The 55963-nt window shown below is 63.3% G+C and carries 55 protein-coding genes and 2 pseudogenes (1 of these 57 cut by a window edge); 32 read left to right on the top strand and 25 right to left on the bottom strand.

What is annotated here, in order from left to right:
* The 3 genes from NKH01_RS07875 to NKH01_RS07865 all read left to right on the top strand — a co-directional run.
* Positions 1-933, top strand: the 3' end of a protein-coding gene (locus NKH01_RS07875) for a caspase family protein (protein ID WP_353019868.1). 1269 nt of this gene lie to the left of the window's left edge; the window shows 933 of its 2202 coding nt (coding positions 1270-2202); its start codon lies off the left edge, out of view; it ends in the stop codon at positions 931-933.
* 111 nt (positions 934-1044) lie between these two features.
* The gene (locus NKH01_RS07870) at positions 1045-1416 is read left to right on the top strand and encodes a hypothetical protein (RefSeq protein WP_353020011.1); all 372 of its coding nucleotides are present in this window, start codon (positions 1045-1047) and stop codon (positions 1414-1416) included.
* The gene (locus tag NKH01_RS07865; RefSeq protein ID WP_353019867.1) at positions 1413-2117 is read left to right on the top strand and encodes a DUF4760 domain-containing protein; all 705 of its coding nucleotides are present in this window, start codon (positions 1413-1415) and stop codon (positions 2115-2117) included. Before NKH01_RS07870 ends, NKH01_RS07865 begins: the two co-directional genes overlap by 4 nt.
* Positions 2118-2268: 151 nt before the next feature.
* On the opposite strand, the gene NKH01_RS07860 is transcribed toward NKH01_RS07865, so the two are convergent.
* Entirely contained in the window at positions 2269-3351 is a 1083-nt protein-coding gene (locus tag NKH01_RS07860) for a trypsin-like serine peptidase (RefSeq protein WP_031194911.1), read from the bottom strand.
* 350 nt (positions 3352-3701) lie between these two features.
* On the opposite strand from NKH01_RS07860, the gene NKH01_RS07855 reads away from it, so the two are divergent.
* Entirely contained in the window at positions 3702-4835 is a 1134-nt protein-coding gene (locus NKH01_RS07855) for a S1 family serine peptidase (protein ID WP_353019865.1), read from the top strand.
* A gap of 73 nt (positions 4836-4908) precedes the next feature.
* Here the strand turns inward: NKH01_RS07855 and NKH01_RS07850 are convergent, their stop codons facing one another.
* Entirely contained in the window at positions 4909-5259 is a 351-nt protein-coding gene (locus tag NKH01_RS07850; protein ID WP_353019864.1) for a hypothetical protein, read from the bottom strand.
* A 190-nt stretch (positions 5260-5449) separates the two neighbouring features.
* Between NKH01_RS07850 and NKH01_RS07845 the strand changes: the two genes are divergently transcribed.
* On the top strand, positions 5450-5749 hold the full coding sequence (locus NKH01_RS07845; RefSeq protein ID WP_023721944.1) for a DUF2934 domain-containing protein: 300 nt from the start codon (positions 5450-5452) through the stop codon (positions 5747-5749).
* 54 nt (positions 5750-5803) lie between these two features.
* Here NKH01_RS07845 and NKH01_RS07840 read toward each other — a convergent pair whose 3' ends face one another.
* The 8 genes from NKH01_RS07840 to NKH01_RS07805 form a co-directional block, all read right to left on the bottom strand.
* On the bottom strand, positions 5804-6496 hold the full coding sequence (locus NKH01_RS07840; RefSeq protein ID WP_353019862.1) for a molybdate ABC transporter substrate-binding protein: 693 nt from the start codon (positions 6494-6496) through the stop codon (positions 5804-5806).
* A gap of 122 nt (positions 6497-6618) precedes the next feature.
* The gene (mgrA, locus tag NKH01_RS07835) at positions 6619-7665 is read right to left on the bottom strand and encodes an L-glyceraldehyde 3-phosphate reductase (protein ID WP_353019861.1); all 1047 of its coding nucleotides are present in this window, start codon (positions 7663-7665) and stop codon (positions 6619-6621) included.
* A 129-nt stretch (positions 7666-7794) separates the two neighbouring features.
* Positions 7795-8943 carry a Gfo/Idh/MocA family protein gene (locus NKH01_RS07830; RefSeq protein ID WP_352816858.1) on the bottom strand — a complete coding sequence of 383 codons (1149 nt, stop codon included), beginning with the start codon at positions 8941-8943 and terminating at the stop codon, positions 7795-7797.
* Positions 8944-8955: 12 nt separating this feature from the next.
* Positions 8956-9702, bottom strand: coding sequence for a sugar phosphate isomerase/epimerase family protein (locus tag NKH01_RS07825; protein WP_352918505.1), 747 nt, complete (start codon positions 9700-9702; stop codon positions 8956-8958).
* Between the two features lie 87 nt (positions 9703-9789).
* Positions 9790-10920, bottom strand: a complete 1131-nt coding sequence (locus tag NKH01_RS07820; protein ID WP_051409752.1) for an ABC transporter ATP-binding protein — start codon at positions 10918-10920, stop codon at positions 9790-9792.
* Between the two features lie 5 nt (positions 10921-10925).
* A complete protein-coding gene (locus tag NKH01_RS07815; protein WP_352483609.1) occupies positions 10926-11861 on the bottom strand; it encodes a carbohydrate ABC transporter permease in 936 nt (311 codons plus the stop codon).
* Positions 11854-12747 carry a carbohydrate ABC transporter permease gene (locus NKH01_RS07810; protein ID WP_023721950.1) on the bottom strand — a complete coding sequence of 298 codons (894 nt, stop codon included), beginning with the start codon at positions 12745-12747 and terminating at the stop codon, positions 11854-11856. Before NKH01_RS07810 ends, NKH01_RS07815 begins: the two co-directional genes overlap by 8 nt.
* Positions 12748-12854: 107 nt before the next feature.
* Positions 12855-14093 carry an ABC transporter substrate-binding protein gene (locus NKH01_RS07805; RefSeq protein ID WP_031194918.1) on the bottom strand — a complete coding sequence of 413 codons (1239 nt, stop codon included), beginning with the start codon at positions 14091-14093 and terminating at the stop codon, positions 12855-12857.
* 396 nt (positions 14094-14489) lie between these two features.
* Between NKH01_RS07805 and NKH01_RS07800 the strand changes: the two genes are divergently transcribed.
* Positions 14490-15539 carry a LacI family transcriptional regulator gene (locus tag NKH01_RS07800; RefSeq protein ID WP_353019860.1) on the top strand — a complete coding sequence of 350 codons (1050 nt, stop codon included), beginning with the start codon at positions 14490-14492 and terminating at the stop codon, positions 15537-15539.
* A gap of 330 nt (positions 15540-15869) precedes the next feature.
* Here NKH01_RS07800 and NKH01_RS07795 read toward each other — a convergent pair.
* Positions 15870-16055 (bottom strand): annotated as a pseudogene (locus tag NKH01_RS07795) (tyrosine-type recombinase/integrase); the annotation flags it as partial.
* A 175-nt stretch (positions 16056-16230) separates the two neighbouring features.
* On the opposite strand from NKH01_RS07795, the gene NKH01_RS07790 reads away from it, so the two are divergent.
* The 3 genes from NKH01_RS07790 to NKH01_RS07780 all read left to right on the top strand — a co-directional run bounded on the left by NKH01_RS07790 (position 16231) and on the right by NKH01_RS07780 (position 19395).
* A complete protein-coding gene (locus NKH01_RS07790; protein WP_352847345.1) occupies positions 16231-17313 on the top strand; it encodes a type 1 glutamine amidotransferase family protein in 1083 nt (360 codons plus the stop codon).
* Between the two features lie 122 nt (positions 17314-17435).
* Positions 17436-18458 carry an AraC family transcriptional regulator gene (locus tag NKH01_RS07785; protein WP_353019858.1) on the top strand — a complete coding sequence of 341 codons (1023 nt, stop codon included), beginning with the start codon at positions 17436-17438 and terminating at the stop codon, positions 18456-18458.
* Between the two features lie 109 nt (positions 18459-18567).
* On the top strand, positions 18568-19395 hold the full coding sequence (locus NKH01_RS07780) for an SDR family NAD(P)-dependent oxidoreductase (RefSeq protein WP_352642661.1): 828 nt from the start codon (positions 18568-18570) through the stop codon (positions 19393-19395).
* Between the two features lie 313 nt (positions 19396-19708).
* Here the strand turns inward: NKH01_RS07780 and gnd are convergent, their stop codons facing one another.
* The 6 genes from gnd to NKH01_RS07750 form a co-directional block, all read right to left on the bottom strand.
* Positions 19709-21133, bottom strand: coding sequence for an NADP-dependent phosphogluconate dehydrogenase (gnd, locus tag NKH01_RS07775; protein ID WP_353019857.1), 1425 nt, complete (start codon positions 21131-21133; stop codon positions 19709-19711).
* 140 nt (positions 21134-21273) lie between these two features.
* Complete coding sequence (locus tag NKH01_RS07770) at positions 21274-22911, bottom strand: copper resistance CopC/CopD family protein (protein WP_353019856.1); 1638 nt, start codon at positions 22909-22911, stop codon at positions 21274-21276.
* Positions 22912-22966: 55 nt separating this feature from the next.
* Positions 22967-23482 (bottom strand): YcnI family copper-binding membrane protein, encoded by a 516-nt coding sequence (locus NKH01_RS07765; RefSeq protein WP_353019854.1) that lies wholly within the window; start codon positions 23480-23482, stop codon positions 22967-22969.
* A 25-nt stretch (positions 23483-23507) separates the two neighbouring features.
* Positions 23508-24044: a copper chaperone PCu(A)C gene (locus tag NKH01_RS07760; RefSeq protein WP_352483617.1), complete on the bottom strand. Its 537-nt coding sequence runs from the start codon at positions 24042-24044 to the stop codon at positions 23508-23510.
* 99 nt (positions 24045-24143) lie between these two features.
* Positions 24144-24500, bottom strand: a complete 357-nt coding sequence (locus NKH01_RS07755) for a DUF2946 family protein (RefSeq protein ID WP_353019853.1) — start codon at positions 24498-24500, stop codon at positions 24144-24146.
* Between the two features lie 119 nt (positions 24501-24619).
* Entirely contained in the window at positions 24620-25522 is a 903-nt protein-coding gene (locus tag NKH01_RS07750) for a GntR family transcriptional regulator (protein WP_353019852.1), read from the bottom strand.
* 256 nt (positions 25523-25778) lie between these two features.
* Here NKH01_RS07750 and NKH01_RS07745 point away from each other — a divergent pair, with 256 nt between their 5' ends.
* Positions 25779-27284, top strand: coding sequence for a UxaA family hydrolase (locus NKH01_RS07745; protein ID WP_353019851.1), 1506 nt, complete (start codon positions 25779-25781; stop codon positions 27282-27284).
* Positions 27285-27332: 48 nt separating this feature from the next.
* On the opposite strand, the gene NKH01_RS07740 is transcribed toward NKH01_RS07745, so the two are convergent.
* Entirely contained in the window at positions 27333-27566 is a 234-nt protein-coding gene (locus NKH01_RS07740) for a hypothetical protein (RefSeq protein ID WP_156948245.1), read from the bottom strand.
* Positions 27567-27616: 50 nt separating this feature from the next.
* On the opposite strand from NKH01_RS07740, the gene NKH01_RS07735 reads away from it, so the two are divergent.
* From NKH01_RS07735 to NKH01_RS07720, 4 genes are all read left to right on the top strand, one after another.
* The gene (locus tag NKH01_RS07735; RefSeq protein ID WP_023721963.1) at positions 27617-28612 is read left to right on the top strand and encodes an ABC transporter substrate-binding protein; all 996 of its coding nucleotides are present in this window, start codon (positions 27617-27619) and stop codon (positions 28610-28612) included.
* Positions 28613-28715: 103 nt separating this feature from the next.
* Positions 28716-30269: a sugar ABC transporter ATP-binding protein gene (locus NKH01_RS07730; protein WP_023721964.1), complete on the top strand. Its 1554-nt coding sequence runs from the start codon at positions 28716-28718 to the stop codon at positions 30267-30269.
* A complete protein-coding gene (locus tag NKH01_RS07725; protein WP_352483622.1) occupies positions 30266-31231 on the top strand; it encodes an ABC transporter permease in 966 nt (321 codons plus the stop codon). The genes NKH01_RS07730 and NKH01_RS07725 overlap by 4 nt, the downstream gene beginning before the upstream one ends.
* Positions 31232-31299: 68 nt before the next feature.
* On the top strand, positions 31300-32316 hold the full coding sequence (locus NKH01_RS07720; RefSeq protein ID WP_352642648.1) for a zinc-binding alcohol dehydrogenase family protein: 1017 nt from the start codon (positions 31300-31302) through the stop codon (positions 32314-32316).
* Positions 32317-32334: 18 nt separating this feature from the next.
* Here NKH01_RS07720 and phnF read toward each other — a convergent pair whose 3' ends face one another.
* Positions 32335-33078, bottom strand: a complete 744-nt coding sequence (gene phnF, locus NKH01_RS07715) for a phosphonate metabolism transcriptional regulator PhnF (RefSeq protein ID WP_352592785.1) — start codon at positions 33076-33078, stop codon at positions 32335-32337.
* 134 nt (positions 33079-33212) lie between these two features.
* On the opposite strand from phnF, the gene phnG reads away from it, so the two are divergent.
* From phnG to phnE (NKH01_RS07660), 11 genes and pseudogenes are all read left to right on the top strand, one after another.
* Positions 33213-33674 carry a phosphonate C-P lyase system protein PhnG gene (phnG, locus tag NKH01_RS07710; protein ID WP_353019850.1) on the top strand — a complete coding sequence of 154 codons (462 nt, stop codon included), beginning with the start codon at positions 33213-33215 and terminating at the stop codon, positions 33672-33674.
* A complete protein-coding gene (gene phnH / locus NKH01_RS07705) occupies positions 33674-34285 on the top strand; it encodes a phosphonate C-P lyase system protein PhnH (protein ID WP_352495514.1) in 612 nt (203 codons plus the stop codon). Before phnG ends, phnH begins: the two co-directional genes overlap by 1 nt.
* A 1-nt stretch (position 34286) precedes the next feature.
* On the top strand, positions 34287-35399 hold the full coding sequence (locus NKH01_RS07700; protein WP_352856930.1) for a carbon-phosphorus lyase complex subunit: 1113 nt from the start codon (positions 34287-34289) through the stop codon (positions 35397-35399).
* Positions 35396-36307, top strand: coding sequence for an alpha-D-ribose 1-methylphosphonate 5-phosphate C-P-lyase PhnJ (locus NKH01_RS07695; protein WP_353019849.1), 912 nt, complete (start codon positions 35396-35398; stop codon positions 36305-36307). Before NKH01_RS07700 ends, NKH01_RS07695 begins: the two co-directional genes overlap by 4 nt.
* Positions 36304-37080 (top strand): phosphonate C-P lyase system protein PhnK, encoded by a 777-nt coding sequence (gene phnK, locus NKH01_RS07690; protein ID WP_140536281.1) that lies wholly within the window; start codon positions 36304-36306, stop codon positions 37078-37080. Before NKH01_RS07695 ends, phnK begins: the two co-directional genes overlap by 4 nt.
* Before the next feature lie 211 nt (positions 37081-37291).
* Positions 37292-37999, top strand: coding sequence for a phosphonate C-P lyase system protein PhnL (gene phnL / locus NKH01_RS07685; protein ID WP_023721973.1), 708 nt, complete (start codon positions 37292-37294; stop codon positions 37997-37999).
* Positions 37996-38612 (top strand): annotated as a pseudogene (locus NKH01_RS07680) (DapH/DapD/GlmU-related protein). Before phnL ends, NKH01_RS07680 begins: the two are co-directional and overlap by 4 nt.
* Positions 38613-38833: 221 nt before the next feature.
* On the top strand, positions 38834-39682 hold the full coding sequence (gene phnC / locus NKH01_RS07675) for a phosphonate ABC transporter ATP-binding protein (RefSeq protein WP_023721975.1): 849 nt from the start codon (positions 38834-38836) through the stop codon (positions 39680-39682).
* Positions 39683-39769: 87 nt separating this feature from the next.
* A complete protein-coding gene (gene phnD, locus NKH01_RS07670) occupies positions 39770-40678 on the top strand; it encodes a phosphonate ABC transporter substrate-binding protein (RefSeq protein WP_023721976.1) in 909 nt (302 codons plus the stop codon).
* A 52-nt stretch (positions 40679-40730) separates the two neighbouring features.
* Positions 40731-41687, top strand: coding sequence for a phosphonate ABC transporter, permease protein PhnE (phnE, locus tag NKH01_RS07665; protein ID WP_353019848.1), 957 nt, complete (start codon positions 40731-40733; stop codon positions 41685-41687).
* Between the two features lie 2 nt (positions 41688-41689).
* Entirely contained in the window at positions 41690-43057 is a 1368-nt protein-coding gene (gene phnE / locus NKH01_RS07660; RefSeq protein WP_353019847.1) for a phosphonate ABC transporter, permease protein PhnE, read from the top strand.
* Between the two features lie 23 nt (positions 43058-43080).
* Here the strand turns inward: phnE (NKH01_RS07660) and NKH01_RS07655 are convergent, their stop codons facing one another.
* The 3 genes from NKH01_RS07655 to NKH01_RS07645 all read right to left on the bottom strand — a co-directional run bounded on the left by NKH01_RS07655 (position 43081) and on the right by NKH01_RS07645 (position 46507).
* Positions 43081-43932, bottom strand: coding sequence for a sugar phosphate isomerase/epimerase family protein (locus tag NKH01_RS07655; protein ID WP_352483631.1), 852 nt, complete (start codon positions 43930-43932; stop codon positions 43081-43083).
* A 177-nt stretch (positions 43933-44109) separates the two neighbouring features.
* Positions 44110-45297, bottom strand: a complete 1188-nt coding sequence (locus NKH01_RS07650) for a Gfo/Idh/MocA family protein (RefSeq protein ID WP_023721980.1) — start codon at positions 45295-45297, stop codon at positions 44110-44112.
* A gap of 154 nt (positions 45298-45451) precedes the next feature.
* On the bottom strand, positions 45452-46507 hold the full coding sequence (locus tag NKH01_RS07645; RefSeq protein ID WP_031194931.1) for a sugar phosphate isomerase/epimerase family protein: 1056 nt from the start codon (positions 46505-46507) through the stop codon (positions 45452-45454).
* A 394-nt stretch (positions 46508-46901) separates the two neighbouring features.
* Here NKH01_RS07645 and NKH01_RS07640 point away from each other — a divergent pair, with 394 nt between their 5' ends.
* Genes NKH01_RS07640 through NKH01_RS07620 form a run of 5 tightly spaced genes read left to right on the top strand, consistent with a single transcriptional unit; the run spans position 46902 to position 51148 of the window.
* A complete protein-coding gene (locus NKH01_RS07640; RefSeq protein WP_023721982.1) occupies positions 46902-47789 on the top strand; it encodes a sugar phosphate isomerase/epimerase family protein in 888 nt (295 codons plus the stop codon).
* Positions 47790-47844: 55 nt separating this feature from the next.
* Positions 47845-49014, top strand: coding sequence for a mandelate racemase/muconate lactonizing enzyme family protein (locus tag NKH01_RS07635; protein ID WP_031194933.1), 1170 nt, complete (start codon positions 47845-47847; stop codon positions 49012-49014).
* Position 49015: 1 nt separating this feature from the next.
* On the top strand, positions 49016-49732 hold the full coding sequence (locus tag NKH01_RS07630; RefSeq protein ID WP_352483633.1) for a FadR/GntR family transcriptional regulator: 717 nt from the start codon (positions 49016-49018) through the stop codon (positions 49730-49732).
* 1 nt (position 49733) lies between these two features.
* Positions 49734-50714 (top strand): hydroxyacid dehydrogenase, encoded by a 981-nt coding sequence (locus NKH01_RS07625; RefSeq protein ID WP_352717437.1) that lies wholly within the window; start codon positions 49734-49736, stop codon positions 50712-50714.
* 50 nt (positions 50715-50764) lie between these two features.
* The gene (locus tag NKH01_RS07620; RefSeq protein WP_023721986.1) at positions 50765-51148 is read left to right on the top strand and encodes a hypothetical protein; all 384 of its coding nucleotides are present in this window, start codon (positions 50765-50767) and stop codon (positions 51146-51148) included.
* 14 nt (positions 51149-51162) lie between these two features.
* Here NKH01_RS07620 and NKH01_RS07615 read toward each other — a convergent pair whose 3' ends face one another.
* Entirely contained in the window at positions 51163-52458 is a 1296-nt protein-coding gene (locus tag NKH01_RS07615) for an amidase (RefSeq protein WP_353019845.1), read from the bottom strand.
* Between the two features lie 119 nt (positions 52459-52577).
* Here NKH01_RS07615 and NKH01_RS07610 point away from each other — a divergent pair, with 119 nt between their 5' ends.
* Positions 52578-52925, top strand: coding sequence for a GFA family protein (locus NKH01_RS07610; RefSeq protein ID WP_353019844.1), 348 nt, complete (start codon positions 52578-52580; stop codon positions 52923-52925).
* A 100-nt stretch (positions 52926-53025) separates the two neighbouring features.
* Here NKH01_RS07610 and NKH01_RS07605 read toward each other — a convergent pair whose 3' ends face one another.
* Positions 53026-54249: an MFS transporter gene (locus tag NKH01_RS07605; protein WP_353019842.1), complete on the bottom strand. Its 1224-nt coding sequence runs from the start codon at positions 54247-54249 to the stop codon at positions 53026-53028.
* A gap of 91 nt (positions 54250-54340) precedes the next feature.
* Here NKH01_RS07605 and NKH01_RS07600 point away from each other — a divergent pair, with 91 nt between their 5' ends.
* Positions 54341-55321, top strand: coding sequence for an AraC family transcriptional regulator (locus NKH01_RS07600; RefSeq protein ID WP_352861019.1), 981 nt, complete (start codon positions 54341-54343; stop codon positions 55319-55321).
* A 12-nt stretch (positions 55322-55333) separates the two neighbouring features.
* Here NKH01_RS07600 and NKH01_RS07595 read toward each other — a convergent pair whose 3' ends face one another.
* Positions 55334-55615, bottom strand: coding sequence for a hypothetical protein (locus NKH01_RS07595; RefSeq protein WP_023721992.1), 282 nt, complete (start codon positions 55613-55615; stop codon positions 55334-55336).
* Between the last annotated feature and the right edge of the window lie 348 nt (positions 55616-55963).

Here is a 55963-nt window from a genome sequence, read left to right as displayed (position 1 = left end):
CCCGCCAATGCCTATGCCCGGCTCGCCGAGCTCGCCGTCGACTACAAGCTCGTGGTCGCGCGGCCGGCAGCGGCCAAAGGCCTGGAGAAGGAGGCAGCACTGGCCAATTCGGTTCTCGACGAACTGACGGCCCGGGAGAACTCTGGTTTCCATATCGCCCTGGTCGAGCCGGGCAAGGGCGCCGATCTGCGTCTCGCCGTGCTGCGCGAGAATGCCATTGCCGGCGCCGCAGAAGATGCCACCGACGCGCCGGCGCTGTGGTTCCTGCCGGCTTCGGGCGACATGACGCTCAAGGATGGCAGCAAGCCGCCGTTGATCGTCATTCATCCGGACGGCCGCGAAAAGCTGGTCGACGCCGCGGCCAGGAACCTGACAAAAATCTTCCGCGCCATCGGCCTGTCGAGGCTGGCCGCCGCTTCGGATTATCGGCCGGAAGAGATCGACGTCGAGTTCCGGATCAAGCGTCTGGACAGTGACGCGCTGCAGCCTATCGAGCCGTCGACGGTGCCGCGTGTTTCGCCCGACGATCAGGTGCATGTGCTGGTCAGGAACGGCTCGACCAACCTGGTTGACATCAACGTGCTCTATGTCGGCTCCGACTATTCCATCCAGCATTTTCTTGCCGAGCGCCTTACCGAAGGCGCGGTGCTCGAGGAAGGTCTGTTCAAATTCACCGACACCAGCTTCGGCATGGAGCAGATGATCGCCGTCTTGACCGAAGCGCCGCCGCAGAGCGAGAAGCAGGATCTGAGCTTCCTGGCGCAAGAGGGGGTTGTCTCGGTAACGCGCGGACTGGGACAGCCAAGCTTCTCCGACATGCTGGCCGATATCGGCATGGCGCCGGCGACGCGTTCGGCCATGCGGCTCACCGACGACAAGGCATCGAAGGGCGCCGTGATGATCTTCCCGATGGAGACGGTGCCGCGCGCCTGAGGCGGGATCAAGCGCCCGGCCAGGCCTCTTGCCTGATCGGCTGATAATGAACATTCTTCAACCGCCGCTGTCGGCGGCCGAACGAAACGGATGAGGGCGTTCGTGAACAGGATGGTATTTTCGTGGCGCGCAACAACCGCCGGCCTTGTCGCCGGGCTGTTGTTGGCCGCCAATGCCTCGGCGGACGAGGCTTGCGGCCTCTGCGCCAAGGAGGTCGTCATCAACTCCGAGCTGGCGAGTTGCTTTCTCGACCAGTACGACCAGATCGCCAAAACCGGCAACACTGCCGTCGTCGTCGATCTCAGCAGCTGCGCCACGCGCGGCGTGGTCGAGCCGCTGCCGTCGCCGGGCAAGGCGCAGGTGGAGCCTGACGTGCAGTTCCTTGTTTCGCGGGCGCAGCTGGATTGCCTGAAGAAGAAGCTGGAGACGCCGGGCATCGTGCTCGACCCGTCAGCCATCATCGAGCTGGACAGCTGCGGATGACGAAAGCGGGGGGCAACGCAACGCAGCAGGCAGGGGCGGCGCCGGTACCGCAAAAGAAGCCGGCGTCGCTGCCGGAAACCGTCGAAGGCCTGCCTTGGGTGAGCAATCACGAGGTCAAGAAGGAGGCGAACCCGTTCACCGATGGCGACTGGCGCATGCTCGTCTATGCCTGGTCCGGATTGCTGGTACGGCTGGCGATCATCTTCACCTTGATCTTTTCGGTCTACCAGTTCCTGGCAAACCAGGAGCAGAAGCGTGTCGAACAGACGATGTCGCTGGTCGAGCTCTGGGAAAGCAAGGATTACCAGCAGGCGCAACGGGCCCTCAAGCAACGCCTGGCGACGCTCAATGCCAAATACGGCAATCTGCTCAGCGCCAATCCCACGCCGACCGAGGAACAGGTCTATCGGCAACGCATCGGCATCGAGGCGATGAGCGCAACCGGCGGCGACATGCCGCTTGCCGAGTTCAGCGACAATTTCGACCGCATCGTCTATTTCCTCAACCGTCTTTCCTTCTGCGTCGAAGGCAGGCTTTGCTCGCGTCAGGTCGCCGACTCCTATTTCCGCGACTATGCCGCCTCGTTCTGGAGCTATTTTGCCGGCTATATCGACAAGGAGCGCAAGGCCGGTTCGCCGACCTTCGCCCTGCCAATCGAGAACTATGTCCGCCAGGCGCCACCCCCGGCCCAATCCAGATAATCCCCGAAAATGCGAAAGCCGGCGACGGAAATGCTCCGCCGCCGGCTTTGATTGGAGCATTTTGCAGCCAAGTGTGATCACATTTGGCTTCGCAGAAATGCCGCTAAAATAGATAACCCGCCCCGATGATCGCGGTGGGAGCTCTGCAGGCCTATTTGTACAGGCTGTTGATCCACTGGACGTTGATGGCGTTCAGACGCACGGCGGTATTGGCATCCGGGCTCTCGGCCACGTTCACGCCGGTGATAACGCGCTGCTTGGAGCCATTGTCATAGGCATAGACCGAGCTGCCGCTCGATCCCGGATAAGTGTCGCAGTCGTACTGGAAATACTCGGTGGCGATGTTTTCGGCGTGCACTTCGCAGGTCGCCTTCCACATCGTGCCCATCGGCTTGTCGCCGGGATAGCCGATGATGTTGGCGGTGAAATCGCCGAGATCCACATAGTTGGCATAGCCCAGCCAGCCGAGATTGGTGCCGACATCCTGTTTGAGGGTGACGATGCCGAGATCCCACGGCACGACCGAGCCGTAAAAGCCCTGGTAATTGTCGATGAAGCCCTGGACGATATAGGCGCTTTCATAGGTGAAGGCGCCGAACGGAGCGTCGTCGGCGGTCTTGCCATTGAGGGCCGGCACGAACAGGATATCGTCGAGCCAGGCCTTGTCCTCGTGGCTGTAGAGGCAGTGCGCCGCGGTGAGCACCGTGCGCGGGCCGATCAGTGTCGCCGAGCAGCTGCCATAGCTGCCGCTCTTCGATTTGCCTTCGAGATAGCCGATCGCGGTGAACGGGTAGGTTTTGGTATTCTTGATCTGCTCGCGGTCGTCCGTCCCGAACACCTGGCGGCCGGCCTCTTCGCCTCCGCTCAGTCCGGAATTGTCGGACTTCTGCCCGTCGGCGGGCGCGTTCATTTCCTTGATGACAAGGTCCTTCAGCGTCTCGTTCGGGTCGATCTTGATGTCCTTGCCATCGGCGGACCGGCCGACGATGCCATAGGATTTGACCGCCGTTGCTTCGTCGGCGAGCGGCGCGGCGCGGTTGGCCTCGTCGTCGGTCAGTTTCGGCGGGGCGATCGGTTTCGCCCGGCCGGGCTTGTAATCGCCCGATGTCACGTCCCGCATGCTTTCGCCGTTCCCGGCATTGGCGGAACCTGGATCGGCAGCCAAGGCAGGAACCGCCCACATTGCGGTGGAAAGCAACGCGGACGCAATAATGCTATGTGTCAGTTTTGTCATGGTGAGACTCTCCCAAAAGTCAGCAAGGACTGGATCAAGATACAGAAATATTGTCGAGATCGTGGTGGTGACGAAAAATGAAATTGGTTGCCGGCGCCTTTACCGGGCCATTATTCAGTGCAGCCAGTTTAGGCCCCCGCCAAAAATGCCCGCAACGGTATACTGCCTAAAATAATCCAACATTGGCAACGACAAATTGCTTCCACATAGCCCGTGGGGGGCTATAAGATTTGGGTGGGCTAGGCTCGACAGCACAATTAGCAAAAGTGGTGCTCGGTTTTGTGACGGATCGCGCTTCGCCTTGGAGCATGATCTCACCGGCCGGTTCCATTTCAGTGGATCATGCGTCCGTGGCTGACCTGTCGGAATATTGTCTCAGGGGGTTCGAGGTGAAGATCATCCATAGGTTCAGACCGATTGCCGCCGCCGCGCTGCTTGGCATCGCGGCGGCCTTGCCGGTCGTTGATTCCGTTCATGCCACGGACGCGGCCGCCCGGCCGGAGGCGGCGATCTCGCCGATGAAACGCGTGGCCGAGGCCAAGGCAAAGGCCAGGGCGGAGAACCCCGACGGCGCCGATCGCGTCTACGGCGGCAAGCAGGCCGAGACGGGCGCCTACCCGTTCCAGGTGGCATTGCTGACCACCGGCAAGCTGGACAAAAGCCCGGTCTCGCAGGCGAATGCGCAATTCTGCGGCGGCAGCCTGATCGCGCCGCAATGGGTGCTGACGGCGGCGCACTGCCTCAATGACGACGGCGAGCCGATTTCGCCTGATGTGGTCACCGTGCTCACCGGCGCCACCGATCTCAGCGAGGGCAAGCGCTACAAGGCGGTGGAGATCATCGTCAACGAGGGCTACAGCGAGCAGACGCTGGACAACGATCTCGGCCTGATCCGGCTGGCCGAGCCGGCCGATGCCCCGACCATCAAAATTGCCCGTGAGCCGACCCCCGACGCTGGCAAGACGACGGTCACCGGCTGGGGCAAGATGCAGGACGGAACATTTCCCACCGCGCTGATGGTCGCCGACCTGGACCTCCAGCCGAACGCAACCTGCAACAGCGGCATCAAGGCGATTTATGCGCATGATTTGAAGGCTGCGCTCGGCGAGCTCGCTCGCCGCATGCGTTACTCGGAAAGGGGCATCGAGGCAGCCGCCAATGCAATTGCTGCTGATATGGCCGATCCGCTTACCGGCAACATGATCTGCGCCGGCACCGCCAGCGGCGAGCGCGACGCCTGCAATGGCGACAGCGGCGGACCGCTGTTCATAATCGGTGCCGACGGTCCGGTGCAGGTCGGCGTCGTCAGCTGGGGCGAAGGTCCGGCCGACGGCGGCGCCGCCTGTGGCCACAAGAACGCCTACGGCATCTACACGCGGCTGGCCAATTACACCGGCTGGATCGAGGAGAAGATGAAGACGGCAGCGCCCATACCCGCAGCGCCCAAAGCCCTCGGCACGGCGCAGAAGCCGGCCACGCCCTGACCGGCGTCACCCGCTGAACGAACGAACGGCGCGAGCAATCCCGCCGCTTCTGCCCGGAAACTTTTGGTCGGAACTAGAACCAGCGATCGCGGCGCTGGTCTGTGGCGGCCAAGGCGAGGCCCAGTAGCGCCCCTACGGCCGCTCCGAGTATGAATGCGGACGATACTGTGCCGGGATTCTCCTGGACGACCCCGGAAACCGTCTGCGCCCTGTTGCGCAGGGCTTGCGCCGTCCGGGACGCGCGGTCAGCAGCGCTGTCATACCAGTCGCCGGCCTCTTCGATCGCCTCTTCCGCGCGTTCGGCCAAGGTCCGATTGATCTTGTTGATCTCACGCCTCAGCTGCGCGACCTGCTTCTCCAGGGCTTCCTGAGCTTCACGTTGAGTCATCTTGGGTGCTGCGGATTCGTTTGGTTCGTCGGCCATGGTAATCTCCTTTGCGGAAGGCTCGGCTCAACGGTCGGCCCACTGTGCAGGTTCCTCGGCAAAACGATTCTGTCCGGTGTTTGTTCGGTGAGAACCCGGGATTTGTTCGGCATGTGTGCGAATTCGGCATCAAAATCGGATCGTTCCGGCGCTCCCCGCGTTGGTGAAACGCCACAAGGGAGGAACCGCCATGGATGACGATCGGCATGAAAAAATTCGGCAGCGAGCCTATGAAATCTGGGTGCGCGAGGGCCGCCCGCACGGCGAACATGAGCGTCATTGGCAGCAGGCGAAGCGAGAGCTTGACCTCGACGACGCGGATCGCGGTCCGGCTGGAGTGATCGCCAGTTCCGACGTTCTGACGGTCGAGGCACTGGCGATGCGCACCGGGATAACCGGTGATCAGGCGCAAGAGCTGATCGACAGGCTCGGCAACGACAGAGCCGCACTCGAAGAAGCCGCGCGGAACCTCAAGGCAGCCGAAAGTTAAACCTGTTTGAGCAGGGAATCTCCAGCGTGCCTGTGGCGTGATTCATCGCACGCTCTAGCGGCGCTCGACACCCTTTGCCGCCAGGATGTCATCAACGGCTGCCGACATCAGAAATTCCGACAGCTGCTCGGCAGCTTCTGCGTTCGTTGAACCGGCACTGATGCCAATGGCGAAGTCGACGTAACTTTGGAGTTCTGCCGGAAACTGACCGACAAGCATGACCTCGGGAGCGGCCGCGAGAATCGAAGTCACGGGAACGACCCCCAACTCGGCTTCCCCACGGCCCACGGCCGGCGCTGTCTGCCCTCCTGGTATGGCCACCAGCTTGGGCTTCACCTCGTCCGCTATCCCCAAGCGTTCCAGCAAACCGGAGAAGTAGCCACCGCTGGTTCCTTCACTGGCGTAGGCGATCGATCTGGCGCTCTTCAACGCGTGTTCGAATGCTTGCACGGACCCAATGTCGAGCGGTCGACTGCCTGACTTGGCCGCCACTCCCATTGCTATCCGGCCGAACGCTACCTGGCTTCCCGCCTTGACCTTTCCCAAGGCGGTCAGATCCTGAACCAGGTTCGGATTGGTGATGACGATGTCAAAAACTTCCCCAGCTTCAATCTGCTTCTTTACTGCTGGATTGAGCTCCCACCTGACCGCAACTGTGAACCCCGTGGCCGTTTCGAACTGGGATATGAGAGCAAGGACGGCGGGGCGGACCGCGATAGCGCCAAAAAGCCGGATTTCCTGATTCACCGCCTAACCCCGAATCGGTCGAAACGACCTTCTTGCGATACGCATTCGGCCTTCATTCCCGGCCATTCCATGCTCAGCGTGCCGGAAGCAATCGCCATTCGGCGACCGGATGCCGGAGTCGCCTACTTCCGTGGCGGCCCCTTGCGCTCGGCCGACGCCGCCCAGAGATTGATGTCCGACTCGCGGGCAAAGGTGTCGATCTCGGCGAGCTCGGCATCGCTGAAGTCGAGCGTCTCAAGCGCGCCGACGCAATCCACGACCTGTTCCGGCCGGCTGGCGCCGATCAGCGCCGACGTCACCCTGCCCCGGCGCAACACCCAGGCCAGCGCCATCTGCGCCAGCGTCTGGCCGCGGCGACGGGCGATGACGTTCAGCGCCTCGATATTGGCGATCGATTTGTCGTTGATGAATGCCGGGCGCAGCGACTTGCCCTGGCTGGCGCGGCTGCCATCGGGGATGCCGCCGAGATATTTGTCGGTCAGCATGCCTTGTGCCAGCGGCGAGAACACGATGGAACCGACGCCAAGCCCCTCGAGCGTATCGAGCAGGCCGTCGTCCTCGACCCAGCGGTTAAGCATCGAATAGCTCGGCTGATGGATCACGCAAGGCGTGCCGAGCTGCTTCAAAATGTCGGCGGCTTCGCGGGTGCGCTGTGAATTATAGGAGGAAATGCCGGCATAGAGCGCCTTGCCCGAGCGCACCGCGTGATCGAGCGCGCCCATCGTCTCTTCCAGAGGGGTGTCGGGGTCGAAGCGATGGGAATAGAAGATATCGACATAGTCGAGCCCCATCCGCTTCAGGCTCTGGTCGAGGCTGGCCAGCACATATTTGCGGCCGCCCCATTCGCCGTAAGGTCCTGCCCACATTTCGTAGCCGGCTTTGGTCGAGATGATCAGCTCGTCGCGATAACCGGCAAAGTCCGTCCGCAGGATCTCGCCAAAGGCCCGCTCCGCCGAGCCGGGCGGCGGGCCGTAATTGTTGGCGAGGTCGAAATGCGTGATGCCGAGATCGAAGGCCTTGCGCGTGATCGCCTGCTTGGTTCTATGCGGCGTGTCGTCGCCGAAATTGTGCCACAGCCCGAGCGAGATCGCCGGCAGCTTCAGGCCGGACCGCCCGCAGCGATTGTAGACCATCTTTTCGTAGCGGTTCTCGGCGGGAACATAGGGCATGGGAAATCCTCATATCGAAACGAGCCCGACGGCTGTCGCCGCGACGCACGGCAGCCGAGCCTTCCGCACCTTTAGCCTCTCCCCGCGCAAACGGGGAGAGGCTTTTACGGTGCTTGGGAGATGCGCCGCCTACTTCGTTTTCTTCTTCGCCAGCAGCTCCTTCGCTGCCTTGACGCCGAGTGCCGCGGGCCGCTCGCAGCTGGTCTGCATGGCGACGAACTTTCCGGTCTCGCCAGAACGCAACAGGCCGGTCATGACATCGACGGCATGCAGCGCCAGTTCCATCGAGCAGCGGTGCGGCCGGCCTTCGGTAATCGCGATCGCCATGTCGGCAAGGCCGGCGGTGCGGTAGTTGGCCATCATGCCATGCGAATGCATCTCGTTGGGCACGCCGAACGGATGCCGCCATTTCGGCAGCTTCTTCACCGGCTTGGCGGCCTCGGTGTAGCGCACCTCGCCGCCGAAGAAATTCGGATCCGGCACGAACACCGTGCCTGCCTCGCCATAGAGCTCCATCGGCGCGTGGCCATGGCTCCAGACATCCCAGCTGGTGTTGAGCGTCACCACGGCGCCGTTCTCGAATTCCAGCACGCCATGGATCGTCGTCGGCGTGGAGACCGGGATCTTTTCGCCGGCGCGCGGCTTCGAGCTGATGATGCGTTCCGTCATCGGGATCGAAGCAAAAGCCGCGACCTGCTTCACCGGCCCGATCAGCTGGATCAGGTTGGTGATGTAATACGGTCCGATATCGAGCACCGGCCCGGCGCCCGGCTGGAAGAAGAAGTCCGGATTGGGGTGCCAATGTTCCATCCCATGGCTCATCACATGACAGGTGCCGCTGGTGATCCTGCCGAGCCTGCCGGTGTCGATCAGGTCGCGGACAAGCTGGTGCGCGCCGCCGAGGAAGGTGTCGGGCGCCGAACCGATGCGCAGCCCCTTGCTTTCGGCCCGTTTCTTCAGGTCGAGCCCTTCCTTGACCGAGAGCACGAAGGGCTTCTCCGAATAAACATGCTTGCCGGCGTCGAGAATCTGCTTCGACACCTCGTAATGCACCGCCGGAATGGTCAGGTTGACGATGATGTCGATATCGTCGGCCTTGAGTAGCCCCTCGACGGTCTCGGCGCGCAGCTTGAACTCTTTTGCCCGCGCTTTCGCCGCTTCCATGTTGATGTCGGCGCAGGCGCGCATCTCGATGCCGCGGAACAGCGGCGCCAGCGAGAAATACGCCTTCGAGATGTTGCCGCAGCCGATGACGCCGATGCCAAGTTTTGTTGCCATGCTGGTGTGCTCCTAATAGGTCTTGGCGGCTGCGATCGAGCGGCGGGCGAAGCGCTCGATGTCGTTGGGGTTGTCCTGTTCCATGACGTAGTATTTTGCAGCGCTTTTGGCGCGCAGCGCCTTGATCAGGCCGGGCCAGTCGATGGTGCCGTGGCCGACGTCGGACCAGCCGTCCTCGTCGAGGCCCTCGCCCGCCTTGGCCATGTCCTTGACGTGGACGGCGACGATGCGCTTGCCGTGCTTCTCGATCCAGGGCAGCGGATCGACGCCGCCGCGCACCACCCAGGCGACATCCATCTCCCAGCCGATGTCGGGCGCGGAGGAAAGGATGTGGTCTTGCGGCACCGAGCCGTCGGCGAGCGCCTTGAACTCGAAATCATGGTTGTGCCAGGCAAAGCCATAGCCGGCTTTCTTGGCCGTCTCGCCGACCTTGGCCAGGCGTTCGCCGAAGCCGCGCCAGCCGGCTGTGTCAGCCGGCCTGAACTCGGCGTTCAGGAACGGGCAGATGAGCAGCGTGATGCCGAGCGCGTCGGCCGTCCTGCGCACGCCGTCGAAATCCTTCTCAAGCGCGTCGATCGAGAAGTGCCCGGTCGGCATGGCAAGGCCGTTCTTGTCGAGTTCGGCACGGAATGCCTTGGGATCGTCATAGACACCACCGAACCCTTCGACTTGGCTGTAGCCAAGCTCGCCCAGCATCTTGAGCACGCCCTCCCAGGGCTGGAAATTGCGGGCACTGTAAAGTTGGAATGACCAGTTCATCGTGTCTGTCCGTTTTCTTGTGGATGGTTAGTCTTGGGGGGATGAGTCTTGGGGGGAATGGAAGAGTCTTGGGTGGCTAGATCTGCTCTAGAGGCGGTTACCTGTGGCGGCGTCGAACAGCGAGGCGCGCATCGGATCAAAACCGATGCCGACCGCCTCGGCGTTGTTTGGCGTGCGCTCGGCTGTCACCCGTACCGTGAAATTCTGGCCGCCGAGCTTCAGCCAGACCAGCGTGTCGGAACCCATGGGCTCGACGACCTCGACACTTGCCGTGGCTGCGAATGGCCATCCCGTGCCGCTGTTGAACGCGACGTGCTCGGGGCGGATGCCGAACACGGCCGGCCCCGGCACCGGGTCCTTCTCGAAAGCATAGGTGGCAAGCGGAATCCGTACATCCTCGGCGACGAAGTGCCAGTCGCCGTCCGCCTGCTCCAGCCTGCCGTCGAGGAAGTTCATCGCCGGCGAGCCGAGGAAGCCGGCGACAAACCGGTTGACCGGCCGGTTATAGATGGTCTGCGGTGCATCGAGCTGCTGGATGACGCCGCCCTTCATCACCGCGATGCGGTCGGCCAGCGTCATCGCCTCGATCTGGTCGTGGGTGACGTAGATCATGGTGTTCTCGAGCTTGCGATGCAGCAGCTTTATCTCGACGCGCAATTCCGCGCGCAGCTTGGCGTCGAGGTTGGAGAGCGGCTCGTCGAACAGAAAGACATCGACGTCACGCACAAGTGCGCGCCCGATCGCCACGCGCTGGCGCTGGCCACCGGACAGAGCCGCCGGCTTGCGATGCAAAAGCGGCTCGATCTGCAGGATCTCGGCGGCCCGGGCGATGCGCTTGGCGATCTCGTCCTTGGCGAGGCCGGCAACGCGCAGCCCAAACGACAGGTTCTTCTCCACCGTCATCTGCGGATAGAGCGCGTAGGACTGGAACACCATGCCGATGCCGCGATCCTTGGGCTCTTCCCAGGTGACGTTCTTGCCCTTGATGAAGATGCGGCCTTCGGAAACGTCCAGCAGCCCGGCAATGCAGTTGAGCAGGGTCGACTTGCCGCAGCCGGACGGGCCGAGCAGCACGATGAACTCGCCTTCTGCGACATCGAGGTTGAGCGTCTGCAGCACCGATATCGCGCCGAAATTCAGCGACAGGTTCTGGATCGAGACGCTGGTGCCGTTTGCCCCGCTGCTGCCGTTTACCTCAACACTGCCGTTTGCGTTCATCGCCATCATCCTTTCACCGCGCCGGCGGCGATGCCGCGCACAAACAATTTTCCGGACAGGAAATAGACGATCAGCGGCACCAGGCCGGTCAGGATGGTGGCTGCCATGTTGACGTTGTATTCCTTCACGCCTTGCACCGAGTTGACGATGTTGTTGAGCTGCACCGTCATCGGATAGGTGTCGGGGCGGGTGTAGACGACGCCGAACAGGAAGTCGTTCCAGATGCCGGTCACCTGCAGGATGATGGCGACGACGAAGATCGGCAGCGACATCGGCAGCATGATGCGGAAATAGATGCCCCAGAAGCCGGCGCCGTCGACACGCGCTGCCCGGAACAGCTCCTCCGGCATGGAGGTAAAATAGTTGCGGAACAAAAGTGTGAGGATCGGCATGCCGAAGATGGAATGGACGATCACCAGGCCGCTGAGGCTGCCGTAGAGGCCAACCTCGCGCAGGATGATGACGATCGGGTAGATCATCACCTGATAGGGGATGAAGGCGCCGACGATCAGGATGATGAAGAAAGTGTCGGCCCCTTTGAAGCGCCAATTGGCCAGCGCATAGCCGTTCACCGAGGCGAGCGCGATCGACAGGATCACCGACGGGATGGTGATGCGCACCGAATTCCAGAAACCACGCGACAGCCCGTCGCAGTTGAGCCCGGTGCAGGCGCTCGACCAGGCCTTGACCCAGGGCTCGAAGGTGATCTCCATCGGCGGCGAGAAGATGTTGCCGAGACGTATCTCGGGCATGCCTTTGAGCGATGTCACCACCATCACGTAGAGCGGCAAAAGATAGTAGAGCGCCACCACGATCAGCGTGCCGTAGAGGAAGATGTTGCGGCGCGAGAACGTGTGGCGCGGCTTCGGTCCGCTCGGCCCGTAGGCTTCGAGCCCGCCGGCGCCGCCAATGGCAGGCAATGAGACGGCATGGTCAGACACGCTTCTTGCCTCCGAACTCGAGATAGGCCCACGGCACGATGACGATGATCACCGACAGCAGCATCATCGTCGAAGCGGCGAACCCTTGGCCGAGGTTCTGGGCGAAGAACATGTAATCATAGACATATTTGGCCGGGACTTCGGAGGCGATACCGGGCCCGCCGCTGGTCTGGGCGACGACAAGGTCGTAGACGCGAACAATGTTGGAGGCGACGATGACCAGCGTGGTGATGAAGACCGGCCGCATCATCGGTATGATGATGAACAGATAGGTCTTCCAGGTCGGTATCCCGTCGACCCGCGCGGCCTTCCAGATATCCTCGTCGATGCCGCGCAGGCCGGCCAGCATCAGGCACATTATCAGCCCGGTGCCTTGCCAGAGAGCGGCGATCAATATGCCGTAGATGACGATGCTGGAATCATAGAGCGGATTGAAGCTGAAGCTCGTCCAGCCGAGGCTGCGCACCACTGCCTGGACACCGAACTCGGGGTTGAGCAGCCATTGCCAGACGAGACCGGTGACGATGAAGGACAGGGCGAAGGGATAGAGGAAAATGGTCCGGAATGTGTCCTCGAACCGGATCTTCTGGTCGAGCAGGGCAGCAAGCAGGAAACCGATTACCAGCGAGAACACCAGCGACAGCACGCCGTAGATCAGCAGGTTCTCGATCGAGATCAGCCAGCGCGGCGTCGCCCACAGCCGGTAATACTGGTCGAGACCGACGAAGTGCAGCCGCGGCAGCAACTTGGAATTGGTGAAGGAATAGAACACCGTCCAGACGGTGCCGCCAACAAAGATCACCAGCGCGGTGAAGATCATTGGGATCGAGGCGATTTTCGCATTGAGGTTGCGAAAGAGTTGGCTGGGGCGTTCGCTCTTGCTCATCTGCACAGCCGCGCTGGATCGGGTAAGGGCGGGAGGGTCAAGAGGTCTTGACCCGAGCTCCCGACCCTGCGCTCGCAGGGGCGGGAGTGAGGCGCTTGATCGATCGCTCAATCGGCCGAACCGACGATGGCGGCGAAGCGCTTCTGCGCATCTTCCACGGTCATGTCCTGCTTGGCGAAGAACTCGGAGAACAGATCCTCCTTTTGCTTCTGCGTATCCTGCGAAAGCAACTGGTCCGTCCAAGGCATGACATTGCCCTTGGCGAGGATTTCGAGGCCCTTCTTCATGCAGTCGTTCGCCGCCTTGAGGTCGACGTCGCCGCGCACCGGCAGCGAACCCTTCTTGAGATTGAAGGCGACCTGCGTCTTGGGATCAAGCAGCGTGTGGGCCAGCACTTCCTGCGCCTTCGATTTTTCGGGATCCTTCAGCAGCGGGAAGTAAAAAGCGTCGCCGCCGGTGGCGATCATCTCGTTGAGGCCGAGGCCCGGAAGGCAAGTATAGTCCTTGCCGGCGGTCTGGCCGGCAACCTGGAACTCGCCCTGCGCCCAGTCACCCATGATCTGGCCGCCGGCCTTGCCGGTGATGACCAGGTTGGTGGCCTGGTTCCAGTCCTGCACATTGGTGTTCTTCGCCATCTTGCGGGCGTCGTCCGCGGCCTTGAAGACCTTGGCGACTTCGGGCCCGGCGGCGAATTCCGCGTCCTTGTCCTTATAGACCTTGAGGAAGGCATCGGTGCCGCCGACCGCCGCGAGCAGCACGTCGAAAGCGCCGGAGGCCTGCCAGGGCTGGCCGCCGACCGCGAGCGGCTGGATGCCTGCTTTTTCAAGCGCGGGCGCCGCAGCGACATATTCATTCCAGTTCTTCGGCACCGGCACGCCGGCTTTTTCGAAGGCGGCGTTCGACAGCCACAGCCACTGCCAGGAGTGGATATTGACCGGCACGCAATAGATTTTGCCATCGAGGGTACAGCCGTCGAGCAGGCTCTTCGGCTGCACGATTTCCGTCCACTTTTCCTTGGTGGCGAGATCGGTGAGGTCGCGCATCAGCCCGGCCTGCACCAATTCTTCCGCCTGCCGGCCGTGATTGAACTGGGTCGCGCCCATCGGGTCGCCGCCGGTGATGCGGCTGATCATGATCGGCCGCGCTGTGCCGCCGGAGCCGGCGATGGCGCCGTCAACCCAGTGATTGCCGGTTGCGTCGAAAGCCTTGGCGAGTTCGGCGACCGCTGCCGCCTCGCCGCCGGAGGTCCACCAATGGGTGACTTCCAGATCCGTCGCGGCCGCCGGGCCGGCGAATTGCAGCGCGGTCGTCAATGCCAGCGCAGCAGTCATGAGTTGGTATCGCATTTCGTTCCTCCCAGAATCTGAAACGTTACAGATTTTGGATACGGCAATTGCGTCGGACGCGCAACCCCTCAGGCAAATCCGGCGCCAAATTTTTTCGAAGCGCGAATAAAATCACCTGGCCCGTCGAGCTACCGCATCGCAACAAGAGAGGTTGCACTGCAAAAAATTGATGCTGCGACGCCAGAAACCCGGAAAAGCCCGTTTCAATCGTTCTTTTTTGCGCCGACCGGAGTACCGCTCGTTTTGCGCCTGTCACCAGTGATATCGCGACGGCAGTGACAATCTGTAACGTTTCAGTATATAGCGGTCTCATTCGGTGAAGACCCGCGGCGTACCCGCGGCCCGCCGATTGCCGGCCTGCCCGGCAACTGCTATGCGCCTGACGGGGCGGGACGAATGAACAGGCATCAAAAAGAGAAGGCCGACGAAGCGTCGGGGCAGGGCCGGCCGACACTGAAGACGCTCGCCTTCATGACCGGGCTGGGCGTCACCACCGTGTCGCGCGCGCTGAAGGACGCGCCCGAGATCGGCGCCGAGACCAGGCGTCGCGTCCAGCTTGTCGCCAAACAAATCGGCTATCGGCCCAACCGTGCCGGCGTCCGCCTGCGCACCGGCAAGACCAATGTCATCAGCCTGGTGCTCAACACCGAGCACGAGATCATGAGCTTTGTCTCGGACATCATCTACGGTGTTTCGGAAGTCATTGCCGATACGCCCTATCACTTGATCGTGACGCCCTATTCACGCTCGCAGGATCCGCTCGACCCGATCCGTTACCTCGTGGAAACCGGTTCAGCCGACGGCGTCATCATTTCGCGCACGCAGCCGAACGACCCGCGGGCGCGTTATATGCTGGAGCGCGGCATCCCCTTTGCTACGCATGGCCGCACCGACATGGGGCTGATCCATCCCTACCATGATTTCGACAATTACGCTTTCGCAGCCGAGGCAGTGCGCCATCTGGCCGGCATCGGCCGCCGCCGGCTGGCACTGCTGGCGCCGCCGGTCGAGCTGACCTATCACGGCCACACGCTCGCCGGCTTTGCCGATGCGCTGAGCGAGGTCGGCGCCAGCGAGATCCCGTTCAACACCGTTTCGATCGACCATTCGATCGAGCAGATCAGAATGCGGACGGCGCAGCTGATGCGCCGCGATGTCAGGCCGGACGGTTTCATCAGCAGCGCCGCCGCCGCGACGCTCGCCATCGTCGCCGGCATCGAAGACGCCGGCCTCAAGCTCGGCCGCGATGTCGATGTAGTGTCCAAACAATCGTCGGAGCTTCTGCACCTGTTTCGCAGCGAATTGCTGGTCGTCAACGAGAACTTCCGGCTGGCCGGCGCCGAGCTCGCCCGCTCGGTTCTGGGCTGGATCGGCGGCGCCGCACCCGGCACCCTGCAAAGCCTGAGCGAACCGGGCGAAGTCCAGGCCTATCGCCGCCCCGACTAGGGCGGGATACGTTCAAATTGAACTGGGCTCCATCTATTTGTCTTAGCCGCATTTCTGCGACGCCAAGTGATTCCACTTGGCTGGAAAATGTGCGCTGCTGACTGGCAGCCTTGGGGCCGGTAGTTGACCGGCAGCTTCGAGGATCGGATCTTAAGAAGCGGACCTTCAGGAACCCGCGGCGCTCGAGACGGTTCGCGAAACGGGCGATCCGCAGATGCTTTTTCGTGTTATGATGCGGTTACAACACGCGTAGTCTCGACCTCGGCAATCTGGCAGGGGCCGGAAAGCTATATGTTGCCCGGCGCAGGAAAGTTTTGCGCCCGTCCGGCATCGAACTGTGTTCTCGATCTTGCTATGTCCGAGCAAAGTCTGAATCGCTCGTAGATTGCCGGTCGCCTTGTATATGAGCGACGCTTTCGTCCTGCGCAGCGAGTGAGTGCCGTAGTCCTCAGGTGTCAGCCCAATCGCGGTCCCCCACTCGTCGACCAGCCGCGCGTACTGACGCGTGCTCAGGTGACAGGCGTCACCCCCGCACAGTGGCGCGAGCAGAACACCGAGAGATTGGCGGCCATCGCAAGTTTTCTGTCGCATCCTGTAAGTGAATGCGACAGGAGGCGTGCCTAAATCCGCCGATGAATGGCAGGGACGGCCTGACCCTCACCCCGGCCGAAAGCATTGAAAGGAACAAGTCATGCCCACCACCAAGCGCCGCGCACTGATCCTCATCTCGTCCGGCCGCCAGCTGCCGCTGGCCGAACCGGCCGACGTCAAGTCGATCTCGACCGGGTTCTTCCTGGTCGAGATGGCTCAAGTGCTCAAGGAGTTCGAGAACGACTACGAGTTCACCTTCGCTACCCCCGACGGCAACGCCCCTCAACTCGACATCAACGGCATGGCCCTGTCCGTGCAATCCATCGAGAAGACCGGCGCCATGACCATCCCCCTCCGTATGCAGCAGCGCCGCCGCTCGTTCGACGTCAACAGCTTCCGGCAGCGCCACCCCGCGTTGGTCGCCCGCCGCGAGCAGGAAGTTCAGCTGCTGGAGCGGCACATCGGCCGGATCCCGGTCTCCGAACTATTGCCTAACAGCGAGCCGGAGCTCGCCGAGTACTGCCCCGAACTGGTTCGCCGCCTCGCAAAGCTGCCCGAGGGCACCTTCCACTCGCTACAGGAACTCGTCCAGCGTCACCGCGACTCGGCCGACCCGTTCACTTTCGCCGACTTTGACTTCATCCACACCCCCGGCGGTCACGCCCCCATGGTCGACTTCCGTGACAACCCGTGGCTCGGCGAAACCCTCCACATAGCCCGGGAGAACAGCGTCATCATCTCGCTGATCTGCCACGCGCCTGTGGCGGTGACCTCCACCCGGCAGCGCATCGACGCTCAGGGCCACCCCTACCTCGTCAGCGACAACCCGTTCCTCGCCGCCACCATCTCGACCGTCCCCACGATCGGCGAGCTGTTCGCGCTGCGGTTCCTCTACCCACGCGTCCCCGGCAAAAAGACCCGAACCTCCTACTTCGTCGACGCGGCCATCAAGGAAGCTGGCTTCACACTCGCGACCTCCCTCAACATCGCCGCCCCGCTACTGGCCTACGAGCCGTCCGTGCGGCTGCTCACCGGCAACGGCCCGCAGGCCATCGACCAGCAGGCCGCTAAGCTGCGCAGTGTCCTCACCAGCACTCACGCCCCCCGACGCGCTAGCGCCACGCAGTTGAGCATGCAACCGTTACGGTCCACCCTGCCGGTCACACAGTGGACGACCCGGTAGGGCAGATGGATGACTGGATCGGTGGCGGATTCGGGTACGCTGTGATCGAACTGGGGCCGGGCTAGACGACGATAGGACAGCGGCGCTCATATGCCGCCATTACGGGTGAGTGAAAGACTGCCATGACACGGCTACCAATCGACAGATGCAAAGTCCCACAGGCCTTTTGGCGCGCTGTAGAGCGGGCTGGCATCTCACCAGCGGCATTGTTGAGGCAAGCTCGGTTGCCTGCGACCCTCCACATTTCCGAAGACGCTTGGGTCAATACCGCCCAATACTTCGAACTCTGGCAAGCACTGGAGGAGCTGTCGGGCGACCCTGCGATCGGGCTGCATATCACAGTCGCGGCAGATACATCGGTCCATCCCCTCGCGACCATGTCGGCCTTCTTCGCCAAGGATTTCCGTGACGGCCTCAACCGTCTTGCCAGGTTCAAGCGGCTTTGCACCCCGGAAGAGCTGCACGTGATAGAACGTGATGGTGAGGCTTTTGTCAGCTTCGACTGGATCCACGCCGTTGGCACGGAGCCTGACGTAGCGGTCGATGTGACGTTTGCAGCAATCCTTGAACTGGGACGACGCGGAACAGGTCGTCACATCGTCCCGCTGCGAGTGGACATGACCCGAAAAGGCCCGACGACCCGAGCGCACAAGGAGTACCTCGGAGCGCCAATAACCTTCGGGGCGCCCAAGAACCAGCTGGTGCTGCGTGCCGATGATCTGGATCGACCGTTCGCTGGGCACAACCCCGAGCTGCTCGCCATCCTTACACCGGCACTGTTGGCCTCGCTCGACGAGATCGATGCGCAAAGCTCGTTGCCAGAACAAGTGAAGATTGTCCTGAAGCGGCGGTTGGCCAGCGGCAAGCCCGAACTATCGGACGTGGCCAACGTCCTGGGGATGAGCGAACGCACGCTGCAGCGCCGTATTTCGGAATCTGGGACAAGTTTCAGGCTGCTACTGGAGGCTTCCCGCCAGGAACTCGGTCGCGAAATGCTGGCCAGCGGCGCGAACGCGGCTGATGAGATTGCCTATCTATTAGGGTATCAGGATACCAGCTCGTTCTATCGCGCCTTCCGCGAATGGGAAGGTGTCACCCCCGCACGGTGGCGCGAGCAGAACACCGAGGCCTCTCGCCTAAACTAGAGATTGGCGCCCATCGCCAGTTTTCTGTCGCAACCTGCAAATGAATTCGACAGGGGGCCTGCCTACCTCAAGAGAAGTGCCCAATGGCACGCAACCATGAGGTAGATCGATGTCGAAAGTCTGGTTCATTACAGGCGCCAACCGTGGCTTTGGTCGAGTGTGGGCGGAAGCCGCACTCAAGCGCGGCGACAGGGTTGCCGCGACGAGCCGGCAGCCTGAGGCCTTGCAGGATCTCGTCACTCAATTCCGCGATGCGGTCCTGCCCCTGCGGCTGGATGTGACCGATCGCGCCGCCGCAATTGCCGCTGTCGGACAGGCTGCCAAAACATTTGGTGGTCTCGACGTTGTCGTCAACAATGCGGGCTACGGCCTTTTCGGTGCGGTCGAAGAAGTCACGGAGCAGCAGGTGCGCGATCAGCTCGAAGTGAATTTCTTCGGTGTGCTGAACGTCACGCAGGCTGTCTTGCCCATCCTGCGCAAGCAGGGGCATGGCCATATCATCCAGGTGTCCAGCATCGGTGGCCTGATGTCCTACCCCAATCTGGGGGCCTATCACGCCTCCAAGTGGGCGGTCGAAGGCCTCACCGAGTCGCTGGCGCAGGAGGTTGCCCCGTTCGGCATCAAAGTGACCTTGGTGGAACCGGGCGGCTATGCCACCGACTGGGGCAGGGGCTCGGCCGTCCACGCCAACCCGGCGCCGCAGTATGACCCTCTGCGCCGTGGCCAGGCAGACATCTGGGCCAACCTGCCCGCGGAGTTCATTGGCGAACCGACGGCGACGGGTCCGGCGATCCTGCAGGTCGTCGATGCCGCCGAGCCCCCGACCCGGATCTTTTTCGGGCTCACCCCAACCAAGACCATCGTGGATATCTACGCCAAGCGCCTCCAGACCTGGAAGGATTGGGAGGCGGTTTCGATAGCGGCGAACGGCCACTGAGGCAGCAGCCTGCGGGGCCTGCCGATTGACGGCCCCGCGCAGGTCAAACGACCGCCACTGACCGCTTCCAATCGGGCATTGAGGTAGCTCCAACGTTCGCCTCCGCTTCGTTTCGTCCTGCGCGGGTCACGCTTTTTTCGTGGTCGGATAGCGGCGCGCGCCGAAGCTGCCACAAGCATTGGTCGGATCGGCTCGGGGTGCCTTGCTTTTGGACGCGCTATGATGCGCAGCAGACAGTTGCGGCGTTGCCCCGGCGAAAGAACGGCAGCTATTGGGAAGTCGCCGAGGCGGCTTGGGCGGCCGAAATAGGGCGCTAACCCGCCGCTCCACTCCCCCACGGGCCATGAAACGCGCCCTGCCCATCGATGCGCTCGAAGCCGTGCGCGCCGAAGAAATCGCGCTGCGCCTGGATCAGGTTCGAAGTGCCGCGGCCCTGCCGGTAACTGTCGAAATAGGCAAGTGCCGATGACAGGGCCGGCACCGGCGAGCCGGCTTCGGCTGCCCTTGCCACGACACGGCGAAGCGACGGATGTGCCTCCTGCATCAATGAAACGAAAGCCGGCGCCATCAACAGGTTGGTGGCTGCGCCGCCGGCGCCGAAGGCCTCCGCCATTGTATCCAGCAATTGCGAGCGGATGATGCAGCCGGCCCGCCAGATCTTGGCGATGACCGGCATCGGCAGGTTCCAGTTGAATTCCTTCGACGCGCCGCTCATCACCGCGAAGCCTTGCGCGTAGGCGGCGATCTTGCCGGCAAACAGCGCCAGCTCGAGATCGCCGAGCAGCGCGTCCCTGTCCCCAGAAATCTTGCTCACGCCGCCGCCATAAACCTTTTCGGCGGCAAGCCGCTCGTCCTTGATCGACGACAGCACGCGGGCCGCCACCGCCGCTTCGATTGCGGTGGCCGGGATGCCGAGCTGCTGCGCCTCGATCACCGACCATTTGCCGGTGCCTTTCTGGCCGGCGCGGTCGAGAATGATGTCGACCACCGATTTGCCGGTCTTGGGGTCTTCGGCGGCCAGCACCTTGGCGGTGATCTCGATCAGGTACGAGTTGAGCCGGCCCGTGTTCCACTGGGAAAACACCTCAGCGATCTCTTTCGGCCCCATGCCTAGCCCGTCACGCAAGATGCCGTAGATCTCGGCGATCATCTGCATATCGGCATATTCGATGCCGTTGTGGATGGTCTTGACGAAATGGCCGGCGCCGTCGGTGCCAAGCCACGCCGCGCAAGGCTCGCCCTTGAACTTGGCCGAGATTGCGGTCAGCACTCTTTCGACGCGCCTCCAGGACTCTTCGGTGCCGCCGACCATGATCGAGGGACCGTGGCGTGCGCCCTCCTCGCCGCCGGACACGCCCATGCCGATGAAGGTCAGGCCCGAATCGGTAAGCTCCGAGAATCGCCGCATCGTATCGCGGAAATTGGCATTACCGGCGTCGATGACGATGTCGTTGGCCGACAGCACGCCGCGCAATGCCGTGATCTGCTCGTCGACCGGCTTGCCGGCCAGCACCATGATGATGATCGGCCGCGGCGGCCGGATCGCGGCGGCCAGTTCCTCGAGGCTATAGCAGGGCACCACCCTATCCCGAAGCGCGCCGGCATTTTCGACAAAGGCATCGGTGCGCGCCGCGGTGCGGTTGAAGACGGCGATGCGGTGCCCCTTCTCGGCGATATTGAGCGCCAGGTTGGAGCCCATCGTGCCAAGGCCGATCAGGCCGATTTCGGCTTTTTCCATCGTTTCTTCCCTGCTTTCGGATCTTGTTGGTTTGAGCCCGCGATTGGGTTGGATGCCCATTCTTGATGACGATGATTGACGGGCCTTCACGGCGGCGTCAACCGTCTCGCCGAATTGTGTTGCGCAGACCAGCGCCGTCTTTATGGCCGGATATCGATCGGCGCTTCGATCTTCACCATCTCGAAATCGGAAACCAGGATATCGAGCCGCGCCGTCCACCGGCCGGCGACCGGAATGACGAGATCGTCGACGCGCCAGGTACCGTCGCCAAGCCTTGTTGCCGGCCGCTTGATGGGTTCGATGCCGGAATCGGGCTTTGACAGCACCAGGGTCACCTGCTTGGCGTCGAGCGGGCCAAAATCGCCGGTCATGATGAAAATCGAAGCGGCAACAGGCCCGGCGTGGCCGGGCGCAATGCTGAGGTCGGCCATCGCTTGCTGCGTGTGGATATGCACCGACGCGGGCTGTGCCGCGGCGATCGCCAGCGCGCGCGGCGGCGGCGTGAAGCGCCAGCCGGCGGCAACGCCGAAGATCGCGACCACGATCAGCACCTCGATGCCGATCGAGCGGGCCAGTCGCCTCTGGACTTCCGTCTTTCCCGCCTCGGCGGGGACCGTAAGCTTGAAGCGGTTGACGGCAGCGAGCGTGAACAGAAAGACAAGCAGCACCAGCTTGAGCAGCAGCAGCCGGCCATAAGCGGTATGGACCAGCGCCGACGGCGTTTGCACCTGGATGACGGCGAGCACGATGCCGGCTGCCGCAAGCACGGCTACGACGAACAGGATCGCTCGCGAAAACCGACGCAGCAATGGCCCGGCTTTGGCCGGCTGCCATTTCAAGGCAAGACCGAGCGGCGCCAGCGCGCCGGCCCAGACGGCGATACCAGTGGCGTGCAGAAACACCATCGGCCGGGTCAGCCATTGCGGCTCGGCGGCGCTGGCATGCCCGCTGGCGGCAAGTGCTGCGCCGACGCCAACCAGTCCGGCCAAGGCGAGCGGCTTTGCGTCGGCGGGCGGCACGACCAGCGATAATAGGCTGAGGCCGAGCGCCATCAGCGCGATCAGCACCGTCCAGCCGAAGCTGGTGCCGAGCCCTGTCTGCCAGATGACCGGCTGCGCCAGCCGGGCAAGCGGCGCGCCAAGCGCATCCAGCCCCTGCATGCCGAGCGACAGGGGTGCGGCGGCCAGCCCGCACAGGATTGCCGCGACGATCAGGCGCTGGCCGGATCGACCGCCTTGCGCCAGCCAGGCCAGCGCAAAGGCACCGCCGACGCCGAAAAACAGGCCGATATATAGAAAAACCTTGCCGATCCAGATCGCCGTTCGAAGCCCCCGGTCGACGGCTTCGGAGGCGGCCGGCGCAGCACTCGGTGCGCCGACCGAGAACAGCACCGAGCCGCCGACCGGATGGCCGTCGGCGGAGATTACCCGCCAGCTCAGCACATGCGTGCCGGATGTCAGCGCCTGCGGATTGTCGATCTCGACGGTCTGGCCGCTGAGCCGGAAGGAGCTCAGCGGGATCGACGTGCCGTCGGGCCGCACCAGCGTCAGCACCAGCGGCGAAACCGGCTCGCTGAAGGTCAGCGACATCTGCGACGGGCTCTGCGCCAGCACCGCACCGTCAGCCGGCTCGGCCTTGATCAGCGCCGCATGGGCGAAGGCCGGAGCAGGCATGGCAATTGCGGCGAGCAGCACGATGGCGGCAAGCAGGCCAGCCACAAGCCGGCCAGAATAGTTGCCGGCCATGCAAGCTTGCCGCAGGAAGGATGCCGCGCTCATCTCACCGCCAAGAGCAGCGGCGCGCTCATCCGCCAAAGCGCGCCGCTGGAGCTCACTACTTCGGCAGCAGCTTGAGGCTGGGCGCCGGAAATTCCAGCGCGTCCTCAGCCTGCCCGACCGCCGGAATCTCGATCCAGCGATCGGCAACGCCGTCACATTCCTGCACCACCGGAAAATGCAGCATCTGGCCTGCCGGCAGGTCGGACGCCAGTGTCGCGCGAAAGACGAATTCGTCGTAGAATTCGTCTGGCAGGCTGCCGGCGCTCCAGTCGATCTCCTTGACGCCGCTGGTCACTGCCTGGCCGTAGAGCTGGTAGGATTTCTCGTATTTGCCGTTCTTGACCTGCAGTGTCCAACCCGGCTTCGGCATCGGTTTGACCGAGAGCAGCCCTTCCGGGATCTGCACGCGCAAGGCGGTCGTTGCCTTGCCCTCGCAGCCATGCGGCACCCGAAGAACCGCCTTGTAGGTCGAGCCGACCGCCGCCTCCGGCGTTTCGAGCGTTATGTGGGCGAAGGCCGCGCTGGTCCCGAGGACGAGAAGCACGCAGCCGGGCAAAAGAGATTTCTTCATGATGGTACCTCTCGAAGCGGCCAAGTCAGTCGTCGTCCTGGGGTGCCGCGCTGCCGATGCCTTGCACGGCGAATTCAATCTGCACGGGCCCGGCTTTCTCGAAGGTCAGCGTGGCGGAGAACATTTCGCCCTCCTTGGGCCGCCGCTTCAAATCCATGAACATCAGATGATAGCCCTTAGGCGCCAGCGCGACCTTGCCGCCGGCCGGGATTTCGAGGCCGCCGGTGACCGGCCGCATGGTCATGACGCCATTGCTGACGCCCATCTCGTGCAGTTCGGCCTTAACCGAAATGTCGGAGGTGATCGACAGCAGGCGATCCGGCGCACTGCCGGTGTTGGTGATGGTGAAGTAGCCGCCGGCTACCTTGGCGCCGGCTGGCGTGGCGCGCGACCAGGGGTGCCCGATCTCGAGACCGCCAAGCTTGAACTCATGTGCCAACACCGTCTGGGCGTTGGCGAACAGGAGGGCAAGAACGCAAAGGGCGACGCCGAGACGCTGCTCGAAACTACCCAGTGAGAAGCGCCTGCGGCTGGATGCGGCAGCGCGAAAAGAGTGAGACATGATTGCTCCGTGGATTTTAAGAGATCGCGCCGATGCCGGTCGCGAACGATGTCGATAAACGCGCCGGCCAAGGGTGTGCGCGGCGCAAACCAGAACGGATCAGGCCGTCGCCGGTGGTGCGCGCGGATTGGACGGAGTGCGGGCGCGGGCGAAATCGCGATGCCGGAAGGCCGGCAGGAGAAAGGCGATGGTTTCGACGGAAGGGCTGCGAGACAGGCTCCCGGTGGCATCGGGCGGCGCGTAGACCGCCGAAACGAGGTTGCAGCCAAGCATGCAGCAAGCCGGCATGTGCTGCTGATGCGGATCCCCGGCCGGGAGTTGCGCCGCACCGTCATGGGTGCAGATCGTGTTGCCGAAAGCATCGAATTGCGAGGCGTTCGGCTCGATGCCGGAAGCAAACGCGCCGAACATCGACTGGAGCACGAAAAGCCAGGCCGCGGCGAACGCGACCGGCATGCTCCATCGTCTCCGGCGTATGGTCAAGAACCAGCCTCTTCACGCAGCAACGTCAGCTCTCTAGCACGGAGCCGGCGGCCGGAAAATCGCCAAAACGTTGCTGCGGCAACGCAACACAATCACGCGCGCAGCGGCTGCCTGCCCTCGGGAATCGACGTCAGCAGCGTGTGGCGGGCCGATTTCAGGTGCTTGCGGCAGGCGGCGTCGACCTTGACGAGATCGCGCGATTTGAGTGCGGCGATATAGGCGAGATGCTCCTGGACCGCAACTTCGTTGCGCTCGCGCTCCTGCGCTTTGTTCCACTGGTAGTGGTAGTGGAAGATCATGGCGATGACGTCGTAGAAATCGACGATGAAGCGGTTGTGCGACGCCCGGTGGATCAGCCGGTGAAAGCGCTCGTCGAGCTCGGAGAACGCGTTGAAGCGCACGGCGATCTCGCGCGCCAGCAGGCGATGCTCGTCTTCCAGGCTGTCGAGGTCGGCCCAGACCGGGCTGTCCTCGGGCAGAGCGGCAAAGGCTGCGGCCGAGCGCAGTTCGAACATCTCGCGGATTTCGGTCAGCTCCAGCGCGAAGGCGCGGGTAAAGCCTTTCAGCACCCAATGACTGTTGCGGCGCTTCTCGATCAGGCCGAAGCGCGAGAAGCGGATCAGGAATTCGCGCACGCTGGTGGTGCCGACGCCGATCTCGCGCGCCAGTTCGAGTTCGTTGATCTGCATGCCGGCCTCGGCGCCACCGGCAAGCAGCCGCCGCATGAAGGAGCGTTCGATGATCTCGGCCAGCGTGTCGGTCTCTTCCTCGGGAAAAAAATCCTCCGGCCGCGTCTCGCGCAGAACCGTCTTGCTGCGCTTGTTCCAATCTATCAGCCCGGTCTCTTCCATGCGGGCAAGGATGGTGCGGACGGTCGTGCGGCTGACGCCGAGCAGCGTGCCCAGTTCCGGCTCCGAAGGCAGGCTCCTGGTTTCGTCGAGCAGCCTCAGGCCGCGATTGTAGGCGTCCTTGTAAACGTTGTTGCTCTTCGACATGCCCTGCCCCGTGGCGCGCCGGCGTTTACGGCCGGCGTTGATCGTTTCTCGCGCATGAAATCGAAATCGCTTCGGAAAACATCATGCGCAACGCTGGTTTTGGTTGTAGAGCCTGCTTCGCATATCCAAAAGACGCGACGCGCTCCGGCGAAAAAACGATTGACGCAAAAATGTTTTTTCACGATAAAAGACATTATATGTTAAGAGCCGCGTGTCAATCCGCTCGCGCACCCAGGAACATACCCAGGAAGCTCCCGTGAACGCCGCAAACAGCATTCTTCTGTCTCCCGCCGACAATGTCGCGGTCGCCAATGGCCGCATCGAGATCGGCACCGTACTGCCGGGCGGCGCCGTCGCCGCCGCGCTGATCGAGCCGGGCCACAAGGTGGCGATCAAGCCGATTGCCGCCGGCGAAGCCGTGGTCAAATACGCCCAGGCAATCGGCCGCGCCACGCAGGACATCGCGCCCGGCGACCATGTCCATTCGCACAATCTGGTCTTCGAAAGCGGGCGTTTGCCGGTGGTGCCGCCAAGCGAGGCAGTGCACGCGACCGAGGCCGACCGCGCCCGCACCTTCATGGGCTACCGCCGTGCCGACGGCCGTGCCGGCACGCGCAACTTCATCGGCATTCTCGCCAGCGTCAATTGCTCGGCCACCGTCTGCCATGCCATCGCCGACGCCGCGAACCGCACGCTTCTGCCGCAATATCCCGGCATCGACGGCTTCGTCCCGATCGTCCACGGCCAGGGCTGCGGCATGAGCGCCACCGGCGATGGCATGATGGTGCTGCACCGCACACTGGCCGGCTATGCACGTCATCCGAATTTCGGCGGCGTGCTGATGGTCGGGCTCGGCTGCGAGGTCAACCAGCTCACCCTCTATGGCCAGAAGGGTGTCGCCGCGGGAAAACGCCATTTCAACATCCAGGAAGCCGGCGGCTCGCGCAAATCGGTCGAGAAGGCGCTGGTCGTGCTGGCCGAGATCGCCGAAGAGGTCGGCAAGCTTCAGCGTGAGCCGATCCCGGTCAGCGAGATCGTCGTCGGCCTGCAATGCGGCGGCTCCGACGGCATGTCCGGCATCACTGCCAATCCGGCGCTGGGTGCGGCCGTCGACATTTTGGCCGGCGTCGGCGGCGTCGGCATCCTCTCCGAAACGACGGAGATCTACGGCGCCGAGCACCTGCTTGCCTATCGCGCCGCAACTCCCGAGATCGCCGCCAAGCTCGACGGCTACGTGAAATGGTGGGAAGACCATGTCGCCAAGCATGGCGCATCCATCGACAACAATCCCTCGCCCGGCAACAAGCGCGGCGGCCTGACCACCATCCTGGAAAAGTCGCTCGGCGCGGTCGCCAAGGGCGGCCAGACGCCGCTCAACGGCGTCTTCGGCTATGCCGAAAAGGTCACCGGGCACGGGCTGGTGTTCATGGACACGCCCGGCTACGACCCGGTCTCGGCCACCGGCCAGGTGGCGGGTGGCGCGAACGTCATCGTCTTCACCACCGGCCGCGGCTCCTGCTTCGGCTGCCGGCCGACGCCGTCGATCAAGGTCGCCAGCAACTCGACCATGTACCACACCATGGAAGAGGACATGGACGTGAATTGCGGCGTCATCGCCTCGGGCGAAAAGACCATTGCCGGCATGGGCCGCGAGATCTTCGAACTGATCGTCGAGACAGCTTCGGGCCGCAAGACCAAGAGCGAGGAATTCGGCTACGGCGACAACGAGTTCGTGCCGTGGCACCTCGGTGCGACGCTCTAAGCCGGACCGCTCGCGACAGTCGCGAACACCTGACGTGATCGCCAGGTGTCACAGTTCGTACATCCCCGAAAAAAGAATGAACATTCCATATTGACTGAGTGATGGAATTAATATTCCATGCGACATATTGGAGGAGATTGGCAGCGGAGTTCCGACAGAAAAAACTCTCCCGCCCAGCCATTCGAAGCAGGCATCAAACAGCGCTTGCGCCGACTGAGTTGATGCACTATCAAAAAGCGGTAAATGTTTTTTATTGATAAAGTTCCGTTTAGGCCGCGCCATCCGAATGGAGCTTCCATAACATTCACCGGGCGACTTAGGGAGGACTCCTAATGAAATTCGTGACCAGCATTCTCAATCGCCGCGCCTTCGTGGCACTCACAGCCGCCTCGATGCTTGCCGGCGTGATGCATTCGGCCCCGGCATCCGCGGCCGACGTGACCATTCCGATCATAGTCAAGGACACCACGTCCTTCTACTGGCAGATCGTCCTGGCCGGCGCCCGCAAGGCCGGCAAGGACCTGGGCGTCAACGTGCCGGAGCTCGGCGCCCAGGCCGAGACCGACGTCAACGGCCAGATCTCGATCCTCGAAAATGCCGTCGCCGGCAACCCGGCCGCCGTCGTCATCGCGCCAACCGAAGCCAAGGCGCTCGGCAAGCCGATCGACGAGGCCGCCACCAAGGTCAAGATCATCGGTATCGACTCCGGCGCCGACTCCAAGGCCTTCACCTCGTTCCTGACCACCGACAACATTCAGGGCGGCCGCGTCGCCGCTGACGGCCTTGCCGCAGCCATCGGCGAAGCCAATGGCGGCAAGGTCGAGGGCGACGTCGCTCTGATCACCGCGCTTCCGGGCGCCGGCTCGCTCGAACAGCGCGCCCAGGGTTTTAAGGAACAGCTCGCCGCCAAATATCCCGGCCTCAAGCTGGTCGCCGACAAATACGCCGACGGCCAGGCCACCACCGGCCTCAACATCGCCACCGACCTGATCACCGCCAACCCCAACCTCAAGGGCATCTTCGCCTCCAACCTGATCATGGCGCAGGGCGTCGGTCAGGCGATCGCCGAGAACAGCCTCGCAGGCAAGGTCGGGCTGGTCGGCTTCGACAGCGACGAGAAGCTGATCAAGTTCCTCAATGACGGCGTCATTTCGGCGCTCGTCGTCCAGGATCCGTACCGGATGGGCTATGACGGCATCAAGACGGCGCTTGCCGCCTCGAAGGGCGAGAAGGTCGAAGCCAATGTCGACACCGGCGCCAACCTGGTCACCAAGGCCAACATGAAGGATCCGAAGATCGACGCGCTGCTCAACCCGAAGCTCGACTGAGCATCGCCGCTGTGAACTGTTTCCGGGGCCTTTTCGCCCCGGAAACATCCCACTCGTGCCAATCGCGAGGCCAATCTTTGGGGGCCAATCTGGGAGGATTGTCATGATGTCGACGGCGCAGGAACTCCATCCGGCCCCAACGCTTGAACCGGGCAGGACCATCCTCGAACTCCGCGGGCTGGAAAAGCGCTATCCCGGCACTCACGCGCTGAAGCCGGTCGACCTCGCCTTCAAGGCCGGCGAGATCCACGCCATCGTCGGCGAGAACGGCGCCGGCAAATCCACCCTGATCAAGCTTCTGACCGGCGTCATGCCGCGCACCTCCGGCGACGTCATCTGGGAGGGCAAGCCTGCCGCATTGGCGACGCCGCATGAGGCGATGGCGCTCGGCATCAATGCCGTGCATCAGGAAGTCGTCCTGTGCCGCCATCTCACCGTCGCCGCCAACATGTTCCTCGGCGAGGAGGATTCCCGTTTCGGTATCCTGCAGCAGCGGGCGATGGTCAGGCAGGCGCAGAAGATCATCGACGATCTCGGCTTCGACCTGCCGGCGCATGTCAAGCTGGGTGACCTGACCATCGGTCAGCAGCAGTTGATCGCCGCCGCCCGCGCCACCGTGCGCGGCACCAAATTCCTGATCTTCGACGAACCGACCGCCTACCTCACCCGCAAGGAGGCCGACCAGCTGTTCACGCTGATCCGCCGGCTGAAGGGCGAAGGCGTCACCATCATCTACATCAGCCATCGCATGGAAGAAGTGTTCGAGCTCGCCGACCGCGTCTCGGTGCTGCGCGACGGCACGCTGGTCGGCACCAGGAATATCGCCGAGACCAATGACGCCGAGCTGGTCAAGATGATGATCAACCGCTCGATCGAGCAGGTCTACCACAAGGAGCATTTCACCCCGGGCGCGATGCTTGTAGAAACCAGGAACCTGTCCGGCAAGGGTTTCGAAAATGTCTCGATGTCCGTCCGCGCCGGCGAGATCGTCGGCCTCTACGGGCTGATCGGCGCCGGCCGCAGCGAGTTCGTCACCACGCTCTATGGCCGCCACCGCAAGGCGGCCGGCCAGATCCTCTGGGAGGGCAAGGAGGTCAAGGTCAATTCAGAACATGACGCGATCAGGCTCGGCATGGCGCTGGCCCCGGAAAGCCGCCGCGACCAGGGCCTCTGCCTCAACCTGCCGGTCGGGCTCAACCTCAATCTGCCGATCTACAAGCGCATCTCAAGCAATCTGCTGATCTCCCGCGCGCAGGAAAAAGCCCAGGCCGATCGCCAGATCGCCGACCTGCGCATCAAGACGCCGACGCGAAGTGCGCTGGCCTCCAGCCTGTCCGGCGGCAATCAGCAGAAGATCGTCATCGGCAAATGGCTCGCGCACGGCGCCAAGCTGTTCATCTTCGACGAGCCGACCGTCGGCGTCGATGTCGGCACCAAGGCCGAGATCTACCGCCTGTTTGGCGCGCTGTTATCCAAGGGCGCCGGCATCATCCTGATCTCGTCCTACCTGCCCGAGGTCTATGAGCTCGCCGACACGCTGCACGTGTTCCGGCGCGGCAAGCTGGTGGCCACGCATGGGTTTCATACCGCTGATCACGAGGAGATCCTCACCCAGGCGCTGGCCGAGAAACAAGAAAGACCGGGAGGACGGATATGAGCACCGAGGCGATCGCTGCCGAAAGGCCGAAACGCAACTACAACGCCCTGTTCGGGCTGACACTGCTGGCACTGCTGGTTCTTTTGTGGATCATCTTGTCGGTGGCGACGCCGAGCTTCGCCTCGGCCAACAACATCTCGAACCTGTTGCGGCAAGGGTCGATGATCGCCATCCTGGCGGTCGGCCAGACCTTCGTCATCATCACCGGCGGCATCGACCTTTCCGTCGGCGCCGTTGTCGGCTTCGCCACCGTCATCGTCGCGATGCTGATCAACGCCGGCACACCGGTTTTCCTAGCCATCCTGATTACCTTGCTGGTCGGCGTCGCCATTGGCATGTTCCATGGCTTCGGCATCGTCAAGATGGGCTTGCCACCCTTCATCATCACCCTGGCGACGCTGACCTCGCTGCGCGGCATCGGCCTGTTGATGACCAACGGCAACTCGATCTCGATCAACAACGACGCCTTCCAGACGTTCTCGCGCAGTTCCTTCGTCGGCGTCCCCAATCTGTTCTGGATGGTGATCCTGGTCGGCATTCCGGCCTACATCTTCCTGCACCACAGCCGCTGGGGCCGTTACCTGTTCTCGGTCGGCTCCAACGCCGAGGCATCGCGTCTGTCGGGCGTCAACGTCCAGCGCACAATCTACATGGCCTATACGTTGTCGGGGCTGTGTGCGGCCTTCGTCGGCGTGCTGCTCGCGTCGCGCATCGGCATCGGCAATCCGACGCAGGCCGAGGGCTGGGAATTGCAGGCGATCGCTTCTTCGGTGATCGGCGGCACGTCGCTGTTCGGCGCTGTCGGCTCCGTGCACGGGCCGCTGCTCGGCGCCTTCATCCTTGCCACCATCAACAACGGCGCCAATCTGCTCAACGTCAACGCCTTCTGGCAGCGCATCATCACCGGGGTGCTGATCATCGTCATCGTCTATTTCGACGGGCTGCGCCGCCGCGGCAAATAGATCGCCCCCTAACAGCCGCCGGCCTCAACAGCAGAGCCGGCGGTGCCATGAACCGACTGGATTGAAGCATGAAAGCCGTCGTCTGCCGCTCGCCCGGCGAACTTGTCCTCGAAGATCGCCCGGCGCCTGGCGCGCCGCCCTCGGGCTGGGCGCTGGTCGCGGTCAGTCATGTCGGCATCTGCGGCACCGATTATCACATTTTTGAAGGCAAGCACCCGTTCCTCGCCTATCCCCGCATCATGGGCCATGAAGTCTCGGGGACCGTGCTGGAGACCGGCCAAGGCGTCGATCTGGCAATAGGCGAAGCGGTGATCGTCAATCCCTATCTCGCCTGCGGCAAATGCATCGCCTGCCGGCAAGGCAAGCCGAATTGCTGCGTCAGGATCGAGGTGCTCGGCGTCCATCGCGACGGCGCCATGTGCGAGCAGATCCTGGTGCCGGCGCAAAATCTTTATCCGGCAAACGGCCTGTCGCTGGCCGATGCGGCCGCCGTCGAATTCCTGGCGATCGGGGCGCATGCGGTGCGGCGCTCGCTGGCTCAATCGGGCGCGCGTACCCTGGTCATCGGCGCCGGCCCGATCGGCCTCGGCACGGCGCTGTTCGCCCGGATCGCCGGGCTCGACGTGACGCTGCTCGACATGAGCGCTGAACGGCTTGGCTTTGCCGAAAGCGGACTCGGCTTCGCGACCCTCGACGGTTCGCGGGGAGCCGCCGCCGATCTGGTGCGACAGGCGACCGACGGCGATGGTTTTGACGTGGTCTTCGACGCCACCGGCAACACCCAGTCGGTGCAGTCGGCCTTCGCCCATGTCGCGCATGGCGGCACGCTGGTGCTGGTCAGCGTCGTCAAGGACGACATCGCCTTTTCCGATCCCGAATTCCACAAGCGCGAGATGATGCTGATCGGCAGCCGCAACGCTCTGCGCGCCGATTTCGACCATGTCGCCGCTTCAATCCGCAACGGTGCGGTGCCGCTGGCAAAGCTAGTCACCCACCGCACCACGCTTGGCGAGACGCCGCGCGACCTCGCCCGCTGGGCACATGAGAAATCCGGGCTGATCAAGGCGGTCATCCAGGTCGGATGACACAACGATAGCCGCGTCTCAAAGCGCCGACAGTTTGAGTTCGATCCGCTCGGCCGGGAAGCGCGACTCCGAAAACTGGATCGGCTGACCGTCGGGCGTGACGTTGACGGCGACCGTCACCAGCACGATGGCGCCGGGCTGCAGGTCGAGGTCGGCAAGGTCGGCGGCATCGGCATGGCGCGCCGACAGCACGGTCGATTGCCGGAGATAGTCGTCGATGCCGAAACGTGCCAGCGATGCCGTGATCGAACCGGTTTCTGCCATGGCAGCATCGATGCCGGCAAAGCGCCTGGCATCGAACCAGCCGGCAGCGCGGGACACCGGCATCCCATCGGCTTCGCCCCGCGTTTCCAGGCGTATCACGTCGGCCCCCTGCACAAGGCCTAAGCCCTCTGCGACACGACGGTTGGCTGGCTCGACCGACGACGCGAGCAAGGTGATGTGCCGCTCTGACGCCTGTCCTTGCAATCCCTCGGAAAAGCGGGTGCGGGCGCCGATCGGATAGGACAGCCGCTTTCGCGACAGCACGAAGGTGCCACGCCCTTGCTCCGCCTTGAGCACACCCTCCTGCACCAGCGCTGCGATAGCGCTGCGCACCGTATGGCGGTTGACGCCATAGCGTTCGGCAAGTGCCACCTCAGGCGGCAGCGCGGCATTCTCGGGAAAATCGCCGACGGCGATCGAATGCAGGATCTGGTCGGCGATCTGCCGCCATAGCGCGACACCGCTGCGCCGCTCGATGCTGTTGGCTTGCCCGATCATTTCCCGCCCCAATCTTTGCGCCGACCTTTTGGCCCGTGTCACGTACACGTCATAGACACATGCTAGATAATAGATATAATTTGTATAGTTGTCTATATCAATAGACAAATGCACGCAAACGAGGAGTAGCAGCCATGCGAGGACGGGAAGCGCGAGAGCAGGCCGAGCGCAAGGCCGTAATGGCGACGCTGGCGCAATCGTCCGGCTACGACATTGTCCGCCTCTGGGACGAAGCCGGCCTGCCTTCCGAAGCTGAACTTCTGCGTGGCCCCGAAACCGGCCTGGTTACCGTGCGCGGCCGCATCGGCGGCGGCGGCGCGCCGTTCAATGTCGGCGAGGCGACGGTCACCCGTGCCACGGTGCGGCTTGCGTCCGGCCATGTCGGCCACTGCTATGCGCTCGGCCGCGACAAGCAGAAGGCAAGGCTGGCAGCAATCGCCGATGCGCTGTGGCAGGACCCGGCCCACCGCAACGGGGTCGAGACCAGGCTCGTCGCGCCCTTGCAGGCGGCACTGGCCAAGGCCCGTGACCAGCGCCGCGCCGAGACGGCGGCGACCAAGGTCGATTTCTTCACAATGGTGCGCGGAGAAGACTGATGGACCTCGCCACTCAATCGATCGAAGGCGGCTTCGCCGATCCGGTATTCAACGCGCAGACCGTATTCCGCGCTGTGATGGACGCGATGGCGCGGCCGGGCAGCGTGCAGCCCTTGCCGGCCCTCGCCCACCCCCCCGTGCCGCTGTCGGCCACCGCCGGTGCCATTGCTCTGGCGCTGTGCGACAACGACACGCCGCTCTGGCTCGACCCGGCTTTGCAGGGGTCGGCGGCGGTGAAATCCTGGCTTGGCTTCCATACCGGCGCGCCGCTGGCCAACACCCCGGCCGACGCGCATTTCGCGCTGATTGCCACGCCGGCCGAGATGATGGCGCTCGACGGGTTTTCGCAAGGCACCCAGGATTATCCCGATCGTTCGACGACGCTGATCCTTGAGGTCGGCGATCTCGTCTCCGGCGCTCCGCTGCTGCTCGAAGGCCCGGGCATCGAGAAGACGGCGACGATCGCGCCGGCGCAAATGCCGCGTCATTTCGTCGAGCAATGGAAGCAGAACAATCAGCGCTTTCCGCGGGGTGTCGACATCATCCTCGCCACGTCCGACGCAATTGCCTGCCTGCCGCGCACGACGCGCATTAAGACGATGGAGGCGTAGGATGTATGTCGCGGTAAAAGGCGGTGAAGCGGCCATCCGCAACGCCCACAAATTGCTCGCCGACCGCCGGCGCGGCGACCGCTCGGTGCCCGCACTTCGCCTCGACCAGATCGTTGAGCAGCTGGCGCTCGGCGTCGACCGCGTGATGGGCGAAGGTTCGCTCTACGACAGGGAATTGGCGGCACTCGCCATCGTCCAGGCGCGCGGCGACATGATCGAGGCGATCTTCCTGGTTCGCGCCTATCGCACGACGCTGCCGCGCTTCGGCTACACCAGGGCGATCGACACCGGCACAATGCTGGTCGAGCGGCGGGTGTCGGCGACCTACAAGGACCTGCCCGGCGGTCAGCTGCTCGGCCCGACTTTCGACTACACCCATCGCCTGCTCGATCCCGAGCTTGCCGCCGGCGGCGATGTCGCCGAACCGGAGCAGCGTGCAGGCGAAGCGGAGGCGATGCCGCGCGTCTCCGCGATCCTCGCCCGCGAAGGCCTGATCGAGCCCGACGGCGACATGCCTGGGGATCATGTCCCCGGCGACATCACCCGCGAGCCGCTGGAATTCCCGATGGCGCGCGACATCCGCCTGCAGGCGCTGTCACGCGGCGACGAGGGTTTTCTGCTGGCGCTCGGCTACTCCACCCAGCGCGGCTATGCGCGCAGCCACCCTTTCGTCGGCGAGGTTCGCATCGGCGAGGTCGAACTGGAACTGGACGTGCCGGAACTGCCCTTTGCCGTGCCGATCGGCAGCATCCGCGTCACCGAATGCCAGATGGTCAACCAGTTCAAGGGCTCGGCCAAGGCGCCGCCGCAATTCACCCGCGGCTACGGCCTCGTTTTCGGCCAGGGCGAGCGCAAGGGGATGGCCATGGCGCTATGCGACCGCGCTCTTCGTGCAACCGAATTCGGCGAAGATGTTGTCGCCGCCGCGCAAGACGAAGAGTTCGTCATCTCGCATTCCGACAATGTCCAGGCGACCGGCTTCGTCGAGCATCTGAAGCTGCCGCACTATGTTGATTTCCAGGCCGAACTCGACCTCGTGCGCCGCATGCGCGCCGCGCACGACGCCCGCGAAAACGCCGGCAAGGCCGACGAGAAAAGGCAGGCCGCGGAATGACCGGACAACCGACCGACATCGCCACCTACAACTTCGCCTATCTCGACGAGCAGACCAAGCGGATGATCCGCCGCGCCATCCTCAAGGGCATCGCCATCCCCGGCTATCAGGTGCCGTTCGCCTCGCGCGAGATGCCGATGCCCTATGGCTGGGGCACCGGCGGCGTCCAGGTCACGGCGTCGATCATCGGACCGGACGATGTTCTCAAGGTCATCGACCAGGGCGCCGACGACACCACCAATGCCGTCTCGATCCGCGCCTTCTTCAAGAAGGTCGCCAATGTCGCGGTCACCACCGAGACGGCCAAGGCGACCATCATCCAGACCCGCCATCGCATCCCTGAACATCCGCTGAGTGCCGGTCAGGTGCTGGTCTATCAGGTGCCAATCCCCGAGCCGCTGCGCTTCCTCGAGCCGCGCGAAACGGAGACGCGCAAAATGCATGCGCTTGAGGAATACGGCCTCATGCATGTGAAGCTCTACGAGGACATCGCCAGGCACGGCCGCATCGCCACCACCTATGCCTACCCGGTCAAGGTCGAAGGCCGCTATGCGATGGATCCGTCGCCGACGCCGAAATTCGACAATCCCAAGATGCACCGTTCGCCGGCTCTGCAGTTGTTCGGCGCCGGCCGCGAAAAACGCATCTATGCGCTGCCGCCCTTTACCGAGGTGGTCAGCCTCGACTTCGAGGATCATCCCTTCGAAGTGCAGACCTTCGACCAGCCCTGCGCGCTGTGCGCGGCCGAGAACGTCTATCTCGACGAGGTCATCCTCGACGACCATGGCGGCCACATGTTCGTCTGCTCCGACACCGATCATTGCGAGAAGCGGCGCGCCGAAGGCCACCGCGGCCATCTCGCGCCCGAGACCCATCTTGCCCCAGGAAAAATGGAGCCGGCTGAATGACCGACGAACCGCTGCTGCGCGTTTCGGCGCTGTCCAAATTCTACGGCTCGCGCGTCGGCTGCGAGAACGTCACCTTTGACCTGTGGCCGGGCGAGGTGCTGGCGGTGGTTGGCGAATCCGGTTCCGGCAAGACGACTTTGCTCAACTGCCTGTCGACTCGGCTGCTGCCCAGCTCCGGCACCGCCAGCTACCGCATGCGCGACGGCCAGTTCCGTGAGCTTTACCGCATGAGCGAGGCCGAGCGCCGCTTCCTGATGCGCACCGACTGGGGCTTTGTCCATCAGAACCCCGCCGACGGGCTGCGCATGACGGTGTCGGCCGGCGCCAATGTCGGCGAACGGCTGATGGCGGTCGGCGACCGCCACTATGGCAGGATCCGCGCGACGGCGGTCGACTGGCTGTCGCGCGTCGAGATCGACGAAGACCGCATCGACGACGAGCCGCGCGCCTTCTCCGGCGGCATGCGCCAGCGCCTGCAGATCGCCCGCAACCTGGTCACAGGGCCGCGGCTGGTGTTCATGGACGAGCCGACCGGCGGCCTCGACGTTTCGGTACAGGCACGCCTGCTCGATCTGCTGCGCGGGCTGGTCACCGATCTCGGCCTGGCGGCCATCGTCGTCACCCACGATCTCGCCGTGGCGCGGCTGTTGTCGCAGCGCATGATGGTGATGAAGGACGGCCGCGTCGTCGAAAGCGGCCTCACCGACCGCGTCCTCGACGATCCGCGCGCGCCCTACACCCAGTTGCTTGTCTCCTCGATTCTGCAGGTGTGACGATGATTGCTCCGGCGTACCCCCCTCTGGCCTGCCGACCATCTCCCCCTCAAGGGGGGAGATCGGCAGCTTTTATGTCCCGCCCGTTCTGCGACACAGGAGAATGGCGAAACCGAATGCGACAGCCAATCTCCCCCCCTGAGGGGGAGATGGCCGGCAGGCCAGAGGGGGGTGTTGGCCCGCAAACGACTGGCGAATGGAGCACCCTCTGATGGCAACCCCGCTCGTCGTCTCCGATGTCGCCAAGAGCTTCACCATGCATCTGCGCGACGGCATCAAACTGCCTGTCGTCGCCGGTGTCTCTTTCGCGATCAGGGCCGGCGAATGCTCCGTGCTCGGCGGCCCGTCCGGCGCCGGCAAGAGCTCGATCCTGAAAATGCTCTACGGCAATTATGCCGTCGACGCAGGCCAGATCATCGTCCAGCACGAGGACGGGCTCATCGATCTCGCCACGGCCAGCCCGCGCACCGTGCTAGCCGTGCGCCGGCTCACGATCGGCTATGTCAGCCAGTTCCTGCGCACCGTGCCGCGCGTCTCGGCGCTCGATGTCGTCGCCGAACCGCTGGTCGAGCGCGGCGAGGAGCGCGAAGCCGCGCGCGGCAAGGCACGCGACTTGCTGGCCCAATTGAACCTGCCGGAAAAACTCTGGGCGCTGCCGCCGGCGACGTTCTCCGGCGGCGAACAGCAGCGCGTCAACATCGCGCGCGGCTTCATCACCGAGCATCCGATCCTGCTGCTCGACGAGCCGACCGCTTCGCTTGATGCGAAGAACCGGGACGTGGTGATTTCCCTGATCGCCGCCAAGAAGGCGGCGGGCGTCGCTTTGCTCGGCATCTTCCACGATTACGACGTGCGCGAAGCCGTCGCCGATCGCATCATAGACGTGACCGCCTTCGCCGCTGGGAAAATCGCCGCATGACCAGGAAATTGTCGGAGGCCCCGCTGGTCCACGAGACGGCGGAGATCGAGAACTCGACGCTCGGCCGCTGGACCGAGATCGCCGACCGAAGCCGGGTTTCGGAAAGCATGATCGGCGACTATTCCTACATGATGCAGGACTGCAGCGTCTGGTGCGCGACAATCGGCAAATTCGCCAACATCGCCGCCAGCGTCCGCATCAATGCCACAATCATCCGACCTGGCGGCCGACGCTGCACCATTTCACCTATCGCGCCTCCGACTATTGGGACGACGCCGAGCACGAGAGCGAATTCTTCGCTCAGCGCCGCGCCAAACGCGTCACCATCGGCCACGACACCTGGCTCGGCCATGGCTCGACCGTCCTGCCCGGCGTCACCGTTGGCGACGGTGCGGCGGTCGGTGCCGGCGCAGTGGTATCGAAGGACGTCGCTCCCTACACCATCGTCGGCGGCGTACCGGCCAAGCCGATCCGCGAGCGCTTCGACCGCCGCACCGCGGAGCGCTATCAGGCGCTCGCCTGGTGGGATTGGGATCATGCAAGGCTGCGCGCCGCGCTCGACGATTTCCGGGAGCTGTCGGCGGAGGCTTTTCTGGAGAAGTATGGTGGCTAAGGATCGTGAATGGTAATGGCGGGCAGCGAATAAATTTCGAGGCTCAGGAAAGCCTTTCTTATCACCATTCACCATTCGAGCTTCTCGCGCCGAGTTGATCCCGCCCCGCTCCAGGCTGTGGGCGGTAACAAAACTGACATCAATCAGACACCGCAGGTTCACGTAGCTGCGCTAGCGAGGGTTAACAGACCTTCAATTGCGATTGGACTGGAGCCTGCACCATGTCAGCTACGCTCGAAATCCGCGGCGTCACCCGCCGGTTCGGCAAGAACACCGCCGTCAGCAATGTTCACATCTCGATCCCGCAAGGACAGATGGTCGGCGTCATCGGCCGCTCCGGCGCCGGCAAATCGACCCTTCTGCGCATGATCAACCGCCTCATCGATCCCAGCCAGGGATCCATCCTGTTCGACGGCGTCGAGGTTTCCGGGTTGCGCGGCTCGCCGCTCCGGCGTTGGCAACGCGACTGTGCCATGATCTTCCAGCAGTTCAATCTGGTGCCGCGCCTCGATGTGCTGACCAATGTGCTGCTCGGCCGGCTCAACCACCGCTCGACCCTGTCCAACCTGTTCGGCATGTTCTCCCGCAACGAATGCGCCGAGGCGGTTGCAGCCCTCGAGCGCCTGGACATCGCCCGCACCGCGCTGCAGCCCGCCGGCACGCTTTCCGGCGGCCAGCAGCAGCGCGTTGCGATCGCGCGTGCCATGATGCAGCAGCCGAAGGTGTTGCTCGCCGACGAGCCGATTGCCTCGCTCGATCCGCTCAACGCCAAAGTGGTGATGGATTCGCTGCAGGATATCAATTTGCGCGAGGGTATCACCGTCATCACCAATCTGCATACGCTGGATACGGCGCGCAACTATTGCAACCGCATCATCGGCATGGCCGCCGGCAAGGTCGTCTTCGACGGCCCGCCCGAAGACCTCAATCGCGAGGCGGTGCGCATGGTCTATGGCGCCGACAGCAATGGCGGCGAAATCTCCGAGGCCATCACCTCGACCAGTGTCGCCATCAAACAGAAAATCGCTGCATCCGCCGGACCGCTCGAGCCAGCGTTTCCTGGTTATTGAGAACGGCCTGATCGCCGCCCGCGTCAAAGGCACTCGTCAAAATTCGATCGCAACCGGCGCGAGGCCGGATCAAAGGAGAGAGACCCAATGTTCAGGAAGATGGTTTTTGGCGCAGTTTCATTGCTCGCCATCGCGGCCAGTGCCGCTCACGCCCAGGATATCAAGGAATTCCGCATCGGTATCCTTGGCGGTGAAAATGAAGCGGACCGGCTGCGCAATTTTCAGTGCCTCGCCGATCACCTGACGTCCGAATTCGGCTTCGAGAAGGTCTCGCTGTTCCCGGCCGCCGACTACGACGGCGTCATCCAGGGCCTGCTCGGCGGCACGCTCGATTTCGCCGAGCTTGGTGCGTCGGGCTATGCCAGCGTCTACCTCAAGGATCCGAACGCGGTGACCCCGATCCTCACCACCCAGCAGACCGACGGTGCGACCGGTTATTATTCGATAGGCCTGGCGCTGAAGTCGTCCGGCATCACCGACATCAAATCGGCCAAGGGCAAGAAGCTCGGTTATGCCGACCCGGATTCGACGTCGGGCTATCTGATCCCGCTGACCCAGATCCCGAAGGACACCGGCGCTTCGAACGAAACCTTCTTCGCCTCGACCCAGTTCAATGGCGGCCACGAGAACAACCTTCTCGCCGTCCGCGACGGCAAGGTCGACGTGGCGGTTGACGACTCCTCGGGCATCGGCGACTTCAAGAACGGTTACACGTCCGGCACCTTCCACAAGGAAGTCGCCAAGGGCGCCGTCGACCCCAACGACTTCGTCGAAGTCTGGCGCTCCGGCCTGATCCCGAATGGCCCGCTGGTCGTGCGCACCGCGCTCGGCGGCGATATGAGCGCCAAGCTCGCCAACTTCTTCACCAGCTTGCCGGCCAAGGACAAGCCTTGCTTCGAAGCCATCGAAGGTGGCGATTTCACTGGCTACGTTCCAGTGAAGCCGGACTTCTACAGCGTCATCGTCGAAGCCCGCAAAGCCGCGATCGGCGGGTGAATGCAATTGAAAAGGGCGGCCTTACCAGCGCCGCCCTTTTTGCATGCCGATCATGACCATCTCAGCCACGATCCGTTCAGACGCGACCCGGCGGACGGCCGACACCTGGCGACGCCAGACGTCCTTGCGCCGGTTCTACACCGCGCTCGGCATCGGCTTGCTGCTTGTTGCCATGTGCACAGCCATGTGGTTCGCCGACGAGGCCAATGCCGGACATTTCTTCGATCGGCTGCCGCACATACTGGATTTCCTTAGCTGGCTTGTTCCCAAGGACTGGAATGACGTCTGGCGCGCGCTGTTCGACATCGCATCGCCGCACGACAAAGGCAGCCAGGAGTTCAACTTCCCGCTTGGCCGCGTCTATCTCTGGCGCGGCTTTTATCTACCCGAATATTTCGAGCTGATGCTCACCACGCTCAACGTGGCGCTGGTTTCCACTTTCATCGGCTTCGTCTTTGCGGTGCCCTTCTCCTTCATCGCGGCGCGCAACTTGACGCCCAGTCCGGTGCTCAGGCTCGTCGTCAAGCGCTTCATGGAACTGCTTCGCGCCTTCCCGGAGATCGTCATTGCCGGCCTGTTCGCAGCCATCCTCTCGACCGGCCCGGTCGCAGCCATCATCGCCATCGGCCTGCATTCGATCGGCGCCCTCGGCAAGCTCTTCTACGAGATCAACGAAAACATCGACATGCGCGCCGAAGAAGGCCTGCGCGCCGTCGGCGCCAACTGGTTCGAGCGCATGCGCTTCGCTGCCCTGCCGCAGGTGCTGCCCAATTTCACGTCCTACACGCTGCTCAGGATCGAGATTAATGTCCGCATCTCGACCATCATCGGCGCGGTCGGGGGTGGTGGCATCGGCGAGGAGCTGAAGCTCTCCATCTCGCGCGGCTTCGGCGCCAAGACGCTGGCTCTGGTGCTGCTGTTGTTCACCACCATCGTCCTCGTCGATCAGTTCTCTGCCTGGCTTCGCCGCAAGCTCGTCGGCGAGCAGGCTTTCATGATGGGCGCCTGAGCATGGCCGCAATGACCGCCGATGAGATGCAGTCGATCGAGGAGCGCTTCCCCCATGTGTTCCGGCGGCCCCTGTACAAACGCTTCGGCCCGCTGGTCCTGTTCGCCGGCATCCTGCTCTACCTCGTCTACACCTTGTGGTTCTTCAGCCTGCCGCAAGTTCTGAGGGAATCCCACTGGGAGCGCCTGCCGCTCTTTCTGACGCAATGGATCAGCTACGATCTGCAGCCGGAATTCCGTCTCGATCAGCCTCAGATCACGCCCAAATACCCGCGTTTTTCCGCGCTCGGCGAAGATCCTCATCCCGACTGGGTCATCACCAGTGCGAACGGCTCCTACACCATTCTGATCGACGGCCGGGCCAAATCGGTTACCTTCGACAAGACCGAGGCGATGCTGGTCGCCAATGGCCAGACGGTGCCGGTGTCCTTGGCCAGCGGCAAGCCGGTGATATCCGGCCTGGTGCCGGACTGGATCACCGCACACGACGACGAAATCGTCGCCAGGATGGGCTTTGCCGGCGAGGTCCGCATAACCGTCGATCGCGTCAAGGTCCGCAAGCGCTTCCTCGGCTGGGCGAATTTCGTCTTCGACACACGCTCGCCCTTCTTCGGCAAGTCGCCCGGCGAGGTGGTCTCGTTGCTGATGTCCGGACCCCAGCTCAAGCCGGGCACATCTAACATCACGCTGGCCGCCGACAATATCTGGTACAACGCCCAGTGGCAGCATGGCGATGTCTGGACGAAGCTGTTCCAGACCATCGTCATGGCATTTCTCGGCACCTTGCTCGGCGGCATCGTCGCCTTCCCGCTCGCCTTCTTTGCCGCCCGCAACATCACCCCGAGCGGCGTGATCAGTCAGGTGCTCAAGCGCTTCTTCGATTTCATGCGTTCGGTCGACATGCTGATCTGGGCGCTGTTCTTCACCCGCGCCTTCGGCCCGGGCCCGCTTGCCGGCAGCGCCGCGATCTTCTTCACCGAGATCGGCACGCTCGGCAAAGTCTATTCGGAAGGCCTCGAGAACATCGACGACAAGCCGCGCGAGGGCATCCAGTCGACCGGCGCCAACGGCTTGCTGGTGCAGCGCTATGGCGTGCTGCCGGAAGTGATTCCGGTCTTCATCAGCCAGACGCTCTACCAGTGGGAATCCAACACCAGGGGCGCAACGATCATCGGCGCTGTCGGTGCCGGCGGTATCGGCCTGAAGCTTTGGGAAGCGATGCGCACCAACTCCAACTGGGCCAATGTCTTCTACATGGTGCTCTTGGTCCTGCTCGTCGTTTTCATCTTCGACAACATTTCCAATTTCCTGCGCCGCCGCTTGAGCAGGACGATCCACGACTACAACAGGATCCAGGCCGGCCAGGGGTGACGGCCGCGTTGCGCCGGCGGCAGTTAGGCCGCCTTCTTCCAGCCGCTCCTGATGTGCCTGTAGCCGTCGCGGTAAACAGCTTCCGGGCCTTCGGAAAAGTCGCGCCACACCTTGGTGGCCGCGGCCAGATCCTTCAGCGAGCGGCCGAACGCCTCGATCGTCAGCCAATCGTCATAGTCGCTCTCGCGGATGGCGGAGAAAGTCTCCTTCCAGGGGATGTGACCGCGGCCCGGCACGCCGCGGTCGTTCTCCGAAATGTGGATATGGACGACGTTCTTGCGGTTGCGTGTATAGGCGCCGATCGGGTCGGCCTCTTCGATGTTGGCATGGAAGGTGTCGTACATCGCCTTGATGTGCGGCCGGTCGATCGCGTCGATATGCTCCGACAAATCGTCCATCGTGTTGAGCAGATAGCATTCGAAGCGGTTGAGCGCCTCCAGCCCGATGGTGACGCTCTTGTTGCCCGCATGGTCGCCAATAGCGCGTTGCGAAGCGATCGAACGTTTTTTCTCGGCCGCCGTCGGCCCGCTGCCCGAGAAGGCCCCGAGCGTCGAATGCAACGGGCCGCTCAACGTGTCTGCGCCAAGCGCCTGCGCGCAGTCGATCGCCCATTTCATGTAGTCGATACCGGCCTTGCGCGTCGAGGCATCCGGCGAGATCAGGTTCATCGCCGGATCGCCCATGGCCGAGACGGCGGTGCGTTGCAGCCCGATTCGGTCGAGCAGATCACCGAGCTTCTTGTAGCCGTCCGGCGCGCCGGAGAAGACCGGTATTTCGACGCCGTCGAAGCCGGTCGTCTTGATGTCTCTCAACAGCGGCTCGTGTTTTTTCGACACGGCCGTCGTCCACAACAGCATGCACATGCCGATCTTCATCGACGCCCCTCCCTTCATTCGCTCGATCGCCCCCGAGGAGTGGTAGATTCAGGTCAGGCCGAGCCGAAAATGGTAGGTTCCGAGAACCGGAGCGGAGCGTACTTTTGGTACGTGAGCACCGGAAGCGCAGGAAAACTGCCATTTGCAGGCCGGCCTCACCTGAATATCACCACCCCTTCAAAGCTTCGTCCACGCCCCATTCTTCTTAGACGACTTCACGCAGGCTTCGATGAAGGCCATGCCTTCGACGCCGTCTTGCACGGTTGGGAAGACGACATCCTTAGCCGGCTTGCCGCCCGTCCGGCGCGCCGCACGAATAGCCCGCGCGGCTTCCTGGTAGATGTTGGCGAAACCTTCGAGATAGCCTTCCGGATGCCCTGGCGGGACGCGGCTGACGCGCCCCGCGACGGGGAGCGCGCCGGCGCCATTTCGGGTAATCAACTGCTTCGGCTCGCCGAACGGCGTGTACCAGAGATAGTTCGGGTCGGCCTGCACCCATTCGAGCCCGCCCTTCGAGCCGTAGATACGCAATTTCAGCCCGTTCTCGTGGCCGGGCGCCACCTGGCTGGCCCAGACCATGCCCTTGGCCGGGTGCGACCCGCCGACCGGCTTGAAGCGCAGCAGCACATTGATGTTGTCGTCGAGCAGCCTCCCCGGCACGAAGGCATCGAGATCGGCCGACAACGAATCGAGCTCCAGCCCGGAGACGAAACGGGCAAGGTTGTAGGCATGGGTGCCGATATCACCCAGCGCACCGCCCGCACCCGCCTGCTTGGGGTCTGAGCGCCACGCAGCCTGCTTCTGGCCGGTGGCGGCCAGGTCCTCGGTCAGCCAGTCCTGCGGATATTCCGACTGCACGATGCGGATATCGCCGAGCTGCCCCTTGGCCACCATCTCGCGTGCCTGCCGCACCATCGGATAGGCGGTGTAGTTATGCGTCAGCACGAACACTTTGCCGGTCTTTTCGACCAGCGCCGCCAGCTTCTTTGCCTCGGCCAGCGTCGTCGCCAGCGGCTTGTCGCAGATGACGTGGATGCCGGCCTCGAGAAAAGCCTTGGCAGCCGGCACGTGCACATTGTTCGGCGTGACGATGGCGACCACCTCGATGCCGTCCGGCCGCTTGGCCTCCGCCTTGGCCATCTCGGCATAGGAGCCGTAGCTGCGTGCCGGATCGAGCCCAAGCTCGGCCGCCGAGGCCTTGGCGCGCTCCGGATTCGATGACAGCGCGCCGGCGACCAGGACGAACTCGTTGTCCATGCGCGCCGCGATGCGGTGCACCGCGCCGATAAAGGCGCCTTGTCCGCCGCCAACCATGCCGTAGCGGATCGGACCGCCCCCGGTTTCCGCCTTCGATGCGCCGACCATGATTTTCTCCCTCGTTGTCTGAGATACCCCTCCCCCTTGAGGGAGGGTGGCCCGAAGGGCCGGGAGGGTCGGTCAATGCCGAGCTCAACCCAGCGACCCCACCCCGATCCGCTGCGCGGATCGACCCTCCCCTCAAGGGGGAGGGAAAGCTGTGTTAGATTCCCATCATCCCGCGCAGCACCTTTTTGTCGGTCGTGCCGCCGGCGAAATCGTCGAATGCCTTTTCCGTAACCCTGATGATATGATGCTGGATGAAGGGAGCGCCCTCGGCAGCACCATCCTCCGGGTGCTTCAGGCAGCATTCCCATTCCAGCACCGCCCATGAATCATAGTTGTATTGGGTAAGCTTGGAGAAGATGCCGCCGAAATCCACCTGTCCGTCGCCGAGCGAGCGGAACCGCCCGGCACGGTTGGTCCAGCTCTGGTAGCCCGAATAGACGCCTTGCCGCCCGGTCGGATTGAACTCGGCATCCTTGACGTGGAACGCCTTGATCCGCTCGTGGTAGATGTCGATGAATTCGAGATAATCGAGCTGCTGCAGCAGGAAGTGCGACGGGTCGTAGTTGATGTTGCAGCGCTTGTGGCCGCCGACCGCATCGAGGAACATCTCGAATGTCGCGCCGTCGAACACGTCCTCGCCCGGATGGATTTCGTAGCCGACATCGACGCCGTTCTCGTCATAGACGTCGAGGATCGGCTTCCAGCGCTTGCCGAGTTCGGCAAATGCTTCCTCGATCAATCCCGCCGGCCGCTGCGGCCACGGGTAGAGGTAAGGGAAGGCCAACGCCCCGCAAAACGACACCGACGCCTTGAGCCCAAGATTCTTCGACGCCTTGGCGCCGAACTTCATCTGCTCGACCGCCCATTGCTGCCTGGCTTTTGGATTGTTGTGCACCGCAGGTGGAGCGAAGCCGTCGAATTGTGCGTCGTAGGCCGGATGCACCGCCACCAGCTGACCCTGCAGATGCGTCGACAGTTCAGTGATCTCGACGCCGGCATCGGCGCAGATGCCCTTCACCTCGTCGCAATAGGCCTTCGACGACGCTGCCTTCTCGAGATCGAACAGCCGGGCGTCCCATGTCGGGATCTGCACGCCCTTGTAGCCCAGACCGGCCGCCCATTTGGTGATCGAGGCCAGCGAGTTGAACGGAGCGGCGTCGCCCGCAAACTGCGCCAGGAACAGACCAGGCCCCTTCATCGTCGTCGGCATCGGCATCTCCCTATGTTTCGCGACCAAGCATAGCGCCGATTGAAAACAGGGCCAGCCTCTTTGGTCTCTTTGCACAGCGCGCTCGGCGCCGCTATTCTGGTATTACCAAATGCCGAAATCTGGTCAAGCCATTTGACGCGCGGCCGCAGTCCTGCAACCATGCCGAGCTGCCCAACATAATTCAACGTAATCAATGCTGTAAGCAAGAGACGGCGCTTGATGGTAGCACTTCTTGCCGTCCAGATGAAATTACTGTAGACCTCCCATCAAGCCCAATTGGTCGAACCAGTTTGCCAAAAAAATACTGGGAGGCCTCGGGGAGGAATCATGCAGCGCACTTCGGCAGAGTGCGTCGCAGGCGAACTGGTACAGGCGATTCTGGGAAGGATAGACCATGCATCTTTCGACGCACAATTGGATGCGGGCGGAGCCGCTGGAAACGACGCTCAAGCGCATCAAGAAATTCGGCTATGAGTCGATCGAGATTTCCGGCGAACCCGAACAGTACAAGACCAAGGAAACACGCGCGCTGCTGAACGAGTACGGCATCCGTTGCTGGGGAGCGGTGACGCTGATGCTGGGCGAGCGCAATCTCGCCGCCAAGGACCAGGGCCAGCGCGAGCGCTCGGTGCAATATGTCAAGGACGTGCTGACCATGGTCAGCGAGCTCGACGGCGAGATCATCACGCTGGTTCCCGCCACCGTCGGCAAGGTCGTGCCGGACGGCACCGAGGAAGAGGAATGGAAATGGGTGGTCGACGCCACCCGGGAATGCTTCACCCACGCCAAGAAGGTCGGCGTCAAGATCGCGGTCGAGCCGCTCAACCGCTTCGAAACCTACCTGTTCAACCGCGGCGCCCAGGCACTGGCCCTTGCCGATGCGGTCAGCCCCGAATGCGGCGTCTGCCTCGACGCCTACCACATCCACATGGAAGAATTTAACGTCTATGACGCCATCCGGCAGGTCGGCAAGCGCCTGTACGACTTCCATGTCGCCGACAACAACCGCTTCGCTGCCGGCCTCGGGCAGATCGACTGGCCGAAGATTGTCGGGACGCTGAAGGAGATCGGCTATGACGGCGCGCTGACCAATGAATTCGTCGCCCCAGTCGACCGCACGCCGGCAGCCCCCTATCCCGACATGGTCGAACGCAATCCGGTCGACATCTCGCCAGAGCAGCTGAAATTCATTCAGGACCACGGCTCCAGCGTGCTCACGGAAAAATTCTACACTGACCAGATGCGCATCAATGCGGAAACGCTGCTGCCGCTGATCAAGTAGCCAAGCCGTTTGGAAAAAGCCCTTCCGCCTCACAGCGGCCGGGCCGAGGATGAACATGCGCATCAAGACGGTCCAAGCCTGGTGGGTTCGCATACCGATCGAAGCCGCGAAGCAGCACCGCAGCGACTTCGGTCAGGTGGCGACGTTCGACGCCGCCATCCTGCGCATCGAAACCGACGACGGGCTTGTCGGCTGGGGCGAAGGCAAGAACGCCGCCGGCAGCGCCGGCAGCTACGGCGCCCTTGTCCATTTGCTGAACCATGAGGTCGGGCCGCAGCTGGTCGGCCTCGACCCGGCCGACATCGGCGTCATCTGGGAGATGCTCTACAATGGCGCGCGTCACGACAGCGCCGCCCGCGCCGGCCACGCCATGCCGCAATTGGCGCGACGCGGCATGAGCATCGCCGCTATCAGCGCCGTCGACATCGCATTGTGGGACATTCTCGGCAAATCACTCGGCGTTCCGGTCTGGCGGCTGCTCGGCGGCCGCAAGCTGGACCGCATGCCGGCCTATGCTTCCGGCGGCTGGGCAACTGCGGAAGCCATCGGCGACCAGCTGCAGTCCTACATCGCCAAGGGCGGCTTCAAGGCGCTGAAGATGCGCGTCGGCGCCATGGACGGCGCCCCGCACGTCTCCGCCGCCCGCGTCCGCGCCGCAAGACAGGCGCTCGGTCCCGATATCGACCTGATGGTCGACGCGCACGGCACCTACACGGTGGCCGAAGCCAAGCGCTTCATCCATCTCGCCGGCGACCTCGATCTCGCCTGGTTCGAGGAGCCGGTGATCGCCGACGACAAGCCCGGCATGGCCGAGGTGCGCGCCTGCGGCTCGATCCCGATCGCCACCGGCGAAAGCGAGGCGACCCGCTATGCCTTCCGCGACCTCGCTGTGCTCAAATCCGCCGATATCTTCCAGCCGGATCCGGCCTTTTGCGGCGGCATCAGCGAGGCGATGAAGATCGGAACCATCGCCAGCGCCTTCAATCTGCGCTTTGCGCCGCATCTTTGGGCGGGTGCGCCCTGCTTTTTTGCCGGGCTGCATGTCTGCGCCGCTTCGCCGGCGAGCTTCACCGTCGAATATTCACTCGGCGCCAACCCGATGATCCACGATCTGATCGAAGAGACTGTCGAAGCAAAGGACGGTATGGTAGCGATCCCTGATAGACCCGGGCTGGGATTCACTATTTCGGAGCGGTTCCTGGAGGCGCACGCGCAACACGGCTGACATGAAAGAAAAGAACCTTCTCGCGGAACTCGCCGCCTACCTGTTCTCCCATTCGGACAAGGAGACGGGCCGCACGCCGTCGGAGCGCGAACTGGCAGAGCATTTCAGCGTCAGCCGCGGTCAGATCCGCGAGGCGCTGGCCATTCTCGAGGCCATGCGCATCGTCGAACGACGGGCGAAGTCCGGCATCTACATCGATACAAAGCAGGCGAGCGTCGAGGCTATGGCGCTGTTCGCCCGCGCCGGCCTGCCGCTCGATCCTGTCCAGATCTACGAGACGGTCGAGTTGCGGAAGATCCACGAGATCAAGGCCGCCGAACTTGCCTGTTCCCGCGCCACCGAGGAGAATTTCGAGCGGCTGCGCGAGATCCTGAAGGCCTCAGAGGATCGCATAGCGGCCGGCGAAGGCCTTGCCAGGGAAGACCGCGAGTTCCACCTCGAGATCGTGCGGGCGACCAAGAACAGTGTGTTCCACAATGTCTGCAGCGTCTACTACATGATGGGCGAGATGCGCCTGCCGATCTATTTCAACGATCCCGAACGCAGCGTGCGCTCGCATGCCGAGCACATCCAGATCTACGAGGCGCTGCTGCGCCGCGACGGCAACCTCGCCCAGGCGCTGATGAGCGCTCATCTGCAAGGCGCCGAAAGCTATTGGAAGGGGCTGATCGAGGGGCGTGAGGCGGAACCGCAAAGCCCAGCGCTCGAAAAGGCCTGAAATGCCCAAGATCCTGTCGACACACAGACTGCACCCCCGTGCCTCTTCCATGCTGACAGGGGCCGGCGAACTCGTCGTTGCCTCCGCTCTCGACGCGGCCACGCTGGCCGCCGAGGCAAGGGACGCCGATGTCATCATTGTTCGCGCTCCGTTGCCTGCGGCGCTTTTCGAAGGCGCGACCAGGCTCAGGGCCGCGATCCGCCACGGCGCCGGGCTGGACATGGTACCGATGGAAGCGGCCAACGCGGCGGGCGTGCTGGTGGCGAACGTTCCGGGAGTGAACGCGCGCTCGGTCGCCGAATATGTGATGTTCGCGGCACTGGCGCTGCTTCGGCGCTTTCGTGTGTTGGACCGCGACTTGCGGGCGAAGGGCTGGCTGGCCGGCCGCGAACACACCGTCATGGCCAATGAGCTTGCCGGCAAGACGATCGGCATTGTCGGCCTCGGCGCAATTGGCCAGGCGGTCGGCCACATCGCCGCCCATGGTTTCGATCTGAATGTGGTGGCAACGACGCGCAGCATGCGGCCGGCGCCGGACAGCGTCGGCTTCTTGTCGATCGATGCGCTCATCGAGCAGAGCGACATCATCGTTCTGTGCTGCCCGCTGACGCCCGAAACGCGGGGGCTGATCAGCCGGGAACGTATCGACCGGATGAAGCCGGATGCGCTGCTGATCAATGTTTCGCGCGGGCCGGTGATCGACGACGACGCGCTGATCGAGGCCCTGCAGAAGGGCCGCATCGGCGGCGCCGCGCTCGACGTTTTTGCGACACAACCGCTGCCGCCCAACCATCCCTACTTCGGCTTCGACAACGTCATCGTCACCCCGCACATGGCCGGGATCACCGAACAGTCGATGATGCGCATGGGCGTCGGCGCGGCTGGCGAAGCCTTGCTGGTGCTGGCCAACAGATTGCCGGTTAATCTGCGCAATCCCGAAGTGGTCGAGCACTACCGGCGGCGGTTCCCTGCCGATTTCTAAAGCGCAGGCTACGCCTCAATTTTCCCGAATTCGCCAGCGACGTTGCCGGTATGGGAAACACCACAAAATTCCTGCTGACCGCCAGTGTCTGCATGGCGGCGGCGCATGCCTTGGCCAACGGACAGGGCAGCTACGTGTTCTGCGACAACGGCTTGCGCTGCGTGATGGCACCCTGTCCATCGAACAGCGCGCTCGACCTCGACACCGGCAAGTTCGTCAAAGGCGTTTCGATCGACATCGATCGCCTGCCGCAGCAAGACAAGGGCCTCGATCTTTCGGACAAGCTCTATGCCGGCAAGGTCGTTGTTGTCGGCTCGATCGAGAACCGCACCCGGACCTTCAACGGCAAGCGATACACCCTGCCTTGGCTGGTTGCCACCAGCATCGAGCGCACCGCCAAGGACAACGAGCGCGGCCACTGCTCGTCGCGCTGACACGCGCTATCGGATCAATTTGCAAGCAGTGCCTCGACCGCAGCGGCGATCCGCAGCAGGTGGTGGTCATGGCCATTGCGCGCCACCAGCATCAGCCCGGCCGGATGCGACATTCCCGGCATCGGCAGCGAGATGGCTGAAAGATCGAACTGGTTGGCGACCTGCGTGTTGCGCAGCAGAAGGCCTTCCGTCCTGTCGCACAGGGCCTCGTCGCCGGTCATCGAGACGATCGTCGGCGCGGTCATCGGCGTGGTCGGCAGGGCCAGCGCGTCGACCGACGCTAGCCGGTCATCCATCGCGGCGGCAAGTGCTGCGCGACGGCGCATTGCTCTGATATAGACCGTGGCCGGAATGGCGGCGGCGCGCGACAATGGCCCGCTTACCCGCGGGTCGACCGGCATCGTCGCTCCCGTCGCCAGCCAGTCGGCATGGATCTCCGCCCCTTCCATTGCCGCGATCGAGGCGCGTTTGGTTGCCGCGCGCAGATCGGCAAGCAGGTCGTCGATCGACAGCTCCACAAGCCGTGCGCCGCTAAGCTCCATCTTGCGAAGGCACCGGTCGAACGTCGTCGCGACCTCTTCCTCCGTATCATCGAACAGCACGCCGCGCGGAATACCGATGCGCAGGCCGTCCAGCGGAAGCGGCAACAGTGCCGCCAGGTTTTCGCCCGCCATCACTGCGTCGGCCGCCGCACATTCGGCGACGGTGCGGGCCAGCGGACCGATCGAGTCCAGCGTGGCCGACAGCGGAAACGCACCCGCGAGCGGCACGCGCCGCGCCGTCGGCTTGAAACCGACGACGCCATTCAACGATGCCGGAATGCGCACCGATCCGCCGGTATCGGAACCGATGGAGATTTCGCTGGTGCCTTCGCCGACCGAAACCGCGGCGCCTGAGGACGAGCCGCCCGGAATACGGCTGGCATCACTTGCATTGCCGGGCGTGCCGTAATGTGGGTTGACGCCGATCGCGGTAAAGGCGAACTCGGTCATGTTGGTCTTGCCGAGGATGACCGCACCGGCCTGGCGCAGCCGTCGCACGACAATGGCATCCCGCAGCGCCGGCGCTGCGGTGGCGAGCAGCAGAGAGCCCGCCGTGGTCGGCTCGCCAGCGACATCGAACAGATCCTTGATCGAGACGATAGCCCCATCGAGCGGCCCGAGCGTGACGCCGGCTTTTCGCCGCGCATCGGCGGCGTCGGCCGCCGCCCGTGCTGCTTCAGGATAGAGCTTTACGAAAACGCTCTCATCGCCCACGCGAGCAGCAAGAAGCGAAACAATTTTTTCGAGGCGATCACGGGCTGATTGCATTTTCGGTGTCGGACTCCGCACGCTTGCAACGTCTTAGTGTAGCAGCCACAAACTGGCCGCAGGAGACATAACCCGGCACGGTCGGGTTTGCACCTGTCGAACCGAAGGAGGAAGGCCCGATGCTCTACAAAGGCAGCTGCCACTGCGGCAAGGTCGCGTTCGAGGTCGAAGGCGAGCTGACCGGAGCCGTACGGTGCAATTGCTCGATCTGCTCGCGCAAGGGTGCACTGCTATGGGCAGTGCCGCATGAGAGCATGCGGGTGCTTGCCTGGGGCGATGATCTCGGCCGCCACAGCTTCGGCAACCATGTCATCGCCCACCGCTTCTGCCGCAGCTGCGGCATCCACCCCTTCGCCGAGGATGTCGGCGAAGGGAGCGGGCGAAGTGCCTATATCAATATCCATTGCATCGAGGCGTTGGACGTCGCCGCGGTGCCGGTCTTCGACTTCGACGGCCGTTCCGTCTAATGCATGTCGCGCAAAAGTGTGCAGCGGTTTTGTGATAACGACATGCATAAAAAAAAGAATCTAAAGCGCGTCGCATAAGGCCGATCGAGTGCGACGCGCTTTAGGCCTTGGGACCGTCGATCGCCTTGGGGCCAAGTAAGAACGCCGCCAGTGCCGCAAGCAACGTCGCCGCCGCGCAATAGGCGAAGGCGCTGGCAACGCCGGTATTGTCGACCAGCAGGCCGCCGAAGACGGCGCCCAACGCGATGGCGACCTGGAACGTCATAACCATCAGCCCGCCGGCGCTTTCCGCCTGATCGGGGGCGGCCCGCACCAGCCAGGTCTGCAGCCCGACTGGAACGGCACCGAAGGCAAAGCCCCAGCTGGCCACCGCTATTGCAGCCACGACGGGTGAGCCTCCGACCACCAGCAGCAGGAGCGCCGAAAACGCGATCAGCAGAGGCGCCAGGCTGACGGCTGCCCTGAGGCTGCGTTCGGCAATGAAGCCGCCGGCAAAATTGCCGAAGAAGCCACCAATGCCGTAGGCGAGCAGCACAAGCGAGATCGTCTCGATGTCCAGCGCGGGCACCTTCTCGAGAAACGGGCGGACATAGGTGAAGCCGGCAAAGTGTCCCGAGGCGACCAGCAGGACCACCAGCAGTGCCACCCTGATCATCGGCCGCTTCATCACCTCCAGCAGCGTGCGAAAACCTGCCGTACCTGCCGGTGGCAGCTTCGGAATGGTAGCCACCTGCACCAGCAGCGCCAGCGCGCCGACCACGGCGGCGATCATGAAGGCCGTCCGCCATCCCCAGATGTCGCCGACATATGCGCCGACCGGAGCCGCACAGACCGTCGCCACCGAAACCCCGGTGAGGATGATCGACATGGCGCGCGGCATCAGCCGCATCGGAACGAGCCGCATCGCCATGGCTGCCGACATCGACCAGAAGCCACCGAGACTAATGCCAAGCATGATGCGGGCGATCAGAAGAACGGGAAGCGACGACGCAAACGCGGCTACCAGGTTTGACAGCACAAGCAGCACCGTCAGCGCCCACATGACCAGCCTGCGGTCCAGCCGCTTGGTGACAATGGCCATGGTCGGCGCCGCAATCGCGCCAATGACGGCGGTGGCCGTTACCCCCTGCCCGGCGGCGCCTTCGGTGATGCCGAGATCCTGCGCAAGCGGCGTCAGCAGGCTGGCCGGCAGAAATTCTGCGGTCACCAGGCCGAAGACTCCGAGCGCCAGGGAGACCACCGCTCCCCATGCGGGCTCGGACCGTTCGCCGGTTTCCGATGCGTCGAGAACGGCGTCCATGACGCCTGTCGCGGGTTCGGTCATGAGGGATCTCCGATCTGGTTGCAGCGCAGCATCTGGCTGCAGTGCAACATAGGGAGTGACTGTCCGGAGTTTCCATGCTAGAAACACCATTATGCTTGACCGTTCGTCCAAAATCCCTGTCACCGGTGATCCGCTGACAGACATATTGCGCGGATTGCGCCTCGAAGGCGTCGATTACGGCCGTTGCGAGATGAAGGAACCCTGGGGCATCCATTTTCCGGCTCAGGCGGCGGCACGGTTTCATTTCATCGGTAGCAAAGGCTGCTGGTTGCTGCAGCCGTCCGGCGACTGGGTCGAGCTCAAGGCGGGCGACGCTGTGTTGTTGCCGCGCGGTTCAGCCCACACGCTGGCGAGCGAGCCGGGTATCGAGGCGGCGCCGATCCACGGCTATGAGGTCGAGGAGATCTGCAAGGGTGTCTATTGCATGTCGAATGACGGCGTGCCCGGCTGCCGTCCGGGCACCTTGCTGTTTTTCGGCAGCATGTATTTCAATCTCGATGGCTTGCACCCCTTGCTCGGCATGATGCCGGACGTGATGCGCGCGCATGAGCTGGAAGCCTATGAGCCAGGTATCCCGCATTTGCTGGAGGCGATGGCCCGCGAGGTGACGATGGAACGCGTCGGCTCCGGCGGCATCCTGGCGCGGCTAGCCGATGTGCTCGCCGCGACCGTCATCCGCTCATGGGTCGAGCGCGGCTGCGGCGACTCTTCCGGATGGATCGCGGCGGTGAGGGACCGCGAGATCGGCCGGGTGCTGGCCGCGATCCATCTGGAACCGAGCCGCGACTGGACGGTGGACGCTCTGGCGAAGATGATGGGCGCCTCGCGATCAGGTTTCGCCGAGCGCTTCGCAACCATTGTCGGCGAAACACCGGCAAAGTACGTCACGCAGGTACGGATGCACCAGGCGCGGCAATGGCTGGTCCGCGACCGGCTCAAGATTTCCGTCGTCGCGGCGCGCCTCGGCTACGAATCCGACGCCTCCTTCAGCCGCGCCTTCAAGCGGGTAATCGGATCGCCGCCCAGCCATTTCCGGGCCGAGGAACAGGCGGAGATCCGCCAGGCCGGCTAAACGTTGGCCGGGTTATTGCTCGGTGATGCAGGCCGAGCCGGCGCTGCTCTTGCAATATTTGCCGGAAGCCCCGCACCTGCCATCCGAGACTTCGACAACGGTGCCGCTCAACAACAGCTTGCAGTCACTGGTGGACAGATTGACCGTGCCGTTGAGATCCTTGATCTTCTTGGCGTCGACCTTCGCGCCGGCGACAACTTTCTTGGCTGCCTGCGCCTCGCCCAGATGTGCGGCCGACAATCCCATACCGGCGACAAGCAGGATCGCAGCAAAACTGCGGAACAGATTTCCCATAGCCAACCCTCCATTTTGGGCCTCCAAATTGGGCTCAAAGCCCGTTTGGGACCAAAGGATCAGCCTATTCGACAAATCGGAGCATCCGCATCCCCCGTACGGGGGATGACGGGAAGACTCGAGCATTTCGCAGCCAAGTGGAATCACACGGCGTCGCACAAATGCGACTAAAACAGATAGATAGAGCGGGATGCACGGTCAATTTGAACGCATCCCGCTTGTCTTATGATTTTCCGTCGTTTCGAGGCCAAAGTGGGTTGCCGCCTGCGGGCCTTCACCACCCCCCCGCCGCGGGGGGGGGGGGGTCGGAGAAACCAGGGTAGTGGTTGTCAGACGGAGAGTATTTTT

The sequence above is a fragment of the Mesorhizobium sp. M1403 genome, from assembly GCF_040317695.1.
Lineage (GTDB): Bacteria > Pseudomonadota > Alphaproteobacteria > Rhizobiales > Rhizobiaceae > Mesorhizobium.
The sequence above is the reverse complement of the archived record's forward strand: the minus strand, read 5'-3'. Positions and strand labels throughout refer to the sequence as shown.

Coding starts and splice junctions, on each gene's coding strand:
- phnD (WP_023721976.1), top strand. CDS start 39,770: ATGTTCAGGAAGATGGTTTTTGGCGCAGTTTCATTGCTCGCCATCGCG.
- NKH01_RS07810 (WP_023721950.1), bottom strand. CDS start 12,747: ATGAGCAAGAGCGAACGCCCCAGCCAACTCTTTCGCAACCTCAATGCG.
- phnC (WP_023721975.1), top strand. CDS start 38,834: ATGTCAGCTACGCTCGAAATCCGCGGCGTCACCCGCCGGTTCGGCAAG.
- NKH01_RS07740 (WP_156948245.1), bottom strand. CDS start 27,566: ATGGCGCGGCCTAAACGGAACTTTATCAATAAAAAACATTTACCGCTT.
- phnK (WP_140536281.1), top strand. CDS start 36,304: ATGACCGACGAACCGCTGCTGCGCGTTTCGGCGCTGTCCAAATTCTAC.
- NKH01_RS07630 (WP_352483633.1), top strand. CDS start 49,016: ATGAAAGAAAAGAACCTTCTCGCGGAACTCGCCGCCTACCTGTTCTCC.
- NKH01_RS07695 (WP_353019849.1), top strand. CDS start 35,396: ATGACCGGACAACCGACCGACATCGCCACCTACAACTTCGCCTATCTC.
- NKH01_RS07780 (WP_352642661.1), top strand. CDS start 18,568: ATGTCGAAAGTCTGGTTCATTACAGGCGCCAACCGTGGCTTTGGTCGA.
- NKH01_RS07760 (WP_352483617.1), bottom strand. CDS start 24,044: ATGTCTCACTCTTTTCGCGCTGCCGCATCCAGCCGCAGGCGCTTCTCA.
- NKH01_RS07785 (WP_353019858.1), top strand. CDS start 17,436: ATGACACGGCTACCAATCGACAGATGCAAAGTCCCACAGGCCTTTTGG.
- NKH01_RS07700 (WP_352856930.1), top strand. CDS start 34,287: ATGTATGTCGCGGTAAAAGGCGGTGAAGCGGCCATCCGCAACGCCCAC.
- NKH01_RS07735 (WP_023721963.1), top strand. CDS start 27,617: ATGAAATTCGTGACCAGCATTCTCAATCGCCGCGCCTTCGTGGCACTC.
- NKH01_RS07650 (WP_023721980.1), bottom strand. CDS start 45,297: ATGGTCGGCGCATCGAAGGCGGAAACCGGGGGCGGTCCGATCCGCTAC.
- phnG (WP_353019850.1), top strand. CDS start 33,213: ATGCGAGGACGGGAAGCGCGAGAGCAGGCCGAGCGCAAGGCCGTAATG.
- NKH01_RS07605 (WP_353019842.1), bottom strand. CDS start 54,249: ATGACCGAACCCGCGACAGGCGTCATGGACGCCGTTCTCGACGCATCG.
- NKH01_RS07720 (WP_352642648.1), top strand. CDS start 31,300: ATGAAAGCCGTCGTCTGCCGCTCGCCCGGCGAACTTGTCCTCGAAGAT.
- NKH01_RS07800 (WP_353019860.1), top strand. CDS start 14,490: ATGAACAGGCATCAAAAAGAGAAGGCCGACGAAGCGTCGGGGCAGGGC.
- NKH01_RS07765 (WP_353019854.1), bottom strand. CDS start 23,482: ATGAAGAAATCTCTTTTGCCCGGCTGCGTGCTTCTCGTCCTCGGGACC.
- NKH01_RS07600 (WP_352861019.1), top strand. CDS start 54,341: ATGCTTGACCGTTCGTCCAAAATCCCTGTCACCGGTGATCCGCTGACA.
- NKH01_RS07865 (WP_353019867.1), top strand. CDS start 1,413: ATGACGAAAGCGGGGGGCAACGCAACGCAGCAGGCAGGGGCGGCGCCG.
- NKH01_RS07850 (WP_353019864.1), bottom strand. CDS start 5,259: ATGGCCGACGAACCAAACGAATCCGCAGCACCCAAGATGACTCAACGT.
- NKH01_RS07770 (WP_353019856.1), bottom strand. CDS start 22,911: ATGAGCGCGGCATCCTTCCTGCGGCAAGCTTGCATGGCCGGCAACTAT.
- NKH01_RS07655 (WP_352483631.1), bottom strand. CDS start 43,932: ATGAAGATCGGCATGTGCATGCTGTTGTGGACGACGGCCGTGTCGAAA.
- NKH01_RS07610 (WP_353019844.1), top strand. CDS start 52,578: ATGCTCTACAAAGGCAGCTGCCACTGCGGCAAGGTCGCGTTCGAGGTC.
- NKH01_RS07625 (WP_352717437.1), top strand. CDS start 49,734: ATGCCCAAGATCCTGTCGACACACAGACTGCACCCCCGTGCCTCTTCC.
- NKH01_RS07595 (WP_023721992.1), bottom strand. CDS start 55,615: ATGGGAAATCTGTTCCGCAGTTTTGCTGCGATCCTGCTTGTCGCCGGT.
- NKH01_RS07860 (WP_031194911.1), bottom strand. CDS start 3,351: ATGACAAAACTGACACATAGCATTATTGCGTCCGCGTTGCTTTCCACC.
- NKH01_RS07755 (WP_353019853.1), bottom strand. CDS start 24,500: ATGCCGGTCGCGTTCGCCGCGGCCTGGCTTTTCGTGCTCCAGTCGATG.
- NKH01_RS07725 (WP_352483622.1), top strand. CDS start 30,266: ATGAGCACCGAGGCGATCGCTGCCGAAAGGCCGAAACGCAACTACAAC.
- NKH01_RS07645 (WP_031194931.1), bottom strand. CDS start 46,507: ATGCCGACGACGATGAAGGGGCCTGGTCTGTTCCTGGCGCAGTTTGCG.
- phnH (WP_352495514.1), top strand. CDS start 33,674: ATGGACCTCGCCACTCAATCGATCGAAGGCGGCTTCGCCGATCCGGTA.
- NKH01_RS07730 (WP_023721964.1), top strand. CDS start 28,716: ATGATGTCGACGGCGCAGGAACTCCATCCGGCCCCAACGCTTGAACCG.
- NKH01_RS07640 (WP_023721982.1), top strand. CDS start 46,902: ATGCATCTTTCGACGCACAATTGGATGCGGGCGGAGCCGCTGGAAACG.
- NKH01_RS07845 (WP_023721944.1), top strand. CDS start 5,450: ATGGATGACGATCGGCATGAAAAAATTCGGCAGCGAGCCTATGAAATC.
- NKH01_RS07870 (WP_353020011.1), top strand. CDS start 1,045: ATGGTATTTTCGTGGCGCGCAACAACCGCCGGCCTTGTCGCCGGGCTG.
- gnd (WP_353019857.1), bottom strand. CDS start 21,133: ATGGAAAAAGCCGAAATCGGCCTGATCGGCCTTGGCACGATGGGCTCC.
- NKH01_RS07830 (WP_352816858.1), bottom strand. CDS start 8,943: ATGGCAACAAAACTTGGCATCGGCGTCATCGGCTGCGGCAACATCTCG.
- phnF (WP_352592785.1), bottom strand. CDS start 33,078: ATGATCGGGCAAGCCAACAGCATCGAGCGGCGCAGCGGTGTCGCGCTA.
- NKH01_RS07635 (WP_031194933.1), top strand. CDS start 47,845: ATGCGCATCAAGACGGTCCAAGCCTGGTGGGTTCGCATACCGATCGAA.
- NKH01_RS07805 (WP_031194918.1), bottom strand. CDS start 14,093: ATGCGATACCAACTCATGACTGCTGCGCTGGCATTGACGACCGCGCTG.
- NKH01_RS07620 (WP_023721986.1), top strand. CDS start 50,765: ATGGGAAACACCACAAAATTCCTGCTGACCGCCAGTGTCTGCATGGCG.
- phnE (WP_353019848.1), top strand. CDS start 40,731: ATGACCATCTCAGCCACGATCCGTTCAGACGCGACCCGGCGGACGGCC.
- NKH01_RS07750 (WP_353019852.1), bottom strand. CDS start 25,522: ATGTCGAAGAGCAACAACGTTTACAAGGACGCCTACAATCGCGGCCTG.
- phnL (WP_023721973.1), top strand. CDS start 37,292: ATGGCAACCCCGCTCGTCGTCTCCGATGTCGCCAAGAGCTTCACCATG.
- mgrA (WP_353019861.1), bottom strand. CDS start 7,665: ATGCCCTATGTTCCCGCCGAGAACCGCTACGAAAAGATGGTCTACAAT.
- NKH01_RS07820 (WP_051409752.1), bottom strand. CDS start 10,920: ATGAACGCAAACGGCAGTGTTGAGGTAAACGGCAGCAGCGGGGCAAAC.
- NKH01_RS07615 (WP_353019845.1), bottom strand. CDS start 52,458: ATGCAATCAGCCCGTGATCGCCTCGAAAAAATTGTTTCGCTTCTTGCT.
- phnE (WP_353019847.1), top strand. CDS start 41,690: ATGGCCGCAATGACCGCCGATGAGATGCAGTCGATCGAGGAGCGCTTC.
- NKH01_RS07825 (WP_352918505.1), bottom strand. CDS start 9,702: ATGAACTGGTCATTCCAACTTTACAGTGCCCGCAATTTCCAGCCCTGG.
- NKH01_RS07790 (WP_352847345.1), top strand. CDS start 16,231: ATGCCCACCACCAAGCGCCGCGCACTGATCCTCATCTCGTCCGGCCGC.